This is a genomic window from Micromonospora sp. USAFONa4, assembly GCF_057197825.1.
In genome coordinates this window covers 512,749-569,950 of record NZ_CM170072.1, presented here as the reverse complement: position 1 = coordinate 569,950, position 57,202 = coordinate 512,749, and the positions used below count along the sequence as shown (strand labels likewise).

Annotated in this window: 48 protein-coding genes (2 of these 48 running past the window's edge); 29 read left to right on the top strand and 19 right to left on the bottom strand. The window is 74.5% G+C overall.

The window, feature by feature from the left end:
• The 6 genes from AC0OO9_RS02420 to AC0OO9_RS02395 form a co-directional block, all read right to left on the bottom strand.
• Nucleotides 1–930 carry the 5' portion of an STM4015 family protein gene (locus AC0OO9_RS02420; RefSeq protein WP_484515187.1) on the bottom strand. Its footprint begins 18 nt before the window's first position, so the window shows 930 of its 948 coding nt (coding positions 1–930); the start codon lies at nt 928–930; its stop codon lies beyond the left edge, outside the window.
• A 6-nt stretch (nt 931–936) separates the two neighbouring features.
• A complete protein-coding gene (locus tag AC0OO9_RS02415; RefSeq protein WP_484515185.1) occupies nt 937–1,809 on the bottom strand; it encodes an STM4015 family protein in 873 nt (290 codons plus the stop codon).
• Between the two features lie 210 nt (nt 1,810–2,019).
• Nucleotides 2,020–2,811 carry a shikimate dehydrogenase family protein gene (locus AC0OO9_RS02410; protein ID WP_484515183.1) on the bottom strand — a complete coding sequence of 264 codons (792 nt, stop codon included), beginning with the start codon at nt 2,809–2,811 and terminating at the stop codon, nt 2,020–2,022.
• A 146-nt stretch (nt 2,812–2,957) separates the two neighbouring features.
• Nucleotides 2,958–3,431, bottom strand: coding sequence for an aromatic ring-opening dioxygenase LigA (locus tag AC0OO9_RS02405; RefSeq protein ID WP_484515181.1), 474 nt, complete (start codon nt 3,429–3,431; stop codon nt 2,958–2,960).
• Nucleotides 3,432–3,598: 167 nt separating this feature from the next.
• On the bottom strand, nt 3,599–4,183 hold the full coding sequence (locus AC0OO9_RS02400; protein ID WP_151453909.1) for a hemerythrin domain-containing protein: 585 nt from the start codon (nt 4,181–4,183) through the stop codon (nt 3,599–3,601).
• Nucleotides 4,176–5,390, bottom strand: a complete 1,215-nt coding sequence (locus AC0OO9_RS02395) for a hypothetical protein (RefSeq protein WP_484515178.1) — start codon at nt 5,388–5,390, stop codon at nt 4,176–4,178. Before AC0OO9_RS02395 ends, AC0OO9_RS02400 begins: the two co-directional genes overlap by 8 nt.
• 174 nt (nt 5,391–5,564) lie before the next feature.
• Between AC0OO9_RS02395 and AC0OO9_RS02390 the strand changes: the two genes are divergently transcribed.
• From AC0OO9_RS02390 to AC0OO9_RS02350, 9 genes are all read left to right on the top strand, one after another.
• Complete coding sequence (locus AC0OO9_RS02390) at nt 5,565–6,464, top strand: alpha/beta hydrolase family protein (RefSeq protein WP_484515176.1); 900 nt, start codon at nt 5,565–5,567, stop codon at nt 6,462–6,464.
• A 194-nt stretch (nt 6,465–6,658) separates the two neighbouring features.
• On the top strand, nt 6,659–7,444 hold the full coding sequence (locus AC0OO9_RS02385; protein ID WP_484515174.1) for an ABC transporter ATP-binding protein: 786 nt from the start codon (nt 6,659–6,661) through the stop codon (nt 7,442–7,444).
• Nucleotides 7,441–8,163, top strand: a complete 723-nt coding sequence (locus AC0OO9_RS02380; RefSeq protein ID WP_484515172.1) for an ABC transporter ATP-binding protein — start codon at nt 7,441–7,443, stop codon at nt 8,161–8,163. The genes AC0OO9_RS02385 and AC0OO9_RS02380 overlap by 4 nt, the downstream gene beginning before the upstream one ends.
• A 26-nt stretch (nt 8,164–8,189) precedes the next feature.
• Nucleotides 8,190–9,068: a branched-chain amino acid ABC transporter permease gene (locus AC0OO9_RS02375; RefSeq protein ID WP_311410436.1), complete on the top strand. Its 879-nt coding sequence runs from the start codon at nt 8,190–8,192 to the stop codon at nt 9,066–9,068.
• Nucleotides 9,065–10,180: a branched-chain amino acid ABC transporter permease gene (locus AC0OO9_RS02370; RefSeq protein WP_484515170.1), complete on the top strand. Its 1,116-nt coding sequence runs from the start codon at nt 9,065–9,067 to the stop codon at nt 10,178–10,180. The genes AC0OO9_RS02375 and AC0OO9_RS02370 overlap by 4 nt, the downstream gene beginning before the upstream one ends.
• A 154-nt stretch (nt 10,181–10,334) precedes the next feature.
• Complete coding sequence (locus AC0OO9_RS02365) at nt 10,335–11,615, top strand: ABC transporter substrate-binding protein (protein WP_484515168.1); 1,281 nt, start codon at nt 10,335–10,337, stop codon at nt 11,613–11,615.
• A 213-nt stretch (nt 11,616–11,828) separates the two neighbouring features.
• Complete coding sequence (locus AC0OO9_RS02360; protein ID WP_484515166.1) at nt 11,829–12,056, top strand: hypothetical protein; 228 nt, start codon at nt 11,829–11,831, stop codon at nt 12,054–12,056.
• 103 nt (nt 12,057–12,159) lie between these two features.
• On the top strand, nt 12,160–12,771 hold the full coding sequence (locus AC0OO9_RS02355; protein ID WP_484515164.1) for a TetR/AcrR family transcriptional regulator: 612 nt from the start codon (nt 12,160–12,162) through the stop codon (nt 12,769–12,771).
• Between the two features lie 97 nt (nt 12,772–12,868).
• On the top strand, nt 12,869–15,658 hold the full coding sequence (locus tag AC0OO9_RS02350) for a helix-turn-helix transcriptional regulator (RefSeq protein ID WP_484515162.1): 2,790 nt from the start codon (nt 12,869–12,871) through the stop codon (nt 15,656–15,658).
• Between the two features lie 224 nt (nt 15,659–15,882).
• Here the strand turns inward: AC0OO9_RS02350 and AC0OO9_RS02345 are convergent, their stop codons facing one another.
• From AC0OO9_RS02345 to AC0OO9_RS02335, 3 genes are read right to left on the bottom strand one after another with little or no spacing between them, the layout of a single operon-like run.
• Nucleotides 15,883–16,962, bottom strand: a complete 1,080-nt coding sequence (locus tag AC0OO9_RS02345) for an alcohol dehydrogenase catalytic domain-containing protein (protein WP_484515160.1) — start codon at nt 16,960–16,962, stop codon at nt 15,883–15,885.
• The gene (locus AC0OO9_RS02340; protein WP_484515158.1) at nt 16,959–18,377 is read right to left on the bottom strand and encodes an aldehyde dehydrogenase family protein; all 1,419 of its coding nucleotides are present in this window, start codon (nt 18,375–18,377) and stop codon (nt 16,959–16,961) included. The genes AC0OO9_RS02345 and AC0OO9_RS02340 overlap by 4 nt, the downstream gene beginning before the upstream one ends.
• A 48-nt stretch (nt 18,378–18,425) precedes the next feature.
• A complete protein-coding gene (locus AC0OO9_RS02335) occupies nt 18,426–19,091 on the bottom strand; it encodes a TetR/AcrR family transcriptional regulator (protein WP_327028770.1) in 666 nt (221 codons plus the stop codon).
• A gap of 89 nt (nt 19,092–19,180) precedes the next feature.
• Between AC0OO9_RS02335 and AC0OO9_RS02330 the strand changes: the two genes are divergently transcribed.
• The 15 genes from AC0OO9_RS02330 to tpx all read left to right on the top strand — a co-directional run bounded on the left by AC0OO9_RS02330 (nt 19,181) and on the right by tpx (nt 35,261).
• On the top strand, nt 19,181–20,329 hold the full coding sequence (locus AC0OO9_RS02330) for an acyl-CoA dehydrogenase family protein (protein WP_421450535.1): 1,149 nt from the start codon (nt 19,181–19,183) through the stop codon (nt 20,327–20,329).
• A gap of 14 nt (nt 20,330–20,343) precedes the next feature.
• Nucleotides 20,344–21,102, top strand: coding sequence for a 3-oxoacyl-ACP reductase FabG (gene fabG, locus AC0OO9_RS02325; RefSeq protein WP_421450534.1), 759 nt, complete (start codon nt 20,344–20,346; stop codon nt 21,100–21,102).
• A gap of 35 nt (nt 21,103–21,137) precedes the next feature.
• The gene (locus tag AC0OO9_RS02320; RefSeq protein WP_484515155.1) at nt 21,138–22,310 is read left to right on the top strand and encodes an acyl-CoA dehydrogenase family protein; all 1,173 of its coding nucleotides are present in this window, start codon (nt 21,138–21,140) and stop codon (nt 22,308–22,310) included.
• Nucleotides 22,307–22,774: a MaoC family dehydratase gene (locus tag AC0OO9_RS02315; protein ID WP_151456678.1), complete on the top strand. Its 468-nt coding sequence runs from the start codon at nt 22,307–22,309 to the stop codon at nt 22,772–22,774. Before AC0OO9_RS02320 ends, AC0OO9_RS02315 begins: the two co-directional genes overlap by 4 nt.
• A gap of 179 nt (nt 22,775–22,953) precedes the next feature.
• Nucleotides 22,954–23,766, top strand: a complete 813-nt coding sequence (locus AC0OO9_RS02310) for a SigB/SigF/SigG family RNA polymerase sigma factor (protein WP_484515153.1) — start codon at nt 22,954–22,956, stop codon at nt 23,764–23,766.
• 285 nt (nt 23,767–24,051) lie between these two features.
• On the top strand, nt 24,052–25,245 hold the full coding sequence (locus tag AC0OO9_RS02305) for a M20/M25/M40 family metallo-hydrolase (protein ID WP_484515151.1): 1,194 nt from the start codon (nt 24,052–24,054) through the stop codon (nt 25,243–25,245).
• A 192-nt stretch (nt 25,246–25,437) separates the two neighbouring features.
• A complete protein-coding gene (locus AC0OO9_RS02300) occupies nt 25,438–26,037 on the top strand; it encodes a nitroreductase family protein (protein ID WP_311413408.1) in 600 nt (199 codons plus the stop codon).
• A gap of 279 nt (nt 26,038–26,316) precedes the next feature.
• Complete coding sequence (locus tag AC0OO9_RS02295; protein ID WP_484515149.1) at nt 26,317–27,090, top strand: beta/alpha barrel domain-containing protein; 774 nt, start codon at nt 26,317–26,319, stop codon at nt 27,088–27,090.
• A 14-nt stretch (nt 27,091–27,104) separates the two neighbouring features.
• Nucleotides 27,105–27,380, top strand: a complete 276-nt coding sequence (locus tag AC0OO9_RS02290; RefSeq protein WP_132238266.1) for a MoaD/ThiS family protein — start codon at nt 27,105–27,107, stop codon at nt 27,378–27,380.
• Nucleotides 27,380–28,114, top strand: a complete 735-nt coding sequence (locus AC0OO9_RS02285; protein WP_421450523.1) for an HAD family hydrolase — start codon at nt 27,380–27,382, stop codon at nt 28,112–28,114. Before AC0OO9_RS02290 ends, AC0OO9_RS02285 begins: the two co-directional genes overlap by 1 nt.
• Nucleotides 28,111–29,520, top strand: coding sequence for a glycogen synthase (locus AC0OO9_RS02280; RefSeq protein WP_484515147.1), 1,410 nt, complete (start codon nt 28,111–28,113; stop codon nt 29,518–29,520). Before AC0OO9_RS02285 ends, AC0OO9_RS02280 begins: the two co-directional genes overlap by 4 nt.
• A complete protein-coding gene (gene malQ / locus AC0OO9_RS02275; RefSeq protein WP_484515145.1) occupies nt 29,501–31,003 on the top strand; it encodes a 4-alpha-glucanotransferase in 1,503 nt (500 codons plus the stop codon). The genes AC0OO9_RS02280 and malQ overlap by 20 nt, the downstream gene beginning before the upstream one ends.
• Nucleotides 31,003–33,324, top strand: coding sequence for a malto-oligosyltrehalose synthase (gene treY, locus AC0OO9_RS02270; RefSeq protein WP_484515143.1), 2,322 nt, complete (start codon nt 31,003–31,005; stop codon nt 33,322–33,324). The genes malQ and treY overlap by 1 nt, the downstream gene beginning before the upstream one ends.
• Nucleotides 33,321–34,556, top strand: coding sequence for an MFS transporter (locus AC0OO9_RS02265; RefSeq protein ID WP_421450516.1), 1,236 nt, complete (start codon nt 33,321–33,323; stop codon nt 34,554–34,556). The genes treY and AC0OO9_RS02265 overlap by 4 nt, the downstream gene beginning before the upstream one ends.
• A 177-nt stretch (nt 34,557–34,733) precedes the next feature.
• Complete coding sequence (gene tpx, locus AC0OO9_RS02260) at nt 34,734–35,261, top strand: thiol peroxidase (protein WP_484515141.1); 528 nt, start codon at nt 34,734–34,736, stop codon at nt 35,259–35,261.
• A gap of 237 nt (nt 35,262–35,498) precedes the next feature.
• Here the strand turns inward: tpx and AC0OO9_RS02255 are convergent, their stop codons facing one another.
• Both AC0OO9_RS02255 and AC0OO9_RS02250 read right to left on the bottom strand, forming a co-directional pair.
• On the bottom strand, nt 35,499–36,887 hold the full coding sequence (locus AC0OO9_RS02255; protein ID WP_484515139.1) for an FAD-dependent oxidoreductase: 1,389 nt from the start codon (nt 36,885–36,887) through the stop codon (nt 35,499–35,501).
• A 73-nt stretch (nt 36,888–36,960) separates the two neighbouring features.
• Nucleotides 36,961–38,310, bottom strand: a complete 1,350-nt coding sequence (locus AC0OO9_RS02250; protein ID WP_484515137.1) for an acyltransferase family protein — start codon at nt 38,308–38,310, stop codon at nt 36,961–36,963.
• Nucleotides 38,311–38,657: 347 nt separating this feature from the next.
• On the opposite strand from AC0OO9_RS02250, the gene AC0OO9_RS02245 reads away from it, so the two are divergent.
• The 3 genes from AC0OO9_RS02245 to AC0OO9_RS02235 all read left to right on the top strand — a co-directional run bounded on the left by AC0OO9_RS02245 (nt 38,658) and on the right by AC0OO9_RS02235 (nt 42,622).
• Complete coding sequence (locus AC0OO9_RS02245; RefSeq protein WP_484515135.1) at nt 38,658–41,666, top strand: S8 family peptidase; 3,009 nt, start codon at nt 38,658–38,660, stop codon at nt 41,664–41,666.
• An 80-nt stretch (nt 41,667–41,746) separates the two neighbouring features.
• On the top strand, nt 41,747–42,142 hold the full coding sequence (locus tag AC0OO9_RS02240) for a hypothetical protein (RefSeq protein WP_484515134.1): 396 nt from the start codon (nt 41,747–41,749) through the stop codon (nt 42,140–42,142).
• A 66-nt stretch (nt 42,143–42,208) separates the two neighbouring features.
• Nucleotides 42,209–42,622: an SgcJ/EcaC family oxidoreductase gene (locus AC0OO9_RS02235; protein ID WP_132238240.1), complete on the top strand. Its 414-nt coding sequence runs from the start codon at nt 42,209–42,211 to the stop codon at nt 42,620–42,622.
• A gap of 110 nt (nt 42,623–42,732) precedes the next feature.
• Here the strand turns inward: AC0OO9_RS02235 and AC0OO9_RS02230 are convergent, their stop codons facing one another.
• Nucleotides 42,733–46,146, bottom strand: a complete 3,414-nt coding sequence (locus AC0OO9_RS02230) for an AfsR/SARP family transcriptional regulator (RefSeq protein WP_484515132.1) — start codon at nt 46,144–46,146, stop codon at nt 42,733–42,735.
• 396 nt (nt 46,147–46,542) lie between these two features.
• Between AC0OO9_RS02230 and AC0OO9_RS02225 the strand changes: the two genes are divergently transcribed.
• Both AC0OO9_RS02225 and AC0OO9_RS02220 read left to right on the top strand, forming a co-directional pair.
• Nucleotides 46,543–47,211, top strand: coding sequence for a DUF899 domain-containing protein (locus AC0OO9_RS02225; RefSeq protein ID WP_132238236.1), 669 nt, complete (start codon nt 46,543–46,545; stop codon nt 47,209–47,211).
• Between the two features lie 30 nt (nt 47,212–47,241).
• Nucleotides 47,242–48,843 (top strand): MFS transporter, encoded by a 1,602-nt coding sequence (locus tag AC0OO9_RS02220; RefSeq protein WP_484515131.1) that lies wholly within the window; start codon nt 47,242–47,244, stop codon nt 48,841–48,843.
• A 208-nt stretch (nt 48,844–49,051) separates the two neighbouring features.
• Here the strand turns inward: AC0OO9_RS02220 and AC0OO9_RS02215 are convergent, their stop codons facing one another.
• The 7 genes from AC0OO9_RS02215 to AC0OO9_RS02185 form a co-directional block, all read right to left on the bottom strand.
• Nucleotides 49,052–50,038: an NAD-dependent epimerase/dehydratase family protein gene (locus AC0OO9_RS02215; RefSeq protein ID WP_393171171.1), complete on the bottom strand. Its 987-nt coding sequence runs from the start codon at nt 50,036–50,038 to the stop codon at nt 49,052–49,054.
• A complete protein-coding gene (locus AC0OO9_RS02210; RefSeq protein ID WP_484515130.1) occupies nt 50,035–51,381 on the bottom strand; it encodes a nucleotide sugar dehydrogenase in 1,347 nt (448 codons plus the stop codon). The genes AC0OO9_RS02215 and AC0OO9_RS02210 overlap by 4 nt, the downstream gene beginning before the upstream one ends.
• 50 nt (nt 51,382–51,431) lie before the next feature.
• A complete protein-coding gene (gene rfbH, locus AC0OO9_RS02205) occupies nt 51,432–52,736 on the bottom strand; it encodes a lipopolysaccharide biosynthesis protein RfbH (protein ID WP_421450498.1) in 1,305 nt (434 codons plus the stop codon).
• Between the two features lie 58 nt (nt 52,737–52,794).
• A complete protein-coding gene (locus AC0OO9_RS02200) occupies nt 52,795–53,856 on the bottom strand; it encodes a glucose-1-phosphate thymidylyltransferase (RefSeq protein ID WP_484515128.1) in 1,062 nt (353 codons plus the stop codon).
• A gap of 57 nt (nt 53,857–53,913) precedes the next feature.
• The gene (locus tag AC0OO9_RS02195) at nt 53,914–55,068 is read right to left on the bottom strand and encodes a DegT/DnrJ/EryC1/StrS family aminotransferase (RefSeq protein ID WP_484515127.1); all 1,155 of its coding nucleotides are present in this window, start codon (nt 55,066–55,068) and stop codon (nt 53,914–53,916) included.
• Nucleotides 55,069–55,246: 178 nt separating this feature from the next.
• Nucleotides 55,247–56,590: a nucleotide disphospho-sugar-binding domain-containing protein gene (locus tag AC0OO9_RS02190; protein WP_132238222.1), complete on the bottom strand. Its 1,344-nt coding sequence runs from the start codon at nt 56,588–56,590 to the stop codon at nt 55,247–55,249.
• A 56-nt stretch (nt 56,591–56,646) separates the two neighbouring features.
• Nucleotides 56,647–57,202, bottom strand: partial view of an SAM-dependent methyltransferase gene (locus tag AC0OO9_RS02185; RefSeq protein WP_484515125.1) — the 3' portion only. 245 nt of this gene lie beyond the right edge of the window; the window shows 556 of its 801 coding nt (coding positions 246–801); its start codon lies off the right edge, out of view; its stop codon occupies nt 56,647–56,649.

Below are 57,202 nucleotides of genomic sequence, written 5' to 3'. Positions count from 1 at the left end.
GTAGCGGTAGCTCTCGCCGTCGTACTCGTCGGGCTCCTGCGGGTCGGAGACGTCCACCCGGACGCCCGGCAGCGCGGCGACCACGGCGGCGGCCGTCTCCTCCGCCAGGTAGTGGTGGGACAGGTCCAGCTCCGCCAGGTGGGTCAGCGGCTGCCCGGCCAGCAGGGCCGTCGCGCCCTCGTCGCCGAGCGTGCCCATCGACAGGTCCAGCCGTTCCAGCCGGGGCACCACCGGCGCGGACGCCAGCGCCCGGGCGAGGTCGTCGGCGATCTCCGAGTTGCACAGGCCGAGCCGGCGCAGCTGCGGGAATCGCTCCCCGGCCAGCAGCGGGGCGAGGTCGGCGACCTGCGCGTCGCCGCCGTAGTCGGAGGTGCCGAGCCACAGCTCCAGGTCGGTCAGCGCGGGCAGGTCGGAGTCGAGCACCGCGCCGACGAACGCCCGGGACAGCCCGCCGCTCTCCACCGCCAGCTCGCGCAGCCGCGCGTGCCGCACCGGGGAGAAGGCGAAGTCCTCGCCACCGCGTACCCGCAGCACCTCCAGCTGCGGGTACGCCGTCAGCAGCGGGCTGACGTCGCCGACCTTCATCCAGGAGACCTCGCACTCCTCGACGGTGATGTCACCGAGGAACAGGGCACGCAGGGCGGGCAGGCGCGACGCCACCGCGCAGAGTTGCGCGACCGGGGCGGTGTGGAACGCCGCGTAGCCCCAGGAGCCGATGACCAGGGAGTCCACGGACGGCCCCGCCTGCGCGACGAACCGGCCGAACGCGACGCGGAACTCCTCCGAGAGCTTGTACTCCATGGTCTCGTTGAAGTGCCAGAGGGCGAACCGCCACGAGACCGGGCCGTCCACCGTGGGCAGCGGCCCGTCGACGGGGACGTCCACCACCGGGCGGCCGGCGAAGTGCTCTGCGTGGGAACCGAAGGCCACTGCCGTTCACTCCCCGACGGCGGTGTAGCGGTAGCGCTTGCCGTCGTACTCCTCGGCGGTCTGCGGGTCCGCCAGGTCGACCTGCACGCCCGGCAGCGCGGCGACCACGGCGGCGGCCGTCTCCTCCGACAGGAAGTGGTGGTGCAGGTCGAGCCGCGTCAGGTGGGTCAGGGGCTGGCCGGCCAGCAGCGCCTTCGCCCCCTCGTCGGTCAGCGTCCCCATCGACAGGTCGAGCGCCTCCAGCCGGGGCACGACCGGCGCGGTCGCGACGGCCGCGGCCACCGCGTCGGCGATCTCGGCGTTGCACGCCGCCAGGTAGCGCAGCGCCGGCAGGCCGGCGCCGGAGAGCACCCCGGCCAGGTCCTCGACGCTCGCGTCGCCGCCGTAGTCCTTCCTGCCGAGCCATAGGTCCAGCCGGTGCAGGGCCGGCAGCTCGCACGCGCCGACGGCACGGACCACCTTGGCCGGCAGCCCGCCGGACTCGAACCGCAGCTCCCGCAGCTCGGCGTGGCGGATCGGCTCCAGCCGCAGGCCCTGGGCCCCGCGCACCCACAGCACCCCCAGCGACGGGTACGCCGCGAGCAGCGGCGTGATGTCGCCGTGGGTGAGCCAGGAGATCTCGCACTGCTCGTAGGTCAGGTCGGCGAGGAAGATCGCCCGCAGCCCCGTCCACTCCGCGGCGGCCTCGACCAGCGGCTCGATCGGCAGCGGCCGCTCGTAGGCCTCGCCCCACTCGCCGATCACCAGGGCGCGCACCGCCTCGGGCGGCACCTGCTCCCGCAGCGCCCGTACGAGACCGAGGAACTCCTCGGCCTCCGCGTCGTGCTCCTCGACCTCCAGCCGCCAGGCGACCGCCGACGGATCGTCGGGAAGTGTCATTCCCGGGGTGAAGGTCACTACCGGTAATCCGACGAACGACGACACGTGCGAGCTGATCACGCCTACCTCCGGTCCGACTGGTGCAGCGGCGGCGCGACGGTAACAGGTCCGCCCGACAAGAAGATCACCGACGGTCAGGTACGGTCCGAGCCGGGTGGAACCGGACGTCGTCGATTTCGAGGTGTAAGGGGGCCCCTCCTTACACCTCGGTCACAGCCCGAAGAAGTCGAGGTAGGCGTCGATCTGGTGGGCGAGCATCGGCTCTCCCGGGTGCGCCCGCAGGCCCCGGGCCCGCGCCTGGGCCAGCAGGAGCGTCTCGGCCGGCGTCATGATGATGTCGGCGACCACCGCGTGCGCCGGCAGGTCCGCCACCGCGAACGGCGGCGGATCGTCGGGGCGCAGCCCCAGGGGCGTGGCGTTGACCGCCAGGTCGGCGTCGGCCAGTCGCGGTCGCGCGGTCGCGCCGACCCGGCCGGGGTACGCGGCGCACAGCCGCCGCCGCAGCGTCTCCAGCCGGCCCGGGTCGGTGTCGCTCAGCCGCAGTTCCGCCACGCCGGCGTCGAGCAGGGCCACCGCGATCGCGCTGCCCGCCCCGCCCGCGCCCACCACACACGTCCGGCGGCCCCGGGGGTGGTGTCCGGCCCCGGCCAGCCCGCGGACGAACCCGTCGCCGTCGAAGGTGTCCGCAGTCCACGTCCCGTCGGGCTCGCGCCGCAGGGCGTTGGCGCTGCCGGCCAGACGGGCGCGGTCGCTGGCCCGGTCGGCGAGTTCCAGCACGGCCGCCTTGTGCGGCACGGTGACCAGCATCCCGTCCACGTTCGCCACCCGTTGCAGCCCCCGCACCACCTGGGTGAGGTCGGCCGGCGCCGCCTGCACCGGGACGAGCACCGCGTCGGTGCCGCGCCGGGCCAGCACCGGGTTGAGCAGCCCGGGGGCCCGCACCTGGGCGATCGGGTCGCCGAGCAGCGCGTACACCCTCGTGGCGCCGCCTATCTCGGTCATGGGCGTCTCCGCGGGCAGGGGTCGTCCGGCGCGGCCGGACCGGGGCGGTGCCGACCCTACGCGACGGCGGCACCCGCCCCGGCGCGGCCCGTCGAGCCGGCGGCCCGGCCACGCGGTACGGGGCGTGGCCGGGCCGCCGGCACCGGTCAGGAGGAGGTGACGGCCGCCGGCGGGAGGGCGTCGAGCCGGCGGGAGAGCGAGAGCAGCGAGTACCCGATGAGGGCGAGCACCGCCCCGAGGCCCATCGCCAGCGCGGCGATGCCGAAGGAGACGACCGAGGTGAACAGGGAGGAGCGCAGGAACGAGCCGGTCATGACGGTCTGCCGGGTGGGGTCCTCCCGGCCGAGTTCGGCGTACGTCTTGCCGCCGCTGGCCTCCAGCGAGTGCTTCTCGATGACCTCGGCCTCCGCGTACGCGGTCAGCGGGCCGTCGATCTTCTCGCCCGCGAACCAGTCCGCGTCGTCGGAGACGGTGATGCGTTCGTCGGCGAGCTGGCTCTGCACGGTGAACCAGGTGGCGGCCCCACCCACCAGCATGATCAGGCCGGCGACGATGACCAGGACGGACAGCAGTCGGACGGTGGAGCCGACCGCCCGGGACTGCGCGGCGGTGTCGGTCATGGTGTCTCCTCTCCCGTGCCCCGGGCACGGATGTGTCTTCTGTCGAAATGCGACCCAGTATCGGCAATCCGCAGGCGTGCCGCATCCGTCGCACCGGCGGCGGACGTGCCGCGCCCACCCGCCGGGATTCGGTCGGGTGGGCGCGGTGTGCTGGTGTCGGCGGGTGCTCAGCCGCTGGACGACGGCCTGCGGATCGCGTCGCGGACGCGGTCGATGACCGCCAGCGCCGGTCCGGCCGCGAGGTTGCCCTTCGCAGACTGGGCGCTCGGGTGCGGGCGTGTCGGCGCGGTCGCCTCCGCCATCCGTACGGCGCCGGCCATCGTGCGCAGCCGGTCGGCGGGCACGTGCTGGCGCAGCAGCGGGAACTCCTGGCGTTCCTCGTAGCGGGCGTGCGTGAGCACCGCGTCGCGCAGCAGGATGATGCCGGTGTCGAAGCCCTCGGCGTCGACACCGCCGGCGATCAGGGTCTTGAGCGTCTCCTTGGCCTGACGCTCCTCGGCGAGGCGTTCGTCGACCATGGCGTCGCCGCCCCCGCCCGGCAGCGTCCGGGCCAGCGGGTGGACGACCTCCTCCTCGGCGGTCTCGTGCGCGGCGAGGAGCTTCACCAGGTCGTCGAAGGCGTCCCGGCGGGTCTCCCCGGTGCTGCCGATGACCAGCAGGAACAGCTCCTCGATCCGCGCGTGCTGGGCCAGCAGCAGGTCGACGACGTCGTCCTCGGGGCCGCGCGTGGCCGGTGCGCCGGTGTCAGGCATGGCTGCCTCCCCGCGCGCGCAGCGACTCCACCGGGTGGGGCCCCTCGGTCTCGACGCGGTACTCGTCGCCGAAGCGCTCCCGGTGCATGTCGATGACCTGCTCGCTCGGCGGCTTCTGCCCGTCGTGCAGCTGCTGCTGCATCGACTCGAAGCGCTCGTGCGCCTCCCGCACGTACCCCTCGCCGATCTTGTTCAGGTTGACCTGGGTGGCGAGCAGGTGGCGCAGGTACTCCTTGTTCGGCTCGAAGGTCAGCGGCTCGGGCAGGCCCGCGCCGCCCACGATCTCCTCCGGCTCCCGGCCGTCGTGGCGCCGCAGCAGGTCGGCGGCCTGCTGCAGGTGCGCCAGTTCCATCTGCAGGTGCAGCTCCCACACCGCCTTGATGCGGGGGTCGCTCTCCTGCTGCATGAAGGAGTAGTAGAGCCAGCACTCGTTGTACTCGTGGGTGAGCAGCCGCTCCCACCAGTTCTCGCCCGGGTCGAGCAGCGACTCGTAATGCGTGACGTGCTCCTGCTCGATGAGGCTGATCTCCTGGTAGAGCTGCCGCGCGATCGGCTCCATGTACTGCGGCCCGACGTTCATGTAATAGAACATGACCTGCTGCTCCGCCGACAGGATGGTCAGCGCGTGCAGCTTGGAGCGGGGGTCGACGCTGTTGCGGTCGTACGGGGTGCGCACCTCGTCGAACGGGTGCCGGTGCTCGGCGACGGTGGGCCGGCCGGGCATGACCTCGGTCAGGCCCTGCACGATCTTGTCCGCCTTGCGGCGTTCCACCATCTCGTAGAGGTTGGCGTAGCGGTAGAGGTGGTCGAAGTCCTCCAGCACGCCGAACTCGTAGCTCTGCTTCAGGTACGGGTCGGGCTCGTGCCGGGCCACCCACGCGGTCAGGTCGACGGCCACCTGCTCGTAGCCGAGCGTCGTCTCCAGCACGCTCGCGGCGCCGGGCAGCAGCCAGTTCACCACCCGCTGCTGCTGGCTCTCCAGGTAGCGCACGTACGCCAACTGCCGGCGGACCTCCTGGTCGGGGCAGTTGCGGGCGAACTGGTGCTGGAAGTTGATCGCTTCGACCTCGATGCCGTTCATGGTGATGATGCGGCAGCGGGTGTACGGGTCGACCGCCTCCGGGTCGATCGGCTCCACGTTGAGTTCGCGCCAGTTGCGGATCTGGCTCTCCAGCGGGATTCCTTTGTGCTCCAACGGGTTGAACACGGCGTCTCCTTCTTCGGCCGGGGTACCAAACGCCCTACCCCGACAGTCCGGGCGAAAACGGCGAGCCCGGGTATTCCGCGACCGGCGGACTGGTGATTTCACCGATGCGGCGCTGCCGGCGCCGTCGAAGACTGATGCATGTCGATATGCCCCGTCCCGTAGGGAGTGCCCGACGTGTCATCACCAACCATCGCCGCCCGCCCCCGTCCCGTCGCCCGCCTCGCCGGCCTGGCCGTGGCCGCCGTCCTGGCCACGGTGGGCGCACTGGCCGCCCCGCCGGCCGCCCAGGCCGCCGCCAACCCGTACGAGCGCGGTCCCGCCCCGACCGTCGCGTTGCTGGAGGCCAGCCGAGGCCCGTTCGCCACCGCGTCGCAGAGCGTGTCCTCGCTCAGCGTGACCGGCTTCGGCGGCGGCGTCATCTACTACCCGACCAGCACCGCCGAGGGCACCTTCGGTGCCGTCGCCATCTCGCCCGGCTACACCGCCGCCTGGTCCAGCATCGACTGGCTCGGGCCGCGGATCGCCTCGCACGGCTTCGTGGTGATCGGCATCGAGACCAACACGCGCCTCGACCAGCCGGACAGCCGCGGTCGGCAACTGCTCGCGGCGCTCGACTACCTGACGCAGCGCAGCTCCGTACGCGGCCGGATCGACGCCAGCCGGCTCGCCGTCTCCGGTCACTCGATGGGTGGCGGCGGCAGCCTGGAGGCCGCGGTCTCCCGGCCGTCGTTGCAGGCGGCGGTGCCGCTCGCGCCGTGGAACCTGGACAAGTCCTGGTCCGACGTCCGGGTGCCGACGCTGATCATCGGCGGGGAGAGCGACAGCGTCGCGCCGGTCTCGTCGCACTCGGAGCCGTTCTACAACAGCATCCCCGCCTCGTCCGAGAAGGCGTACCTGGAGCTCAACGGGGCCAGCCACTTCTTCCCGCAGACCGTCAACACGCCCACCGCCCGGCAGGCGGTCGCCTGGTTGAAGCGGTTCGTCGACGACGACACCCGCTACCAGCAGTTCCTCTGCCCCGGCCCGAGCGGCTCCGCCATCCAGGAGTACCGCAACACCTGCCCGAGCGCCTGACGCTCCCCGGGGCGGCCGTCACCCCCGGCCGCCCCGCGGCGCATCGCTGCCCGGTCGGTGCAGAAACCGTCGGCCGCCGCCCAGGTCCGGGCGGCGGCCGACGAGCGTGCCCGCGAGCGCCCGAGGTATTGACGGCCCCCGTCGGAAACGTACACTCCCAGTGTAAATACTGGCGGCTGCCGGGGGGACGGGTGATGGAGCAAGGGCTCGCACTGCACCAGATCGGGGTCCGCTTCGGCGGCCTCACCGCCCTCGACGACGTCTCGCTGCGGGTGCCGCCCGGCCGGGTGGTCGGCGTGATCGGTCCCAACGGGGCCGGCAAGACCACGCTGTTCAACGTCGTCTGCGGCTTCGTCCCGCCGGACGAGGGCTCCCTGACCCTCGACGGCCGGCCGCTGCGCCCGCGCCCGCACCGGCTCACCCGCCTCGGCATCGCCCGCACGTTGCAGGGCACCGGGCTCTTCGCCGGGCTCAGCGTGGTGGAGAACGTGATGGCCGGGGCCACCCACACGGCCCGCGCCGGCTTCCTCGCCGCCCTGCTCGGCCTGCCGCGCAGCGACCGCGACGAGCGCCGGCTGCGCCGGCACGCCCTCGACGTACTCGACACCCTGGGCATCGCCGGGCACGCCGACGCCGCGCCGGGCACGCTGCCCTTCGCCGTACGCCAGCGGGTCGCCCTGGCCCGCGCGCTGGCCGCGCGTCCCCGGCTGCTCCTGCTCGACGAACCCGCCGGGGGCCTGGGCGCCGACGACATCGCCGAGCTCGCGGAGCTGATCCGGGGGCTGCCCCGACGCGACACCGACCCCTGCGCGGTGCTGCTGGTGGAGCACCACATGGACCTGGTGATGTCCGTCTGCGACGAGATCGTGGTGCTCGACTTCGGGCGGGTGATCGCCACCGGCACCCCCGACGAGGTGCGCGACGACCCGGCCGTCGCCGACGCCTACCTCGGCGCGGCGGTCGACGAGGCCGCCGCATGACCGGCGGGGCCCTGCTCGAGGTGCGCGGCCTGGTGGCCGGCTACGGCGGCGCGCCGGTGCTGCACGGGATCGACCTGACCGTGGCGCGGGGCGCCATCGCGGCGGTGGTCGGCGCCAACGGGGCCGGCAAGACCACCCTGCTGCGCGCCCTGTCCGGCATGCTGCGTCCGGCGGCCGGCCGGGTCGTGCTGGCCGGGGAGGACCTGCGCGGCGTCGCGGTCGAGCAGCTCGTGCGCCGGGGCATGGCCCACGTGCCGGAGGGGCGCGGGGTGGTCGGCGAGCTGACGGTCGACGAGAACCTGCGCCTCGGCGGGCTGTGGCGGCGCGACCGGGCCGACGCCGCCCGCGCCCTCGACGAGGTCTACCAGCTCTTCGCGCCGCTGGCCCGGCGGCGGCGACACCTCGGGCACCAGCTCTCCGGCGGCGAGCGGCAGATGCTCGCCCTCGGCCGGGCCCTCGTCGGCCGGCCCCGCCTGCTGCTGCTCGACGAGCCGTCGCTCGGCCTGGCGCCGCGGGTGGTCGCCCAGACCATGGCCCTGCTGCGCCGGCTGCGCGACGACACCGGGCTGACCGTGCTGCTGGTCGAGCAGAACGTGCGCAGCGCGCTCTGGATCGCAGACCAGGGCGTGGTGATGTCCCTGGGCCGGGTCGTCACCACCGCCCCGGCCGCCCGGCTGCGCGACGACGCCGACCTGCGGCACGCCTACCTCGGCTTCTGACCCCCTCGTCCCCGCAAGGAGGACCGTTGGACCGCTTCGTCTTCCTCACCCTCGACGGACTGTCCAGGGGCGCGGTCCTCGCCGCGTTCGCCCTGGCCCTGGTGCTCATCTGGCGGGCGGCCCGGATCGTCAACTTCGCCCAGGGCGCGATGGCCGTCGCCACCGCGTACGTCGCCTACAGCGTCTCCGCCGCGACCGGCTCGTACTGGCTGGGCTTCCTGGCCGCGCTCGGCGCCGGGCTGCTCCTCGGCGCGGCGGTCGACCTGGTCGTCATGCGCTTCGTCGACCACGCCTCGCCGCTCAACCCGGTGATCGTCGCGCTGGGGCTGGTGCTGCTGATCCAGGCCGTCCTCGGCATGGCGTACGGCAGCGAGTTCCTGCCTGCCGGGACGCCCTTCTCCCGCAATCCACTGACCGTGGGCGGCGTCGCCGTCCTGTCGCCGTACGACCTGTTCGTCTTCGCGGCGGTGGCCGTGGTGGTCGTGGGGCTCGCCTGGACCTTCACCCGCACGGCGGTGGGCCTGCGGATGCGCGCGGCGGCCTTCGCCCCCGAGGTGTCCCGGCTGCTCGGGGTGAACGTCGGCGGCATGCTCACCCTCGGCTGGGCGCTGGCCTCCGGGGTCGGCGCGCTGGCCGGCATGCTGGTCATCCCCACCGAGCTGGGCCTGCACCCGCACGCGATGGACCTGGTCTTCGTCTCGGCGTTCACGGCCGCCGTGGTGGGCGGCCTGGACAGTCCACCGGGGGCGGTGGTCGGCGGCCTCGCGGTCGGGCTGCTGCTCTCCTACGTCAGCGGCTACGCCGGCAGCGACGTCACCCCGCTCGCGGTGCTGGTGCTGCTGTTGACCGTGCTGCTGGTCCGTCCCGCCGGGCTGTTCGCCCCGGTCGCGGCGAGGCGGGTGTGAGCGCCACCCGGGCGGTGACCCCGCCGGACACGCAGGCGGGGGCCGGCCGCACCGGCCCCGCCGATCCCCGCCGCGGCTCGACCCTGCTGCGCCACCTCGGCCTCGCGGCCGTCGCCGCGCTGCTGCTGGTGGCCGCCAGCTACGGGCTGGAGCCGTTCCGCAACTTCCAGCTCGCGACCGTGGCCGCCTACCTGTGCGCCACCGCCGGGCTGACCGTCCTCACCGGGCTCAACGGTCAGCTCTCGCTGGGGCACGGCGCGCTGATGGCGACCGGCGCGTACACCGTGGCGCTGTGCCAGAACGCGTTCGCCGACGCCGGGATGACCGGCGGCTGGCTGCTCCCGGTCTCGCTGGGCGCGGCCGTCCTGGCCGCCCTCGCGGTGGGCGCCGTCGTCGGGGTGGCCGCCGCCCGGCTGCGCGGGCCCTACCTGGCCGGCGTCACCCTGGCCGTGGCGGTCGTGGTGCCGGCGCTGACCGTCACCTTCGACGGCGTGTTCAACGGCGAGCAGGGGCTGGCGGTGCCGGTCGAGCCCCCGCCGGCGGCCCTCGGCGTCCACTTCCCCTACGAGCGCTGGCAGCTCTGGGTGACCGCGGCGGCCACCCTGCTGGCCCTGCTGCTGCTGGCCAACCTGGTCCGCAGCCGGTACGGCCGCACCTTCCGTGCGGTCCGCGACGACGAGGTCGCCGCCCGCCTCGCCGGCATCCACGTCGCCCGCACCCAGGTCCTCGCCTTCGTGGTCAGCGCGGCCGGCGCCGGGCTCGGCGGCGCCCTGCTCGCGGTCCTCGCGCAGAGCGTCTCGCCCGGGGCCTTCTCGCTGACGCTGTCGCTGTTCCTGCTGATGGCGGTCGTCATCGGCGGGCTGGGCAGCCTCGCCGGCGCGGCCTGGGGCGCCGTCCTGCTGGTGGCCCTGCCCGACCTGACGCACGCCGTCACCGAGCAACTCACGCTGTCGCCGGCGGTCGCGCAGCGGGTCGAGGGCAACCTCCCGCTGGCGATCTTCGGGCTCACCCTGGTCGTCGTCATGATCGCCGCTCCCGGCGGCGTGCAGGGCCTGCTGTCCCGGCTGGCCCGCGCCACCTCCGCGCGCCGGCCGGGTCGACGACGGCCCTGAGCCGTCCCGGCCGGCCGGCACCCGCATCCGTGCCACACCGCCCGCACCCCACCACCACACCGGATCACCATCGCCACCGCACCCCACCACTACCGCACGGCACCACCGCCGCACCCCACCACCAAACCGGACCGAGGAAAGGTCGGTGTCTGACATGACACGAACGGCACGGCGCGGCCTCGCGCTCGCCACCGCCATCACCCTGCTCGTCGCCTCCGCCGGCTGCACCGGGGACGACGGCGGCGGCCGGGGGACGGTCCCCGGCGTCACCGACACCGAGATCGTGGTCGGCACGCACATGCCGCTCACCGGTCCGGCCTCCGCCGGCTACTCCAAGATCGCGCCCGCCACGAAGGCGTACTTCGACCACGTCAACGCCAACGGTGGCGTGCACGGCCGGAAGATCACCTACAAGATCATGGACGACGGCTACAACCCGGCGAACACCCAGCAGGTGGTCCGCCAGCTCGTCCTGCAGGACAAGGTCTTCGCCATCCTCAACGGGCTCGGCACGCCGACCCACACCGGCGTGCTCGACTTCCTCAAGAGCAACCGGGTGCCCGACCTCTTCGTCGCCTCGGGCAGCCGCAGCTGGGACCAGCCCGACCGGTATCCGGGCACGTTCGGCTTCAACCCCGACTACACGGTGGAGGGCAAGATCCTGGCCCAGCACGTCAAGACCAGCCTGCCGGGGCGCAAGGTCTGCTTCCTCGGCCAGGACGACGACTTCGGCCGGGACAGCCTGGTCGGCGTGGAGAAGGTGCTCGGCGCCGGCGCGGTGGCGGCGAAGCAGACGTACGTCACCAGCAACACCAACGTGGCACCCCAGATCGGGGCGTTCAAGGCGGCCGGCTGCCAGGTGGTCGTCCTCGCCACCGTGCCCGGCTTCACCGCCCTCGCCGTCGGCACCGCCGCCCGGCTGAACTTCACGCCGCAGTGGCTCGTCTCCAACGTCGGCGCCGACCACCCGACGCTGGCCAAGCAGCTCGGTGCCAACGCCGGGCTGCTGGAGGGCATGGTCGGCGCCAACTACCTGCCGATGCAGAACGACGCCGCCAACCCGTGGATCCAGCTCTTCACGAAGGTCAACAAGGAGTACAACGGGGACGCGCCGTTCGACGGCAACACCGTCTACGGCATGGCGGTCGGCTACCTCTTCGTGCAGGTGCTCCTCGCCGCCGGCAAGGACCTCACCCGCGAGGCCGTGATCGAGGCCGTCGCCAAGGGCGGCTACCAGGGTCCGGGCCTGGCCCCGCTGCGCTACTCCGACACCGACCACTCCGGCTACGGCGGGCAGCGGCTGACCCGGGTCAGCGGGGGGACGCAGTCCTACTTCGGGCCGACGTACGAGACGGACGAGGGCGACGGGCCGGTACGCGAGCACACCGTCGCGCCGGTGGCGCCGCCTGCCAACGGGGTGCCCACGGCCTCCTGACCGGACGCACCGGGCGTGGCGCGTCGGCTTTCCGGCGCGCCACGCCCGGTCCTGGGCTCGGGGGATAAGGCGCTCAGGCTTCGCACCCTCTCCCGGAGAGCGAACTGTCCGCACCGACAGTGCTGTTGTGCCGAAGGGCCCTCGGTGGGGCGCGCCCTGTCCGGCGACGTGCCGTCGTTGACGGGTCTCGGCCGCCCTCATAGTATTTGCATCGTGAATGCAGATTCAGGGCGACCCGCGAGCCGGGCGGCGGCGAGGACCCCCGGCGGGGCGGCGCGGCACGAGGGCCGGGAAGGGGCGTACCCCCTGGGGTGCCTCGGGGTGCCGCGGGCCAGGGCCGGCGCGGTCGCCTCCCTCGCCTGCGGCGACGCGGCCCGGATCGCCGGGCGGCCCCTCGTCGCCGACGGCGGGGCCGGCCTCGCCGACCGGCCCGCCGGATGACCGTGTCGGGCCCGGGCCGGGGCCGGGCGGGCGCCGTGCCGCCCGCGGCTAGACTCGGCGCGGCGGTACGGGGGACGTGACGGCGATGAGGAGGCGGGCGCGGATGGGCGGTGCCGAGGCGCCGGTCCGGGTCGACGGCCGGACCGCCCGGGCCGAACGCACCCGGGCGGCGATCGTCGAGGCGCACCTGGCGCTCATCTCCGAGGGGGACCTGCGGCCGACCGGCGAGCGCATCGCCGAGCGGGCCGGGATCTCGCTGCGGACGCTCTGGACCAACTTCAAGGACATGGAGACGCTGTTCGAGGCCAGCGGCGCGGAGCTGCTCCGGCAGCAGGACGCCGCCCATCGGCCGATCTCGCCGGCGCTGCCGCTGGCCCGGCGGGTCGACGCGTACTGCCGGCAGCGGGCCCGGCTGCTCCAGCTCATCGCCCCGTCGGCGCGTGCCGCCCAGATGCGCGAGCCGGTCTCCGGTCAGCTGCGCCGCAACCGCCTCAAGCACATCGCGCGCGTCCGCGACGAGGTCGAGCACCTCTTCGCCGCCGAGCTCGAACAGGCCGGTCCCGAGCGCGACCAGCTGGTGCACGCCCTGGTGGCCGCGAGCATGTGGCCGGCCTGGTCGATGCTGCGCGACGGGCTGGGGTTGGGCGTGGACCAGGCCCGCGCGGTGATGACCCGGACGGTCGCCGCCCTGCTGGCCGACGTCGGCCCGCGCTGACGCGCGACGCGGGAAGGCGGTGCCGACGGTCTTTCCATCGGGCTACCGATAGGTGACACTCGATTGCATGGTTACTGCATCGTCAGTGCAATTAACCGTGTTGCGCGGCCGGACCGACGAGTGCGCCGCGATCCGGCGCCTGCTGGGTGACCTGCCCGCCGTCGGGGGAGCGCTGCTGGTCCAGGGCGAGCCCGGATCCGGCCGCAGCGCGCTCGTCGACTACGCCCACCGGCACGCCGGGGGCTGCACCGTGCTGGCCGGCACCGGGCTGCCCGAGGAGGCGGGCCTGCCGTACGCGGGACTGCAACGGCTGCTGGACCCGGTGCTCGACCGGGCCGGCGCGCTCCCCGGACCACAGCGGCGGGTGCTGCTGCGGGCGCTGACCGGCGCGGGCTGCCCCGCGCACGGGCGCCTGGCGCTGTCCCTGGCCGTGCTCGGCCTGCTCGCCGCCGCCGCGCGGGATCGCCCGCTGCTGTGCACGATGGACGACGTGGACCGGGGCGACCAGCCCACCGCCGACGCGCTGGCGTTCGTCGCCCGCCGCCTGCGCCGGTCGTCGGTGGCCGTCCTGCTCACCACGGCCGCAGACGTCCCCCTCGGCGGGATAGCCCGGCACCGGCTCCGCCCGCTCGACGACCGGGACAGCGTCGCGCTGCTCGCCGACCGACTGGCCGGACGGCCACCCGCGCCGCCCGTGGCCGCCGCGCTCGCCGCGGCGGCCGGGGGCAACCCGCAGGCCCTCGTCGACCTGGCCGAGGTGCTCACCCCGGGCCAGTGCCGCGGGGAGGAGCCGGTGCCCGAGACGCCCCCGCCCGACGGCGGGCTGGGCCGCGCCTACCGAGCCCGGCTGGACCGGTTGCCGGCCGTCACCCGCCGGGTCCTGCTGCTCGCCGCGCTCGACGAGGACGGGGAGCCGGCCACCCTGGTCCGGGCCGCCCGGGTCGCCGGCGCGGCAATCGAGGCGCTCGCGCCGGCCGAACTCGCCGGCCTGGTCCGCGTCGAGCCGCGACGGGTCACGTTCCCGCAGCCCCTCGTCCGGACCGTGGTCCGGGCCGCCGCGCCGCTGGCCGAACGGCGCGCCGCGCACCTGCTGCTCGCCGGCGTGCTCGACGGGGCCGGGCACCGGCTGCGCCGGGCGGGGCACCTCGCCGCCGCCGCCCAGGGCCCCGACCCGGCCCTGGCCGCCGAGCTGGAGCAGGCCGTGACCGAGTGCGAGGGTGCGGGAACGGCGGCCTCGGCCGCGCTGCAGCGGGCCGCCGAACTCACCGACGACCCGGCGCGCGCCGCCGCCCGGCTGGTGGCCGCCGCCCGGTACGCCTGGTCGGCCGGCCGGGCGCACCGGGCCAGACTGCTGCTGGGCGAGCTGCCCCCGGGCGCGGAAGCCGCAGTGGCGGGCCGGGCCGACCTGCTGCGCGGGGAGCTGGAACTGCGTACCGGCCGGCCCCGGTCGGCGTTCACCACGCTGCTGTCCGCCGCCGGCACCCTGGCCGCCGCCGATCGCGCGGCCACCGGCACCCCGGCCACCGGCGATCGCGCGGCCACCGGCAGGGGTGGCGCCGACGACCGCGCGCTGGCCCTCGGCGCGCTGGTGCGGGCGGGCGAGGCCGCCTGCTTCACCGGCGACCAGTACCGCTACGCCGACGTGGCCCGGCGGGCGGAGCTGTTGCGCCGCCCCGACGACCCGCCCGCCACCGAGCTGCTGAGCGCCTACGTCGCCGGAACTGCGGCGACCCTGCGCGGCCACCACGAGCAGGCCGGGCCCGCCCTGCGCCGGGCCGTTGTGCTCGGCGGGCAGCTGACCGGGCCGGCGTCGACCCCCGCGGCGCTGACCTGCGCGGCGGCGGCCGGGCTGCTGGTGGCCGTGGACGGCGCGGCGCACCGGCTCGCCGAGCGCGCCGTCGAGCTGGCCCGCGAGCGGGGCGAACTGTCCGCCCTGCCGCGCGCCCTGGAGCTGCGGGCCGCCGCCGAGTACTGGCTGGGCCGGCACGACGCCGCGACGGACACCTCCCGGGAGGGGCTGCGGATCGCCCGGGACGTCGGCCAGGAGAACTGGGCCGGCGTACACCTGGGCATGCTGGCGGTGCTGGCCGCCGTCCGGGCCGACCGCGACACCGCCCTGCGCCGGATCCGGGAGATCGGCGAGGACCCGGGCGCGCACAGCCGGCCCCGCGCCCTCGCGCAGTGGGCCCTGGCGGTGCTCGACCTGGTCGACAACCGGCCGGCCGCCGCCGCCGCGCGACTGGCCGCGCTGGCCTGCCCGGGCACGGGCCGGGGACAGGTGCTGGTCCTGGTGATGGCCACCCCGTACCTGGTGGAGGCGGCCGCCGCCGTCGCGGACCGGCCGGCGGCAAACGCCGCCCTCGCCGTCTTCGACAGGTGGGCCAGCAGTACGGCGAGCCCGTCGCGCCGGGCCCTCTCCGCGCGCTGCCACGGGCTGCTCGCGCCGCGGGGCAGCGCCGAGGCGGAGCGGGAGCTTCGCACCGCCCTGCGGCTGCACCCGACGGACGCCGGCGCGTTCGAGCGGGCCCGCACCGAGCTTCTCCTGGGCCGGGAGCTGCGCCGCAGCCGCCGACCGCGCGCGGCGCGCGAACACCTGCACGCCGCCCGGGAGGCGTTCACCCTGCTCGGGGCGGCCACCTGGGCGGAACAGGCCACCACGGAGCTGCGGGCGGCCGGGGAGTCGGTCGGCCCGCCGGAGGAGTCGGCGGCGCGACTGCTGACCGGCCAGCAGCTCCGGATCGCGCGGCTGGTCGCCGAGGGCGCCACCAACCGGGAGATCGCGGCCCGGATGTTCCTCTCCACCCGTACGGTCGACCATCACCTCCGCAACATCTTCCACCGCCTCAACATCCGCTCCCGCACCCAACTGGCCCGCGCCCTCTCCTAACCCCTTCCCCTCCCTCCCCGCCCTCCCGCCGGCCCTCACCGGCGTCGATCATGCAGTTGTGGTGCCCCGCAAAAGCAGCGAAGTGGCACCGATCGCCCACCACAAGTCCATGATCGGCGGGGCGCGGCGCGGCGCGGCGCGGCGGGGCGGGGCGGGGCGGGGCCGGGGGCGGGGCGGGGTGGGGCGCGGCGAGGTGGGGCGGGGTGGGGGTGAGGAAGGGAGGGTCAGGGGGTGGGGAGGATTACGGTGCGGGCGCCCTCGCCGCGGGACATGCGGGCGAAGGCCTCGGGGGCGCCGTCGAGGGTGGTCCGGTCGGTGATCAGGTAGCCGAGGTCGAGGGTGCCGTCGAGCACGGCCCGGGCGAGCTCGGGCACGTCCCGGTCCGGGTCGGAGGAGCCGTAGACCGAGGAGCGCAGGGTCCGGGCCGAGTGGAAGATGTCCAGCGCGCCCAGCCCGACGATGTCGTCCTTGGCCCCCATGCCGACGACTGTCACCTGACCGCCCCGGCGGGTGGCGCGCCAGGCGGTGCGGATCGTGGCCGACCGCCCGACGCACTCCAGCGCGTGGTCGACGCCCCGACCTGCCGTCCGCTCCCGGACCGCCCGGCTGAGCGTCTCGTCGGCGAGCAGGAAGTCGGTGGCGCCAGCCGCGACGGCCAGCGCCTTCTTGGTCGGGGAGACGTCGACGGCGAGCACCTGGTCGGCGCCGGCGGCCCGCGCGGCGGCGACCACCGACAGCCCCACCCCGCCGAGGCCGATCACGGCCACCGACTCGCCGGGGGCCACCTTCGCCGTGCGGCGGACCGCGCCGACGCCGGTGAGCACGGCGCAGCCCAGCAGCGCCGCCGCCTCGAAGGGCAGCTCCGCGGGGACTCCGATGACGGCGGCCTGCGGCACCACCACCTCCTCGGCGAGGGCGCCGAGGCCGAGCGTGACGTGCAGCGCTTCGCCGGCCGGCGTGCGTCCCCGGGGGGCCGAGGGCGACCCGGTGCGCTCGCACAGCCACGGCTCGTCCCGCCCGCAGTACCAGCAACTGCGGCACGGCGGGGCCCAGTTCAGCACCACGTGCGCCCCGGGCGCGACCCGCGTGACGGCGTCGCCGACCGCGAGCACCACCCCGGCCGCCTCGTGCCCCAGCACCAGCGGGTACGGCGGGGCAAGCGTGCCGTCGACCATGGACAGGTCGGAGTGGCAGACGCCCGCCGCCCGGACGCTCACGCGTACCTCGTCCGGGCCGGGGGCGGGCAGTTCGATCTCCTCCACCCGCAGCGGGGCGTCGACGGCCCGTACGACCAGCGCCCTCATCGCTGGATGGCCTTGACCTGGAGGAATTCCTCGAGCCCGAGCCGGCCCAGCTCCCGGCCGAGGCCGGACTGCTTGTAGCCGCCGAACGGGGCGAGCGGGTTGAACGGGGCGCCGTTGACGTCGACGGCGCCGGTACGCAGCCGCCGGGCCACCCGCAGCGCCCGCTCCTCGTCTGCGGACCAGACCGCGCCGGCCAGCCCGTAGCGGGAGTTGTTGGCGATGCGCACCGCCTCGTCCTCTTCGTCGAACCCGATGACCGCGAGCACCGGGCCGAAGACCTCCTCCTGGGCCAGGGCGCTGTCGGGGTCGACGTCGGCGATCACCGTCGGGGCGACGAAGTAGCCCCGCTCGGGCAGCGGCGCGTCGGGCCCGCCGGCGACGAGCCGGCCCCCGTCGGCCAGCCCCCGGGCGACGTGCTCGCGGACCCGTTCCCGCTGCGCCGCGGAGACCAGCGGGCCGAGCCGGGTGGCCGGGTCGAACGGGTCGCCGAGCCGGTAGCCCGCCGCGGCCTTGGCGGCCAGGTCGAGGGCCTCGTCGTAGCGGTCGCGGTGCACGAGCAGGCGGGTCCAGGCGGCGCAGGTCTGGCCGGAGTTGAGGAAGGCGTTGCCGACCCCCACCTTGACGGCCGTGGCCAGGTCGGCGTCGTCGAGGACGACGTTGGCCGACTTGCCGCCGAGTTCCAGGGCGACCCGGGCGATCCGGTCGGCGGCGAGGTGGGAGATCCGCCGGCCGGTGGCCGTCGAGCCGGTGAAGGAGACCATGTCGACGTCCGGGTGCGCGGCGATGGCCTCGCCGACGACCGGGCCGGTGCCGGTGACCAGATTGACCACGCCCGGCGGGAAGCCGGCCTCGTGGATGGCGTCGAAGAGCAGGTACGCCGTCAACGGGGTCAGCTCGCTCGGCTTGAGCACCACGGTGCAGCCGGCGGCCAGGGCGGGGGCCAGCTTCGCGACGACCTGGTGCAGCGGGTAGTTCCACGGGGTGATCGCCCCGACCACGCCGACCGGCTCCCGGACCACCAGCGAGTTGCCGATCGTCTCGTCGGCCGGGGGGCGGGCGGCCAGCTCGACGTAGCTGTGCAGGACCGTCAGCGGCAGGCCGGTCTGGACCCGGGTGGCCACCTTCAGCGGGGTGCCGAGTTCCAGGGCGACGGTGCGGGCGATCTCGTCGGCCCGGGCGGAGAGCGCGGCGTGCAGCCGGTCCAGGTGCGCGGCACGCTCGGCGGGCGCGGCGTCGGCCCAGCCGGGGAAGGCGGCCCGGGCCGCCGCGACGGCGCGGTCGACGTCGGCGGGCGTGCCGGCCGGGACAGCGGCGACGACCTCCTCGGTCGCCGGGTTGCGCACCGCGACGGTCTCCCCGGCGTCGGCGGCGACCCACTTGCCGTCCAGGTAGAAGTCGGTCCGTGCGAGATCCATCATGCCCCTCACGTACGTCGGCCGAAACTAGCAGCGCAAGTTTTGACTCTAGTACGCGTCGTCGGCCGGCGGGAGGGGCGGCAGCGGCCCGATGTGCTCCTCGTAGGTGCGCGACAGCCCGTGGATCAGCGCGTCGAGGCCCAGCGCGAAGGCGCCCTCGTCCACCCGCTGCTGGTGCTCGGCCAGCCGGTGGGCCTGCGTCAGGTGCGGGTACTGCTCCGCGTACAGCCCGGGGTCCTCGACGAAGCCCCGCGCGAACGAGCCCAGCGCCGAGCCGGCCACGAAGTAGCGCATGAGCGCGCCGACGTGGGTCGCCCGGGCCGGCGGCCACCCGGCGGCGACCAGCCCGCCGTAGACGGCGTCGGCCATGGCCAGCGCCGCCGGCCGGCGCCCCGGCCCCCGGGCCAGGTACGGCACGATGTTCGGGTGCGCGGCCAGCGCCGCCCGGTAGGAGTGCCCCCACCGGCGCAGCGCCTCGCGCCAGTCGACGCTGCCGAAGAACGACACGTCCACCTGGCCGGTGACGCTGTCGGCCACCGCGTCAAGGATCTCGTCCTTGGTGGCGAAGTGGTTGTAGAGCGACGGTCCGCGTACCCCGAGTTCGGCGGCGAGCCGGCGGGTGGAGAAGCCCTCCAGCCCTTCGGCGTCGATCAGCGCGGCGGCGGTCTCGACGATCCGCTGCCGGCTGAGCAGCGCCTGCCGCGGCCGGGGCATCCGGTCCTCCTTCGCTCGGGTCGTCCGTCGCAGACTCTGCCACAACCGGGTCTGGACGGAATTAAACTTGCACCGCTAGTTTAAGCCTCATGGATCTGGAACTCTCCGCCGAGCAGGCGGCGGTCCGCCGGCTCGCCGCGGACTTCGTCGACCGTGAGGTGGTGCCGCACGCGGCCACCTGGGACCGCCGCGAGTCCGTGGATCCGGACATCGTCGGCAAGCTCGGCCAGCTCGGCTTCCTCGGGCTGACCATCGGCGAGGACGACGGCGGTTCGGGCGGCGACCACCTCTCCTACTGCCTCGTGCTGGAGGAGCTGGGCCGGGGCGACTCCGCCGTGCGCGGCATCGTCTCGGTCTCCCTCGGCCTGGTCGCCAAGTCGATCGCCGCGCACGGCTCGGCCGGGCAGCGGGAGCAGTGGTTGCCCCGGCTCTGCTCCGGCGCGGCGCTCGGCTGCTTCGCGCTGACCGAGCCGGACAGCGGCTCCGACGCGGCCGCCCTGACCACCCGGGCGGTCCGCGACGGCGCCGACTGGCTGATCACCGGCGCGAAGATGTTCATCACCAACGGCACCACGGCCGACGTCGCGCTGGTCTTCGCCCGCACCGGCGGCCCGGGACACCGGGGCATCAGCGCGTTCCTGGTACCCACCGACGCGCCGGGCCTGACCCGCCGCGAGATCCACGGCAAGCTGGGGCTGCGCGGGCAGGCCACCGGGGAGCTGCGCTTCGACGGCGTACGGGTGCCGGCATCCGCGCTCCTCGGCGAGGAGGGCGCCGGCTTCCGGCTCGCCCTCGCCACCCTGGCCAAGGGCCGGATGTCCGTGGCCGCCGGCTGCGTCGGCATCGCCCAGGGCTGCCTGGACGCGGCCGTCGGCTACGCCGGGCAGCGCACCCAGTTCGGCAAGCCCATCGCCGGCCACCAGCTCGTGCAGCAACTGCTCGCCGCCATCGCCGTCGACACCGACGCCGCGCGGCTGCTGGTGTGGCGGGTGGCCGACCTGATCGACCGGGGCGAGCCGTTCGCCACCGAGGCGTCGATGGCCAAGCTCTTCGCCAGCGAGGCCGCCGTGCGCGCGGCCAACAACGCGGTGCAGGTCTTCGGCGGCTACGGCTACATCGACGAGTACCCCGTCGGCAAGTACCTGCGCGACGCCCGCGTCGCCACCCTCTACGAGGGCACCAGCCAGATCCAGCAGCTGCTCATCGGACGCGCGCTCACCGGCGTCAACGCCTTCTAGAGCCAGGAGGAACCGTGACCAGATTCGCCGACCGGGTCGCCGTCGTCACCGGCGCCGCGCAGGGCATCGGCGCGGCCACCGCACACCGGCTCGCCGCCGAGGGCGCGGCGGTCGCGGTGGTGGACCTCGACGCCGCGCGCGCCGGGGCCGTCGCCGACGAGATCGCCGCCGCCGGCGGCCGGGCCGTCGGCATCGGCTGCGACGTGACCGACGCCGAGGCGGTCACCGCCATGACCGACCAGGTGGTCCAGGCGTACGGCGGGCTGCACGTGCTCGTCAACAACGCCGGGATCACCCGCGACAACCTGCTGTTCAGGATGGCGCTGCCCGAGTGGGAGGCGGTGCTGACCACCAACCTGACGAGCATGTTCCTCTGCTGCCAGGCGGCGCAGCAGCACATGGTGGCGGCCCGCTACGGCCGGATCGTCAACCTCAGCAGCCGCTCCGCGCTGGGCAACCGGGGCCAGGTCAACTACGCGGCGGCCAAGGCCGGCGTGCAGGGCCTCACCGCCACGCTGGCCGTCGAGCTGGGCCCGTTCAACGTGACCGTGAACGCGGTCGCCCCCGGCTACGTGGCGACCGCGATGACCGCGGCCACCGCCGAGCGGGTGGGCAGCAGCCCCGAGGAGCACCAGCGGGCGGTGGCCGAGCACACCCCGCTGCGCCGGGTCGCCCAGCCCGCCGAGATCGCCTCGGTGATCGCCTTCCTGGCCAGCGACGACGCCTCGTACGTCAGCGGCCAGACCCTGTACGTCAACGGCGGCGCGCGCTGAGCCGCGCGTAGCCCCGCACCGACCCCGGAGGGGACATGGACTTCGCGCTCTCGGACACCGAACGGGCCATCCGCGACACGGCCCGCGACTTCATCGCCAGGGAGGTCATGCCGCTGGAGCCGGAGCTGCTGCGGCGCGAACGCGCCCACCGGCCCGGGCTGGAGCCCGACGAGCTGCGCGAGTTGCAGCTCAAGGCGCGGGCGTTCGGCTTCTGGGGACTGGCCACTCCCGAGGCGTACGGCGGCATGGACCTGCCAGCCGTCACCCAGTCGCTGATCTGGACCGAGATCGGCCGCTCGTACGTGCCGTTCCGCTTCGGCGGTGAGGCCGACAACATCCTGTTCCGGGCCAACGACGAGCAGAAGCGGGAGTTCCTGCTCCCGACGATCGAGGGGGAGCGGCGCAGCTGCTTCGCGATCACCGAGCCGGGCGCCGGGTCCGACGCCGCCAACATCCGGCTCAGCGCCCGCCGCGACGGCGGCGACTGGGTGCTCAACGGCGAGAAGACCTTCATCACCGGCGGCAACGAGGCCGACTTCGCCATCGTCATCGCGGTGACCGACCGGGAGAAGGGCGCCCGCAACGGCGGTGCCACGGCCTTCCTGGTGGACCGGGCGATGGGCTGGCGCTCGGAGTTCATCCAGACCATGGGCGAGGGCGGTCCGGCCGCGCTGGTCTTCGACGACGTACGGGTGCCGGAGCGCAACATCCTCGGCGAGCCCGGCCAGGGCTTCGCGCTCGCGATGGAGTGGATCGGCAAGGGCCGCTACACCATCCCCTCGCACGCGGTCGGCATCGCCGAGCGGGCGTTGCGGATGGCGATCGACCACGCCACCACCCGGCAGACGTTCGGCCGGCCCATCGGCGACAACCAGGCGATCCAGTGGATGATCGCCGACTCCGAGACCGAGCTGGAGGCGGCCCGCTGGCTCATCCTGCGGGCGGCCTGGACGGTGGACCAGGGCATGGATCCCCGGCACGCCTCGTCGATGGCGAAGCTCTACGGCGCCGGCATGGTCAACCGGGTGGTCGACCGGGTGCTGCAGATCCACGGCGGCATGGGCTACACCCGGGAGCTGCCCGTCGAGCGGTGGTACCGGCAGGTCCGGCTCTACCGGATCTTCGAGGGCACCGACGAGATGCAGCGGCTCATCATCGCCCGGGACCTGCTGCGCGGCTACACCCGACTGGGAGGGCACCTGGCATGAGGACCTTCGACTCCGTCGACGAGCTGGCCGCCGCGGTCGGGGAGACCCTCGGCCCGGGGCCGTGGCAGCGCATCGAGCAGGGGCGCGTCGACCTGTTCGCCGACGCCACCGACGACCACCAGTGGATCCACCTCGACCCGGAGCGGGCCGCCGCCGGCCCGTACGGGGGCACGATCGCGCACGGCTTCCTCACCCTGTCGCTGCTGCCGGCGCTGGTGGGGCGGCTCTACCGGGTGCGGGGCGTGCGGATGGGCGTCAACTACGGGCTGAACCGGGTGCGGTTCCCCGCCCCGTTGCGGGTCGGCACGGCGGTCCGGGCCGTCGCCACCATCGCCGAGGTGTCGCCGGTGGCCGGCGGCGTACAGCTGGTCACCGCCGCGACCGTGGAGTGCGACGCCGGCGGCAAGCCGGTCTGCGTCGCCGAGACGGTGAGCCGGCTCCATGTGGGGCCGGCAGCCTCCTGAGCCACGGGCGGCACCAGCTGCGCGTGGCGGGGACCACATGGTTAGCGCCTCGTTCGGGAGTTTGTGTCGCTTTTATCCATCGGCCGTTCGGTTGATATGGCAACGGCCGTTGGTCTAGGGTGGTGGCACTGCGGTCGCCGGTACCCGGCGTCGCCGCATCGTAGGACAGGAAGGGCAGCATGATCACCACGACGACCGCGCCGACCACCACCACCGACGCCACCACCACGGCCTCCGGTGACGAGACCCGCGCGAGTGAGCTGACCGCCGCCCTCGCCGCCCTGCCGGAGGGGCACCCCGACCGGCCGGCGCTGCGGGCGCGGGTGATCGAGGCGTGGCTGCCGCTGGCCCACCACCTCGCCTTCCGCTACAGCGGGCGCGGCGAGCCCAACGGGGACCTGGCCCAGACCGCCGCCCTCGGGCTGATCAAGGCTGTGGACCGGTTCGACGCCTCCCGGGGCGTGGACTTCGCCGGCTTCGCCATCCCGACGATCCTCGGTGAGATCAAGCGTCACTTCCGCGACCGCACCTGGAACATCCGCGTGCCGCGCCGCCTGCAGGAGCTGCGGCTGCGCATCTCCGAGGCCAACGGCACCCTCACCCAGACGCTCAACCGCGCGCCGACGGTCGCCGACATCGCCACCCACCTCGGCGTCACCGAGGAAGAGGTCCTGGAGGGGCTCGAAGGCGCCCGCGCCTACAACGCGGTCTCCCTGTCCACCCCCATCGGCGACGGCGACAGCGCCACCGAGCTGGGCGACACCCTGGGCGCCGAGGACAGCGAGTTCGAGCTGGCCGAGCTGCGGGTCGCCCTCGGTCCGGCGCTCGCCACCCTCGACGAGCGGGAGCAGAAGATCCTCACCCTCCGCTTCTACGGCAACCTCACCCAGAGCGAGATCGCCACGCAGGTCGGCGTCTCCCAGATGCACGTCTCCCGCCTGCTCGCCCGCGCGCTCGGCAAGCTGCGCGGCCAGCTCGAGGGCAGCCGCTGACGACACCCCCGCGGCGGGCGGCCACGTAGCCGTCCGGCGCCCGCCTCGACGTACCGTCCTCGTCCGCCCCGCCGTGCCCGGCGGGGCGGACGAGTCCGTTTCCGGCATGGGCGGATGGCCCGCCTCGTGGCCCTGTCTTCCAGGATGCCGTGTTGGGCGCCGCACCCACCGCATCCGTGCGGTGTCGGCGTCACGCCCTGTGGCCGCCACGGGTGGCGATGCCACCATCAGACCATGGCGGATGTCGATGTATTTCGGCGTGGGGCGCAAGCCCGGGCAGCGGTGATGACGGCGCGGTTGCGCCGGTTGGTGACCTGCGAGTCGCCGCCGGGACGGGGCCGGGAACTGGCCGCCTGCGCCGACCTGCTCGAGGCGTGGGGCGACGCCGCGCTGGGCCGGCGGGGGCGTCGTGTCGTCCTCGACGGACTGCCGCACCTGCTCTGGGCGGCCCCCGACCAACGCGTGCTGCTGCTGGGGCACTACGACACGGTCTGGCCCGCGGGCACCATCCGGGACTGGCCGTTCACGATCACCGGAAGCACCGCGACGGGGCCCGGCGTCTGCGACATGAAGGCCGGGATCGTGCAGATGCTCACCGCGCTGGAACTGCTGCCGGACACCTCGCGGGTGGGGCTGCTGCTCACCTGCGACGAGGAGAGCGGGTCGGCCACCTCCCGGCCGCTGATCGAGGAGCAGGCCCGGCGCTCCGGGGCGGTGCTGGTCGGCGAGCCGAGCACCGAGGGCGGCGACCTCAAGGTCGCGCGCAAGGGCGGCTCCGTCTACCGGATCACCGTGCGGGGCCGGGCGGCGCACGCCGGCGTCGAACCGCACCGGGGCGTCAACGCCGGGGTCGAACTCGCGCACCACGTCCTCGCCGTGCAGGCCTTCGCCGCGGGGGAGACGAGCGTGACCCCGACGGCCCTGACCGCCGGCACGATGACGAACGTGGTGCCGGAGTCCGCGGTCCTCTGCGTCGACGTACGCGCCTGGACCCGCGAGGAGCTGCACCGGGTGGACCGGCTGGTCCGCGAGCTGACCCCCCGACTGCCCGACGCGCGGCTGGCCGTCAGCGGCGGGATCAACCGGTACCCGCTACCGGCCTCCGTGTCGACGCCGCTGCTGCGGGTCGCGCAGTCGGTGGCGGTGGACCTCGGGCTGCCGGCCGTCCGCGGCGTCGCCGCCCCGGGCGCCTCCGACGCCAACTTCACCGGCGCCCTCGGCGTACCGACCCTGGACGGTCTGGGTGGGGTGGGGGGACTGCCGCACGCGCGTGGCGAGTACGTCGACGTCGCGCGGATGCCGGAGCGCACCGCGCTGCTGGCCGCCCTGACGGCCCGCCTCCTCGCCACGCCCGGCCCGGCCGAAGCCGCCACGCCCGGCCCGGCCGAAGCCGCCACGCCCGGCCCGGCCGAAGCCGCCGAGGAGCACCGGCCGCTCGGCGCGGTGCCCGCCGGGCAGGGCTCGTCGACGGACGGGTGAGCCCCCCACCCGCCCGCGCGGCGTCGCGCCCACCCGCCCCGGGCGGCGGACGGCGGTCGAAGTTCCGCACGGTTGCGAAAACGCGCCCGGCTCCGTTGGGCGATGCTGGATCCGTCGATCACGCGGGAGGCGTTCATGGCTGGAATGACCGGTGACCCCGGACCCGATTCGCTGCTGGCGGCGGCCGGGGACATGGTGCACAACGCGCGTACCTTCGCCGACCGGATGGCCGCCAGGCGCTCCATCCGGCACTTCTCGCCGCAGCCGGTGCCGATGGAGGTGATCGAGGAGGCGATCCGCGCGGCGGCGACCGCGCCGAGCGGCGCGAACCTGCAACCGTGGCGGTTCGTCGTGGTCACCGACGCGGCCCGCAAGCGCCGGCTGCGGGAGGCCGCCGAGGCCGAGGAGCGCGAGTTCTACGCCCGGCGCGCGTCGGCGCAGTGGCTGGAGGCGATCGCCCCGATCGGTACGGACTGGCACAAGCCCTTCCTGGAGGTGGCACCGGTCGTGATCGTGGTGTTCGAGGTGCACCAGGGTCCCCGGTCCCCGAAGCCCTACTACGTCAAGGAATCCGTCGGCATCGCGGTCGGCGTGCTGATCACGGCGCTGCACCACGCCGGCCTGGCCACCCTGACGCACACGCCGAGCCCGATGCGCTTCCTCAACGAGGTGTGCGAACGGCCGCCGGAGGAGCGCCCGTACCTGGTCATGCCGGTCGGCTATCCGGCACCGGACGCGACGGTGCCGGACCTGGTCCGCAAGCCGCTGCCGGAGGTCCTGATCCGGCGGTGACGGCACTCTTCCGCGCCGACGCGGGCCGGCCGAATATCACCGTTTTCGTAAACAATCAATGATCCGCGTGTCATGAAGTGCCGCACGTTGGAAGATGCCGCGCTGCGCCGTGGCAACCAAGATTCTTTTCGCAACTCCTGTGACGGACCGATCGGTGATTCGCCGGCCGGCGGTGCGTCCGGGTCTTGGCGGGCTTCGGGGGCCCCGCCCCCGCCCCACCCTGGCCCGGGCTGACGCTCCCGCCGCCGGTCGTGCCCGGCTCGACCAGAAAGGGTGTACATGTCCGTGGATTCGATGGAGGTCGCTGGCCTCCGGGACGCGTGGGTCAGGCTCGGCGACACGGAGCTGACCTCTCGCCTGCTCGTCGGTATCGAGCAGTACACGTCGCCATCGGTGATCCGCCAGGTGCTCGAGGCGACCGGTTCGCAGGTCTTCATCACCACCGTGGACCCCGACAACAACCGTTCGAGTCTCCTGCTGTCCGACCTGGCCGACGAGATCCCCATCGAGCAGTACCTGTGGATCGGCACGACCTCGTTCGCCCGGTCGGCCGACAGCGCGTGGAAGACCGTCAACATCCTGCACGACGCCTACGGCATCACCGTGTTCAAGCTGGACGTCCGCGGCCGGACCAACGAGCCGGACAACCGGGCCACCGTCGAGGTCGCCGCCCAGCTGCGCGAGCAGGGCTGGGAGGTCATGCCGTTCATCCTGCCCGACCTCGCGACCGCCAAGGAGCTGGCGGCGCTCGGCTGCTCGGCGCTGCGCGTGATGAGCGCCCCCGTGGCCTCCGGGCACGGCATCCCCGACCCCGGCCCGATCCGCCAGATCATCGACACGGTCGACATTCCGGTGGTCGTCGAGGGCGGCCTGGGCAGCGCCCGGCACGCCACCCTGGCGATGGAGCTCGGGGCGGCGGCGGTACTGGTCAACACCGCCCTGGTGAAGGCCCGGGAGCCGATGCTGATGGCGCAGGCGATGAAGCACGCCGTGGAGGCCGGTCGGCTGTCGTACCTGGCCGGCGCCATGCCCGGCGACGAGATCCCCTACTGACCGAGGAGCCGACCATGGCCGTCGAGGTGTGCATCCCGACCGTGTTCCGCAACTACACCAGTGGCAGCAAGTACGTGACCGCGGACGGCTCGACCGTCGCCGAGGTGCTGGCCGACCTCGAGGCCCGGCATCCGGGGCTGGGCAGCCGCGTGATGGGGGAGGACGGGCAGCTGCGCCGCTTCGTCAACCTCTACATCAACGACGTCGACGTACGCACCAGCGGGATGCTCGACTCCCGCCTGCGCGACGGCGACTCGTTGACCATCCTGCCCGCCGTGGCGGGGGGCTGATGGCGTCCGGACCGGTCCCCGTCTTCGCCGGTGTGCTGTTCGACCTGGACGGCGTCCTGATCGACTCGACCGAGGCCATCCTGTCGCTCTGGCGGGGCCTGGCCGCCGAGCACGATCGGGCGCTGTCCGCGTCGGCGATCCGCGACGACGTGCTCGGCTGTTCCCCGGAACACTCGGTCTCGGCGCTCTTCGGCGACCTCGGCCCCGACACGCGGGAGGAGATCCTGCGCCGGGTGCGGGTCGCCGAGACCGACCTCGCGTTCGTCGAGGTGCCGGGCGCCCGGGAGATCCTGGCGACGCTCGGCGGCGCCGGTGTCCGGCTGGCGCTGGTCACCGGCGCCTCCGCGCGCCGGGCCCGGCGGGTGGTGGCGCACCTGGGCGTCGCCGCGGCCTTCGACGCCATGGTCACCTGGGGCGAGACGGCGCGCGGCAAGCCGGCGCCGGACTGCTACCTGCTCGCGGCGCGCCGGCTCGGGCTGGCCCCGGCGGGCTGCCTGGTCGTCGAGGACGCCCCCAGCGGCGTCCGCGCCGCCTCGTCCGCCGGGGCGGTCACCGTCGGCGTCGGCGACGCGCCGGCCCTGCGGGCCGCCGGGGCGACCTGGACCGCGCCGGACCTCGCCGCGCTGAGCGTCGCCCGGACCGCCGGCGCGGTCGAGCTGCGCCTGGCCGGTGCCCCGATCGCGGGCCTGTCCACGGTCGCGGGGCCGGCCACGCTGTCGGGGACGCGGGCGTGAGCGCCGGCCGCCCGCTGCGGGTCTTCTTCGCCACCTCCGAGGTGGCGCCCCTGGTCAAGGTGGGCGGTCTCGGGGACGTCGCCCGGGCCCTGCCCCGGGCGCTGGCCGGCCGGGGGCACGACGTACGGCTGTTCCTGCCCGGCTACGCGGGGCTGCCGGACGGCCGCCGGGTCGGCACGGTGGCCGTCGCGGCGGGCTCGGCGCGCGCCGAGTTCACCGTCGACGACCTGGGCGACCACGACGGCGTCCGGTACCTCACCCTGCGGACGCCGCAGCATCCCGACTGGCAGCGGCCCGAGGGGTACGTGGAGAAGCACCTCTCGTCCTTCGTGCTGTTCTCCCGGGCGGTCGCCGAGCTGGCGGCCCGGTCGGCGAGCCCGCCCGACGCGGTGCACTGCAACGACTGGCACGTCGGGCACGTCCCGGCACACCTGCGCGCCCTCGACGCGTCGCCGCGGACCGTGATGACCATCCACAACCTCGCCTACCAGGGGTTGTTCCCGCACGACAAGGCCGACGAGCTGGACCTGACCCGCTACGGCACCGGCAACCTGCTGGCCCAGGGCATCCGGTACGCCGACGCGGTCACCACCGTCAGCGCCCGCTACCGGGACGAGACCCTCGCCCCCGCGCACGGGGTCGGGCTGCAAGGGCTGCTGCGGGCCCGGGGCGGGGACTACCACGGGATCCGCAACGGGGTCGACTACGACGACTTCGACCCCGCCACGGACCCGCACCTGCCGGCCCGCTTCGACGTGCACGACCTCGCGGGCAAGGCGGTGGCGAAGCGCGCGCTCCAGCAGCGCAGCGGCCTGGCGACGGATGCGGAGGTGCCGCTGTTCGCCTTCGTCGGCCGGTTGGTCGACCAGAAGGGCGTCGACCTGTTGCTGGAGGGCATCGACGAGATCGCCGCCCTCGGCCTGCAACTCGTCGTCGTCGGCGTCGGGGCCGAGTACGAGCGGTCGTTCCGCCGCGCCGCCCGCTACTACCCGCACGTCGCCTACCACCCGGACAGCGGGGAGGCGATCGCCCGGCTGGCGTACGCCGGCTCGGACGCCTTCCTGGCGCCCTCCCGGTTCGAGCCGTGCGGGCTGGCGCCGCTGATCGCGCTGCGCTACGGGTCGGTGCCCGTGGTGCGGCGGGTCGGCGGCATGGCGGAGACGGTCGCCGCGACGGGGCTCGGCTTCTCGTTCGACGGCTACCGCGCGCCGGACCTGGTCGACCTGATCGCGCAGGTGGTCGTGCGCTGGGCCGACCGGCAGGCGTGGGCGCGGTTGCGGGAGCGCGGCATGCGGGCACGGTTCTCGTGGGACGAGGCCGCCGAGCGGTACGAGCAGTTGTACGTGCGCGCGCCGGCGCACGGGACAGGACGGGAGGACGACTCGGGTGCCGGTCAACCGACGTAGCGGGATCCTGCTGCATCCCAGCTCTCTACCGGGCCGGTTCGGGGTGGGTGAGTTCGGGCCGGCCGCGATCGAGTGGCTGGACTTCCTCGCGGCCGCCGAGCAGAGCGTGTGGCAGGTGCTGCCGCTCAACCCCGTCGGCGCGGACGGCTGCCCGTACCAGGCCAGCTCCACGCTGGCCGGCAGCCCGCTCTACGTGAGCGTCGAGCGGCTGCGCGACGAGGGCCTGCTCACCGCCGCCGACCTGGCGGACGTGCCGGCGCTGCCGCCGGACACCGTGGACTACCCGGCGGCGGGCGCCGTCAAGGCCGACCTGCTGGCCCGGGCGTACGCCGCCTTCACGCCGACCGCCGACAGCGAGGCGTTCGCCCGGGAACAGGCGTGGTGGCTGGACGACTACGCCCGCTACATGACGCTGCGGGAGCGGCACGGCGGGCCGTGGACGAGCTGGCCGACGCCGCTGGCCCGGCGGGACCCGGACGCGCTGGCCCGCCTCGACGACACCGAGCGGGACCGCCTCGACTACTACCGGTTCGAGCAGTACCTGTTCGCCGCGCACTTCACCGCCGTCCGCGACCACGCCCGCCGCCTCGGCATCGAGCTGATCGGCGACGTGGCCATGTTCGCCGGCACGGACAGCTGCGAGACGTGGGCGGCGCCGGAGCTGTTCCAGCTGGACGCGGCGGGCCGCCCGACCGCCGTGGCCGGGTTCCCGCCCGACGAGTTCAGCGCCGACGGCCAGGTCTGGGGCAACGCGCTGTACCGCTGGGAGCTGATGGCGGAGGACCAGTACGCCTGGTGGGTCGACCGGATCCGCCGGATGACCCAGCTGTACGACATGATCCGGCTCGACCACTTCCGGGGCTTCCTGCGCTACTGGGCGGTGCCGGTGGGCCGGCCGGCGAGCGCGGGGCGCTGGCGCGACGGGCCGGGCCCGTCGCTGTTCCAGGCCATCCGCAAGGAACTCGGCGAGGTGGTGATGCTGGCCGAGGACCTGGGACCCGCCTCGGCGGAGGTGCAGCAGTTGCGCATCGACGCCGGCATTCCCGGCATGCGGCTGCTCCAGTTCGCCTTCGCCGGCGACGAGAACCAGCATCTGCCGCACCACTACCCGACCGACTGCGTGGCATACACGGGAACGCACGACAACGACACCACACTGGGCTGGTGGGAGGAGTCGAGCGCCGACCAGCGGCTGCGGGTGGAGCGCTACCTCGGGGGCCTGCCGGACGGCATCTGCTGGTCGATGGCGCGGGCGGTCTTCGCGTCGGTGGCCGAGCTCGCCGTCCTGCCGTTGCAGGACGTGCTGGAGCTGGGCCCGGCGGCCCGGATGAACGTACCGGGACAGGCCGAGGGGAGCTGGCGGTGGCGGTTCCGGATGGAGTCGCTGACCCCGGGCCTGGAGTTCCGGCTGCGCCGGCTGACCGAGACGTACGGCCGGGACCGGCGGGCGTCCACCCGACGGGCCAGGGGGTTCACCGGCTGATGGCGGCACCGACCTCCACGTACCGGCTCCAGTTCGGCCCCCACCTCGGCCTCTCCGACGCCGTCGCGCTGACCGACTACCTGGTCGACCTCGGTGTCGGCGCGCTCTACGCCTCCCCGCTGCTCGCGGCGGCGCCGGGCTCGACGCACGGCTACGACCTGGTCGACCCCACGCGCGCCGACCCGGGCCGGGGCGGCGAGCGGGCGCGTCTCGCGCTCGCCCGCCGGCTCGCCGAGGCCGGGCTCGGTTTCGTGGTCGACGTGGTCTGCAACCACATGGGCGTCGCCGACGCGGCGGCCAACCCGTGGTGGTCCGACGTGCTGCGGCACGGGCCGGAGTCCCGCTACGCCCGGTTCTTCGACGTCGACTGGTCGGCGGGGCCGCTGTTGCTGCCGGTGCTGGGCGACGACGGCGACGGCGGCGCGGCGGCCGAGGGGGAGCTGAAGCTCGCCGACGACTCGCTGGTCTACCACGAGCACCGCTTCCCGCTGGCGCCCGGCACCGGGCACGGCACGGTGGCGCAGGTGCACGGCCGGCAGCACTACCGGCTGGTGTCCTGGCGCCGGGGGGCGGCCGACCTGACGTACCGCCGGTTCTTCAACATCGACACGCTGGCCTGCCTGCGCACGGAGGACCCGGAGGTGTTCGGGGCGCTGCACGCCGAGACGCTGCGCTGGGTGCGGGAGGGGCAGGCCACCGGGCTGCGCGTCGACCATCCGGACGGCCTGGCGGATCCCGCGGGATACCTGCGGCGGCTGCGGGCCGCGGCGCCCGCAGCGTGGATCGTGGTGGAGAAGGTGCTGGGCACCGGCGAGGAGCTGCCGGCGGGCTGGCCGGTGGACGGCACCACGGGCTACGACGCGCTGGCCGAGATCTCGGGCGTCTTCGTGGCCCCGTCCGGCCGGCAGCGGCTGACCGAGGCGGCCGGCCTGACCGGCACCGCGCTGGCCGAGGTCGTGCGCGAGGCGCGCGAGCAGGTCGTCGCGACGATGCTGGTCGCCGAGGCGCGACGGGTGGAGGCGCTCGTCGCGGCGCTGCTGCCCCGCTGCCCGGCGGCCGAGCGCGCGGACGCCGTCCGGGCCCTGCTGGTGGAGTTTCCCGTCTACCGGTCCTATCTCCCGCAGCACCGCTGGGCGCTGGACGAGGCGGTCGAGCGGGCCGCCCGGCGTCGGCCGGCGCTGCGGGGGATCCTCACCGCCGTCCGGGACGAGATGGTCGCCCGGCCGACCGGCCCGCTCGCGGTGCGGGTGCAGCAGGCGACCGGCCCGGTGATGGCCAAGGGCGTCGAGGACACCGCGATCTACCGGCACAACAGCCTGGTGGCGGTCAACGAGGTGGGCGTCGACCCGGGCCGGTTCGGGGTGTCGCCGGGTGAGTTGCACGCGGCGAACGCGGCCCGGGAGGCCGGCTGGCCCGCCACCATGACCACGCTGTCCACCCACGACACCAAGCGCTCGGAGGACGTACGGGCCCGCCTGGCGGTGCTCAGCGAGCTGCCGGAGGCGTACGCCGAGCGCTTCCGCCGCTGGTCGGCCCGGCAGCCGCTGGGCGACCCCCTGCTCGAACCGCTGGCGTGGCAGACCCTGCTCGGCGCCTGGCCGATCGGCCCCGAGCGGCTCTCCGCCTACCTGCTCAAGGTCGCCCGCGAGACGCGGGTCCGCACGAACTGGCACGATCCCGACCTCGACTACGAGGACGGCGTCACGAGCTGGCCCGCCCGGGTGCTCGCCGACGCGACCCTCACGGCGGAGGTCCGTGCCTTCGTCGACCGGATCGCCCCGCCCGGCTGGTCGAACTCGCTGGGCCAGAAGCTGCTTCAGCTCGCCGGCCCCGGGGTGCCCGACGTCTACCAGGGCACCGAGCTGTGGGACTACTCCCTGGTCGACCCGGACAACCGCCGCCCGGTCGACTTCGCGGCCCGCCGGCGACTGCTGGCGGAGATCGACGCGGGACGGACGCCGCAGGTCGACGACACGGGGACGGCCAAGTTGCTGGTCACCTCCCGGGTGCTGCGGCTGCGCCGGGACAGTCCGCGGCTGTTCCGCGGTTACCGCCCGGTCCGCGCGGAGGGTGGCGCGGCGGAGCACCTCGTCGGCTTCTCGCGCGGCGGTGACGACGGCGTCGTGGCGCTGGCCACCCGGCTGCCGGTGGGGCTCGCCGAACGGGGCGGTTGGGCCGACACCGTGGTGCCCCTGCCCGGTGACGCCGACGGCTGGGTGGACGTGCTCACCGGCGCGCCGGTCCGTTCGCCGGCGCCCCGCGTCGAGGACCTGTTCGGCCGCCTGCCGGTGGCACTGCTCGTCAAGAAAAGAGGATCATGAGCGTCGACGTGGAAACCGCCGGCCGGCGACGGTCGATGGCGGCCCTGCTCGGTGGGGTGGCCGCCACCAACACCTCCATGGTGGGGGCCAGCACGGCGTCCACGCTGATCGGCGCGGAGGAACTGACCGAGCTCTGGAGCGGCGTGCCGAACGCGGCCGGCGTGCTGGGCACCGCCGCCGGCACGCTCTGGCTGGCCGCGCTGATGGCGCGTCGGGGCACCCGTTCCGCGCTGTCACTGGGCTACCTGGTCGCGATCGTGGGCGCGGCGGTGGCCGGCGCCGCCGTGGCCTCCGGGCAGGTGTTGCTGCTGATCTTCGGCATGGTGCTGCTCGGGGTGGGCAACGGCGGGGCGCAGCTGTCGCGGTACTGCGCGGCGGACCTGTACCCGCCCCGCCGGCAGGGGCTGGCCGTCGGGGTCATCGTCTGGGCGGGCACCGTCGGGGCGGTATTCGGGCCCAACCTGATGGATCCGAGCGCCGACGTCGCCGACCGGCTGGGTCTGCCGGACCTGGCCGGGCCGTTCCTCGTGGCCCTGCTGGCGGCCGGCATCTGCGTGCTCGCCTCCGCCGCCATGCCCCGGTCGCGGACGGCGGCCCGGCAGGGCGCCAACGATCCGACCCCGGCGCAGGTGTGGCGGCACCCGGTGGTGTCCGTCGCGTTGGTGTCCATGATCGCCGGGCAGTTGGCCATGGTCGCCCTGATGACCATGACGCCGCTGCACATGAGCAGCAACCACCACGGCCTCACGGCGGTGGGTGTGGTGCTCAGCGGCCACATGATCGGCATGTTCGCCCTGGCGCCGCTCTCCGGCTACCTCTCGGACCGTTTCGGCGGTCGGGCCGCGATCCTGATGGGCATCGGCCTGCTGGTCACCTCCGTCGTGGTGGCGTCGTGGCCGGCGGCCCACGGCAGCGGCCTCACCCGCCTGGTGGTCTCGCTCTTCCTGCTCGGCTGGGGCTGGAACCTCACCTTCGTCGGCGGTAGCGCCCTGCTCACCCAGGCGTTGACGCCGGCCGCGCGGCGGGCGGTGCAGGGCCGGGTGGACGCCCTCGTGTGGGCCGCCTCGGCCGTGGCCAGCGTGGTCGCCGGGGTGGTGCTGGCGACCACCAACTACGTGGTGCTGTCGGTCGCCGCCGGGGTCGTCTCGCTGATCCCGGTGCCGATGCTGCGCCGCCGGCCGCCGGCCGAAGCGTCGGCCACCGCCCCCGAGCACGCCGACGCGGTGCGCTGACCCGGCGCCAGGCGGCACGTGCGAAGGTGCGGCCGTCGGACGCGGCGGACGATGCTGGGTGCGGCGCGGGCAGGCGTACCGCCCGGTACCGGCCGCGCCCCTGGGGCCGCCGGTACCCGCTGGGCCACGCCGGCGCCGGCCGACCCGCCACCTCCCGCTGGACGCTAGGAGAACCTGATGACAGTCGCGTTGGAACGTGCCGGCGTCACGACGTTCCGGGGTCGCCCGGTCACGCTGCTCGGGCCGGAGGTGCGCGTGGGTGATCCCGCGCCGGCCTTCACCGCGCTGGCCAACGACTTCTCGCCGGTCGACCTGGCCTCGTCGGCCGGTACGGTGCGGATCCTGTCCGTGGTGCCGTCGCTCGACACCGGCGTCTGCGACCAGCAGACGCGGCGGTTCAACGAGGAGGCCGCGGCCCTGCCGGGGGTGAGCGTGCTGACCATCTCCGTGGACCTGCCCTTCGCGCAGGCCAGGTGGTGCGGCAACGCCGGCATCGAGGGGGTCCGGACGGCCTCGGACCACCGCGACCTGTCCTTCGGGCTCGCCTACGGCGTGGTGATCGCGGAGTTCCGGCTGCTCGCCCGGGCGGTCTTCGTGGTCGACGCCGAGGCCCGCGTCGTGCACGTCGAGTACGTGCGCGAGGTCGGCGAGCACCCGCGCTACGAGGAGGCGGTCGCCGCGGCGAGGACGGCGTCGTCCCGCTGACCCGCCCCGGGTCGCCACCCGCCAGCACGCGAACGCGGTGACCACGACGTCGATGCGTCGTGGTCACCGCGTGACGCTGTCCGCTACCAGGCCTGCGTGTCGAGTGCCGCCGGTGGCGTGCGGTCCGTGGAGGGCGGCCGCCTATGGGGTACGGCCTGTGGAGCTACGGCCCGTCGTGCGCGGCACGACGGGCCGTAGCTCGTGTGGGGGAGCGGCCTCCGCGGGTGTGGACCCGCCTCAGCCGCGGTCGCGCGCCGGGGGACGGGCCACCGGACCGGACGGGGTGGCGACGGAGCCGGCCGGCTGCCCGCCCGCCCGCAGCACGCGCAGCATCACCGAGGGACGCATGATCGCCTGCGGCGGGTCGATCAGCCCGGCCACCCGCAGGAAGGCGTCCGTGACCCGGCTGTCCCGGGTGGCGGCGGCGTGCACCCGGGCGATGTAGGCGTTGGCCATCCGCACCTTGAACGGGCGCGGACCCTCCACCCGCGGGTGGGCCAGGTCGCCGCCGGCGGCGACCTCCCACGGTGCGTCGAGCTGCCGGGAGATGTCGGCGAAGAACGCCTGCGGCCGGGGCGTCCCACCACCGGCGAGGTGCCGGCGCAGGATCAGCGCCTCCAGGGCGGCGACGGTCATGCCCTGGCCGTAGACCGGGTTGAACGTGCAGACCGCGTCGCCGACCACGAGCAGCCCCTCCGGCAGCCGGGACACCCGCTCGTAGCGGCGCCGGACGCTGGCCGGGAACCGGAACGAGGCCGGCTCGTCGAGGAACTCGGCATCCCGGACGGCGTCGATGATGTCGGGCACGGGCAGCGAGGCCGCGTACGCCAGGAAGCCCTCGCGGTCGGTCGGCGGCTCGTCGCCGAGGATGCCGGTGAGCGAGAGCAGCCCGGTGTCGCCGCCCAGCGTGGCGAGGAACGCGCCGCGCGGGTGGGCGGGGGTGGCCACCGGGTTGATCGAGACGTCGCCGTGGAACGGGTCGTGGGAGAAGCGGAACCGCGCGCTGGTGTAGGTGAGCCCGATCTTGATCCGCTCCTCCGGCACCGGGCCGTGGCCGAGCTCGGTCAGCCAGGCGGGGGTCCGGGAGCCGCGGCCGGTGGCGTCCACCACCAGGTCGGCGTCGATGACCTCGGCGACGTCGGCGCCGCGGTGGTGGATCCGAACGCCGGTGATCCGGCTGCCGTCGGCGGTGGCGACCGGGGCGACGACGTCGGCGTCCTCGACGAGCCGCACCCCCGACAGGGCCAGCACCCTGCGCCGCACCAGCGCCTCGATGCCCGGCCGGTAGCCCCCGACCACCAGCAGGCCGGTCTCCGCCGGCTTCAGCCGGTGGCCGTTGAAGTACCAGCGGATCCGGGTGCCGAGGTCGCCCGAGCGCAACCCGGCCGCGGTCGCCTCGTCGGTGAAGCCGGGCAGCAGCTCCTCGATGGCCTGCTGACCCCGGGCGAGCAGGCCGTGCAGGTGCCGGCCCTGCGGTGCGCCGCGGCGCACCTCGGTCGCCTCGGCGAGCCGGTCCCGGTCCACCAGGACCACCTCCCGGTACGCCTCGGCGAGCACCTTGGCGGCGAACAGCCCGGCCATGCTCGCGCCGAGGACGACGGCCCGGCCTCTCGCGGTGTCGCTCATCGTGTGGTTCCTCTCGGTTCGCCGCCGGGCGGACCTCCCGCCCGGTACAGGGGTGCCGGTCTGCGGGCCGCGCTCATTCGGCGGGTACGGCGGAAGCGGCGGGCTCGCCGGCCCTCGGCTCCCACTGCGCCGCCGAACGGACGGCCGGCCGCTGTTCGCGTACCGTCCTCGGCGCCTGGGCCCCCGGGTCCACGGGCGCCCGGCCCAACCACGGCCGCAGCCCCGACGCCGGGCGCTCCACCACGTAGAAGCTCAGCGTCGCCGTCACCACGCTGGCACCCGTCACCGCCGCGGTGATGAGCCAGAAGTTGCCGGTGCCCAGCGGCGTGCCGGTCGCCCCGTAGTAGACCCACAGGTAGAAGACGTGCCAGAGGAAGACCCCGTAGGAGACCCGGCCGAGGAAGCGCAGCACGGGGTTGGACAGGGCCGCCCGCATGTAGCCGGGACGGCCCGCCGGCAGGGTCAACGGCGCCACCAGCAGCAGGGAGATGACCAGGTAGAGAGCGTGGTCGACCATCGCCGAGCCCAGCGGCGGGTAGTTCATCTCGTTCGGGCCGCCCAGGGGGGAGCAGGCCGCCGCGTACACCAGCACCGCGCCGATCCACGCGGCGCCCGGGTGCCGGATGAGGAACCGGTACGCGGCCGGCGCCCGCTCGGGCGTCACCTCGGCGACGGCGGAGAGGGTCGCCAGGATCATGCCGACCGCCAGGTAGCCCATGTACTCGGTCGGCCAGAGGTGCTGCAACGGGAAGGCGCCCATCGAGGGCAGGTGGTGGTACGCGGCGAAGCCGGCGCCGGTCAGCACCAGCGCGCCCAGTGGCACCAGCAGCCGCCTCGCTCGGGTCCCCGGGTCGGCGGCGCGTACCGCCCAGCGGCGCAACGCCCAGGCCAGCAGCGGCAGGGTGACGTAGAACGCGACCTCGGTCGCGAGGCTCCACGTCTGCTCCATCCCCGTGGGCATCGCGTTCGGCTGGTAGACGTGCAGCACGAGCAGCGAGCGCAGCACGTACCACAGCCCGGTGAGGGCGTCGGTGTTGAGCACGAGCAGCGCCGTCACGGCCAGCGCCCAGTACGCCGGCAGGATCCGCAGGGCCCGCCGCCAGAAGTACGGCTTCAGCGCCATCGACGGCCGGTCGGTGAGGGTGGCCAGCGCGAAGGGCCGGTAGAGCACCAGCCCGGAGAGGACGAAGAAGATCGGCAGGCCGACGTCCATGGTGTTGAAAATTGGTCCGGCGACCGGGTTACCGGCCGCGCCGTACATGTCGGAGGCGATCACGCCGGAGGTCAGCGCGATGTGGGTCAGCATGACCATCACGGCGGCGACCCCGCGCATGCCCTCCAGCTCGGGGAAGAAGATCCTCGGTCGGGCCTGCTCGCCGGTGGCGGATGTCGCCCCCGGGGCGTGCCCTCGCACTGTTGTCATCGTCCGCTCCTCACGCGCCCGTACTGTCCGAAAAGGATCTGTTGAGCCCTTGCCTCGGCAGAACCGGGCGCCCCGGCGCGTCCGTCCGCTCCACTGTCGGATCGTGCTGCTCCGCCGGACCCGGCGCACCTTCCACCGTGCGCAACTCCGCGCCCGGTGACGGGATGAGCGCACGACGGGAGATGCGGGGCCCGGAGGGGCCGGACGACGATCCCTGATGACCAGACACCACCGATGACCGCCGCACGTGCGGCGGACCGAAGCGGCGGAGGGGACACAGGGTGGGCGAGAAACGTGCGGCAACCGGTAGCGGAGGGCGCGGCCGAAGGGCCATCGCGGTCGGGGGCGTGGCGGCCCTGGCGGCAGTACTGGTGATCACCGGGCAGCAGACCCCTGCGGTCGCGGGCGGAGACGCGGACCCCGCGCCGGCGCCCGCCAGCCAGTCCGACCATCGGATCACCCTGATCACCGGTGACCGGGTCACCGTCTCCCCGGACGGCGCGCGGGTCACCGTGACCGCCGCCCCGGGCCGCGCCGGCACCCGCTTCACCAGCCACCGCGCCGGCGGGCACCGCACGGTCCTCCCGGAGGACGCCCGCCCGCTGGTCGCCGCCGGGCTGCTGGACCGGCGCCTGTTCGACGTCACGGCGCTGGTCCGGGCCGGCTACGACGACGCCCGCAGCCCCGGGCTGCCGCTGATCGTGTCGCGACGCGGCGCCGATCCCGCGGCCGGTCTGACCGGGCCTGGGCTGCGCACGACCGGCCGGTTCGCCGTAGCCGGGATGAGCGCGGTGACCGTGGCCAAGACGGATGCCGCCTCGGCCTGGTCGGCGATTCGCGAGCAGCGGGCAGACATCGAGAGGATCTGGCTGGACAGGCCGTTGACCCCGGCGCCCGTGCCGGCGCCGCCCACCGACCTGCCCCCGGCCCTGTCGGCGGGAGGCGCCGCGCCGACCGTGGCCGTGCTGAGCACCGGCGTCGACGCCGACCGGACCGGGCCGGCCGCCCGGGTGGCGCACCGGCAGGTCTTCGCCGGCGCGAGCACCGGTGACCGGCACGGACACGGCACCCGCACCGCCGCCGCCGTGCCCGGCGCGACGCTGCTCGACGGCAAGGTCTGTGACGACGACGGCCGGTGCCCGGAGTCGGCGATCCTGGCCGGCCTGGAGTGGGCCGCCGGCCGGGCCGACGTCGTCGACCTCGGCGTCGGTGGCGCGGAGCAGTTCGGCACCGGCCCGCTCGGCCGGGCGATCGAACGGATCGGCGACCGCACCGGGGCCCTCGTGCTGGCCCCCGCCGCGGTCGGGACTGCCGGAACGACCGCCACCCACGACAGGGCCGACGGGCGCGCGACCGGGCTGCCGGCCGGCACGGTGACGGGCGCGGCACTGCTCACCCAGCGTCACCCTGACTGGTCCGTGGACCGGCTCCGCGCCGCCCTCGCCGCCTCCGCGGTGGACGGTGCGCTCGACGCGGCGGCGCTGACCCGGCGGAACGTGCTCCCGGCCACGGCCTCGCTCGCCTTCGGGGTGCAGCAGTGGCCGCACGCCGACGACCGCCCGCAACAGCGGACGCTCACCTGGTACAACCACGGCGACCGGCCCGTCGAGCTGCGGCTCGACGTCGCGCTGACCGGCCCCGACGGCACGCCCGCCCCCGCCGGGGCGCTGCGGCTCGACGCGACCACGGTGACCGTGCCGGCGGGCGGGTCGGCCGGCGTCACCGTCACCGCCGACACCCGCCACGACGGGCCCGACGGCCGCTACACGGGCACCGTCACCGCCACCCCGGCGGACATGCCCGAACTGGCCGTGCGCTCGCGCGTCGAGGTGGAGAAGGAGGTCGAGAGCCACACGCTCACCGTCCGGCACCTCGGGCCGGACGGGCGGCCCACCGGCCGGGCCGAGACGATGGTGCTGGACCTCACCGGCGAGCTGAGGGCGTTGCTGTACGGCGAGGACGGCACCGCCACCGCCCGGCTGCCGAAGGGCAGCTACGTCCTCGTCGGCGACGTGGTCGACTTCGGCGACACCGACTCGACCTGGCACCGCCTCGTCCAGCCGGAGCTGGCCCTCGACGCCGACGCCACGGTGACCATGGACGCCCGACGGACCGCCCCGGTACGCACCACCGTGCCCCGCCCGGACGCGCGGACCGCCATCGTCGACCTCGGTTTCAACCGGCGCGCCGAGGACGGCACCGGGTTCGGCATCGCCCTGGCCCTCGACGGCTTCGAGGGGCTGCGCTCCGGGCAGCTCGGCCCCGACCTGCCCGCCGAGAAGATGACCGGTTACCTCCACTCCACCTGGGCGGTGCCCGGCCCGGCTGGCGACTTCCGCGACACCCCCTACACCTACGGGCTGCTCGACACCCGCCCGGGCGGCTTCTTCACCGGCTTCGACCGGAAGGTGGCCGATCGGGACCTGGCGACGGTGGACAGCCGGCTGGTCGCCCAGGTGACCGGGCGCGCGGCGACCAAGGCCATGTTCCCCAACGCGCCCGGCGTCCTCGGCACGCTGACTCCGCTGCTGCCGTTCAGACTGCCGGCGCGCACGACGCACCTGCTGGAGGGCGGTGCCACCCTGTGGAGCGCCGCCTTCGGCGAGAACGTCCCGGGCGGGGACGGGCTACCGGTCGAGATCACGGCCTTCGGCCAGGCGAACCAGTCGTACCAGGCCGGGCAGCGGTACACCGACCGGTGGAACGCGTCGGTGCTCGGGCCGATGTTCGACTTCGCCGGTCACGCCGGCCGGCGTGGCGACACCGTCTGGTTCGGCGTCCCCATGTACTCCGACCAGGACGGGCACCGGGCCGGCTCCCTCACCGACGCGGCGACGACCCGGATGTACCGCGACGGCCGGCTGGTGGGCGCCTCCGGCGCCGGGAACCTGGAGGCCGAGGTGCCGCCGGGGCCCGCGACGTTCCGCGTGGAGAAGCGGACCAGCCGACCGTCGTACTCCCCCCTGTCGACGCGGGTGGACGCGACGTGGACGTTCCGGTCGGACACCGCCAGCGCGGCCGACCAGATCTTCCCGATCTGGGTCGTCCGGTACGCGCCGACGGTCGACGACCACAACGTCGCCCGCTGGGCGCCGGTGACCCTGCTGCCGGTGTCGGTGATGTCCCAGCCGGAGGCCCGCGTGGGTCGAATCCGGCAGCTGGCCGTGCGGGTCTCCGTCGACGGGGGCCGCACCTGGCGCAAGGCCCCGGTGGTGCCGGCGGGCGACGGCGGCTACCGCGCGGTGGTGCACGCGCCGAAGGGAACCCGGACAGTGTCGCTGCGCGCCACCCTGGTCGACTCGCACGGCAACCGGCTGGACCAGACCATCGTCAACGCGTACCGGTTCGTGAAGTGATCCGGTACGACACGGGCAGGCAGGCCGCCGCTCCCGCGCCCCGGTGCGGGAGCCGGCCGGCCGGCCGGACAGGAGGAAACATGGCAACGGTATCGAGATGGCTGTCGCTGACGCTGGGCGTCGTCCTCGCCGTCGGCGCGATCGGGTCGGGCCCGGCCGCCGCCGCGACGACGGCCGGGGAGCCGCCGCGGAGCTGCATAAGCGCGCCGAGCACCCCGGAGAAGAGCCCTACCGGCGTGATGGTCCGCAGCGTCGCGACCAACAGCTGCCTCGTCCTCGCGGTCATCTGGCTGATGCGCTACGAAACCACCGACACCGGCTGGCGGACGGTGCTGGATCGCTACATGGACCCCGGGTCGACGACCCGGCTCGACTTCCCGTGCCGGGCCAGCGGCACCCGGATCTACCGGTCCGTCGTCTGGGACCCGAACATGATGGCCTACCTGACCTCTCCCGAGGTCCGCATCACCTGCTGACCCGCCCACGCGGCCCGCACGTCCGGACGCCCGCGGCGTACCGGTGACACGAGGAGGAGGAACGACATGTCCGCAGGCAATGCCGCTGTCGTGAGCGACGAGACGGCCGTACGGGACGTCGCGCGGCGCATCGTGACGGCCTGGGCGGCCAACGACGCCGACGCGTTCGCGGCGATCTTCGTCGAGGACGGCACGCTCATCGGTGACGCCTACATGAAGGGCCGGGAGGAGATCCGCTCCTACATGGCCGCCGGATTCGCCGGGCCGTACGGGGGGACCCACGTCCTCGTCGAGCCGCTGGATGTCCGCTTCCTGACCGACGACATCGCGCTGCTGGTGACCCAGGGCAGCGTGCTCCTGGAGGGGGAGACCGAGTTCGTCGCCGAGCGCGCCTTCCTCGCCACCTCCACGGTGGTCCGGGTGGACGGGGGGTGGAGCATCGCCGCCTACCAGAACTCCAAGGGCACGGCCAACCGCTGACGACGCGTACGCGGCGGCGGGTCGCCCGGCGTCCGACCGCACCCCGCACCGCCCCGGGCGGTGCGGGGTGCGTCCGGGTGACCCGCCGCCCGGGCTGAGCCCCCGCCCGCTCAGGCGGGGCGGGGGAGGCCGGCCACCAGCGAGCGGTAGGCCTCGGCGGGGGTCAGCGTGGTGCCCCGGTCGAACTCCTCCGTGAACGCGGTCGGGCCGAGCGCGTCGCGCGCGGCCTGAGTGATCCGGTCGACGTCGCCCCGTTCCCCGGCCGGCAGCGGCGCGCCCACCGAGGCCCGCGCCATGGCCGCCGCGCCGAGCAGCCGGGCGGCGTCGCCGTGCCGGCCGTCGAGCGTCGCCGTGCCGGCGAGCCCTTCCAGCGCGAGCGCCTGCGCCCGGGGATCGCCGATGGCCGTGGCGACCTCGAACGCCTCGGCGTGCAACTCGTGCGCGTCGCGGGCGGCGCCGCGCTGCTCCGCGACGAAGCCCAGCTCGGCCAGGAGCAGCGCCCGCACCACGTCGGCGTCCAGACCCGGCTGGCGGGTCCACGCCAGGACTCCGCGCAGCAGCTCCTCGGCGGCGTCCAGCCGGCCCTCGCGGCGGGCCCCGAGCCCGAGGCCGATCTGCGCGTACAGCTCCCCGGGCTTGAAGTTCTGTTCGGCGGCCAGCCGCAGCGCCCGCTCGTGGAACTCCCGGGCCCGGTCGTAGTCGCCGCTGAGCAGCGCGATGCGGCCCAGGCCGGAGAGCCGGTCGGAGGCCTCCAGCCACAGCCCGAGCTCCTCGGCCATCCGCAGGCCCTCGCGGTGCAGCCTGGCCGCCTCCGGGTAGTCGCCGGTCGCCTCCGCCCGCGTGGTCAGCGCGAAGGACGCCTGGAGCTGGCCCCACCGGTCGCCCAGCTCGCGGAAGAGCGCCACGCTGCGCGCGCTGTCCCGGCTGGCCGCCTCCAGGTCGCCCCGGGACTGCGCGTGCCCGGCCCGCAGGCTCAGCGCCGTCGCCACCCCCCACCGGTCGCCGAGCGTCTCGAACTGCGCCAGCGCGTCGTCGACCAGCTCCTGGCTGATCGTGACGTCCCCCGTGTTGAGCAGCGCGAGGCCGAGGAAGCAGGTGGCCCGGGCCCGCCCCGCCGGGTCCTCGTCCGGCGGCCAGCCCGCCAACGCCGGGGCCACCAGCGGGGCGTGGTCGCCACCGGCCTCCAGCAGGGCGAGCCCGGCCCGCCAACAGGTGGCCGCCGCCCGTACGGAGGCCGGCACCGAACCGGGCACGGCGAGCGCCGCCTCGATCGACCGGCGCGCCTCGCGCAGCCGGCCGCGCAGGTACCGGTACCAGGCCAGCGCGGTCGCCAGCTCCAGCGCGCCGGCCGCGTCCTCGTCGGCCAGCGCGCCGTCCAGCGCGCGGCGCAGGTTGGCCGTCTCCTGGTCCAGCCGCGCCAGCCAGCGCCGCTGCGCCGACCCACGCAGCTCCTCGTCGGCCCGCCGCGCCAGCTCGACGTAGTGGCGCCGGTGGCGTCGGCGCACCACCGCCACCTCGTCGGCCTCGCGCAGCCGCGCCAGGCAGTACTCGGCGACCGACTCGAGCAGCCGGTAGCGCGGCTCACCGGCGCCCTCGGTCATCACCACCAGCGAGCGGTCCACCAACCGGACGAGCAGCCCGAGCACCTCGTCGGCGGGCAGGTCCGGGTCGGCGCAGACCGCCTCCGCGGCCTCCAGGGTGCAGCCGTCGGCGTGCGCGGCGAGGCGCCGCAGCACCACCCGCTCCGGGTCGGAGAGCAGCTCCCAGCTCCAGTCGATCATCGCGCGCAGGGTCTGCTGGCGCGGCGGGGCGCCCCGGTGGCCGCCGGAGAGCAGCCGGAACCGGTCGTCCAGCCTGGTGACCAGCCCGTGCACGCCCAGCGCGCGTACCCGGGTGGCGGCCAGCTCCAGCGCGAGCGGCACCGCGTCGAGGCGGCGGCACAGCTCGGCGACGTCGCGGGCGTTGGTCGCGTCCAGGGCGAATCCGGGGGCGGCGGCGGTGGCCCGGGCGACGAAGAGCTGCACCGCGCTGGAACGGGCGAGCGCCTCGGGCTCGGTGACCTCCGGGTCCGGCAGCTCCAACGGGGGGACCGGCCAGACCCGCTCACCCGCCACGCCGAGCGGATCCTGGCTGGTGGCCAGCAGGCGTACGCCCGGGGCGTGGGGCAGCATCCGCTGGGCCAGCTCGGCGACCGGCTCCACGACGTGCTCGCAGTTGTCCAGGACCAGCAGCAGGGACCGGCCGCGCAGCACGTCGACGAGACGGTCGGCGGGGGTGGCCGGGGCACCCGTCGGCCCACGGTCGGCCCCGGTGGCCTCGCGGATGCCGAGCACCGCCAGCAGCGACCCGGCCAGCGCGGCGGGGTCGTCCGGGCGCAGCGAGGCCAGCTCGACCAGCCACACCCCGTCCGGGTACGCCTCGACGAGCTGGTGGGCCGCCTCGACCGCCAGCCGGGTCTTGCCCACTCCGCCCGGCCCGACGAGGGTGAGCAGCCGTTCGACGCGCAGCAGTTCGTGGACGTGCCGCACGGCCTCCGCGCGCCCGACCAGTGTCGTCAGCGGGGCGGGCATGTTGGTCCTCGGCATCACCCGTCCCGCACCCGCCGGGCGCGGCGCGGCCAGCGGGTCGTCCGCGCCGTTCGGCTCGGCGCCGTTCGGCTCGGCGCCGCTCGGCTCGGCGCCGTGCGGATCCCTCGCGCCGCTCCCGCCGCTCGGGCCGCTCCGGTCGCTTGCACCGCTCGGGCCACTCCGGTCGCCCGAGCCGAGCTGGTCGGCGAGCAGCGCCGGGTCGTGCGCCAGGATCGCCCGGTGCAGCGCCACCAGCTCCGGACCCGGGTCCAGGCCCAGTTCCTCGGCGAGCTGCCGGCGGAAGCGGGCGTAGCTCTCCAGCGCCTCGCCCTGTCGCCCGGCCCGGTAGAGCGCCCGCAGTTGCAGGGCGCGGGCCCGTTCCCGGAACGGGTGCCGCGCCACCAGGTCGGCGAGCTCCCCGACCAGCAGCTGGTGCTCGCCCAGGACCAGCCGGGCCTCGGCCCGCTCCTCGACTGCCACCAGGCGCTGCTCCTCCAGCCGGGCGGCCAGCGGGCGGGTGAACGGCTCGTCGGCGAAGTCGGCAAGCACCGGGCCACGCCACAGGGCCAGGGCCTCGTCCAGCAGCGCGACCCGGGCGGGTGGGTCGGCCGTGCCGGTGGCCCGCTCGACCAGCGCGCCGAACCGGTCGGCGTCGGTCTGCCCGGGTGCGGTGCGCAGCAGGTATCCGGGCGGGCGGGACACCACCGCGTCCCTACCGCCGGCCTCCGCGTCGTTCAACGCCCGCCGCAGCTGCCAGACCTTGGTCTGCAGCGCACCGCTGGGATTGGCCGGCCGGCGCTCGCCCCACAGGTCCTCGACCAGCCGGTCGACGGGGACGGGGCGGCCCTGGTGCGCCAGCAGGTCGGCGAGCAGGACACGAACCTTCAAATCGGGCACGGTGACCGGTGCGCCGTCCGTCGTCCAGACCGCCAACGGACCGAGGAGCCCGAAACGCATGGCGTCACCGTAGCGCAGCGCACCGACGACGGGCGGTCACGGCACGGCGCGGCGGCGCGGCGACCGGGAGAAGACCGGGAGCGCACCGGGAGAAGACCGGGAGTGGACCGGGAGCGGTGGGCGGCAGAGTGGGACCGGCGGCGGATCCGGCCCGGCGAGGCGAGGGAGGCACACCGGGTGTCGCGGCGCGACGGCATGCGCGCCCCGGCCGCCGGTCCGGTCGACGCCGTGAGGCGGCCGGGAAGGGCTGGCGACGCGGGCGCGGGAGCGTGCCCAGGGCGCCGGTGGGCGTCCGTGCCGTGCGACGGCCCGCGCCACCCCGGTACGCCGGAGAGCCCGCGCCGTCGCCGCCGCTCCCGGACAGGGGGCGTCCGTGACCACGAATGGAGAGACAGCATGAACCTGCCGACGATCGTGTCGCAGTCGGAATGGGACACCGCCCGGGAGCGGCTGCTCGCCAAGGAAAAGGAGGCGACCCGGGCCCGGGACGCGCTGGCCGCGGAGCGCCGCAGGCAGCCCATGACACGGATCCACAAGGAATACGTCTTCGAGGGCCCGGGCGGCAAGGCCAACCTGGCCGACATCTTCGACGGCCGGCGTCAGCTGATCGTCTACCACTTCATGCTCAGGCCGGGCGAGTCGCACTACTGCGAGGGGTGCTCGATGTTCGTCGACAACCTCGGCCACCCCGCCCACCTGAACGCCCGGGACACCACCCTGGCGCTCATCTCCCGGGCGCCGCTGGCGGAGATCACCCCGCTCAAGGAGCGGATGGGCTGGACGCTGCCCTGGTACTCGTCCCACGGCACCGACTTCAACACCGACCTCGGGCTCACCACGAAGGCGGGGGAGGCGTTCGGGCTGAGCGTCTTCCTGCGCGACGGCGACGAGGTGTACCGCACCTACTTCACCTCGGAGCGGGGCGTCGAGGCGCTCGGCAGCAACTGGTCGCTGCTCGACCTCACTCCGCTCGGCCGCCAGGAGACCTGGGAGGACACCCCGGACGGACGCCCGCAGGAGGAGCCGTACGGCTGGTGGCGGCTGCACGACGAGTACGACAACTAGGCGCCGCACCGACACGGAGGAAGGACCACGATGGATGTGAACGCGAGCGAGGCGGAACCGAGAGCGAGCCGGCGCGAGTGGATCGGGCTGGCCGTGCTCACGCTGCCCACCCTGCTGCTGTCGCTGGACCTCAACGTGCTCTACCTGGCGCTACCGCAGCTCAGCGCCGACCTGGCGCCGGACGCCGCCCAGCTGCTCTGGATCATGGACATCTACGGCTTCATGATTGCCGGATTCCTGGTGACCATGGGGACCCTCGGTGACCGGATCGGCCGCCGCCGGCTGCTCATGATCGGCGCGGCGGCCTTCGGCGTGGCGTCGGTGATCGCCGCCTACTCGAGCAGCGCCGAGATGTTGATCGCCACCCGGGCGCTGCTGGGCGTGGCCGGGGCGACCCTGATGCCCTCCACGCTGTCGCTGATCAGCAACATGTTCCGCAACCCGCAGCAGCGCACCATGGCCATCGGCCTCTGGATGAGCTGCTTCATGATCGGCGCGATCGTCGGACCGCTGGTCGGCGGCGTGCTGCTCGAGTCGTTCTGGTGGGGCGGGGTCTTCCTGCTGGGCGTACCGGTGATGGTCGTCCTGCTGGTGGCCGCGCCGCTGCTGCTGCCCGAGTACCGCAACCCGGAGGCCGGGCGGCTCGACCTGTTCAGCGTGGTGCTGTCGCTGGCCACCATCCTGCCCTTCGTCTACGGCCTCAAGGAGCTGGCGAAGGACGGCTTCGGCGTCCGGCCGGTCCTGGCGATGGTCGCCGGTGTGGTGATTGGCGTGATCTTCGTGGCGCGGCAGCGCCGCCTCACCAGCCCGCTGCTCGAGGTGCGGCTGTTCGCCAACCGGACCTTCAGCGCGGCCCTGGGCATCATGCTGCTCGGTGGGTCGACCATCGGTGGCATCGCGCTGCTCTTCGCCCAGTACGCCCAGCTGGTCGAGGGCCTCTCCCCGCTGCGGGCCGGGCTCTGGATGCTGCCGTACGCGGTGTCCATGCTGGTCGGTTCGATGCTCGCGCCGATGATCGCGCAGAAGTTCGCCCCGGGCTACGTGGTCGCCGGCGGCATGGCGATCGCCGCGGTCGGCTTCGCGCTGCTGAGCCAGGTGGGCACCGCCGGTGGGCTCGGCCTCGCGGTGACCGGTCTGGTGATCGTCTATCTCGGCTTCGGTCCCGGTGCCGTGCTGGGCACGGACCTGATCATCGGGGCGGCGCCGCCCGAACGGGCAGGCTCGGCGTCGTCGATGTCGGAGACGAGCACCGAGCTGGGGGTGGCGCTCGGCGTCGCCGTACTGGGCAGCGTCGGCACCGCCGTCTACCGCAGCGAGATCGCCCCGGCCCTCGCCGCCGACCTGCCCGCGCAGGTCAGGGAGGCGGCCGGCGATTCGCTGGCCGGCGCGAGCGCGGTGACCGGGCAGCTCTCGGAGCAGACCGGGAGCGCCCTGCTGGAGGCCGCCAGGGCGGCGTTCACCAGCGGGTTCAACATGGCCGGGTTGGTCAGCGCGGTGATCGCGGTGATCCTGGCCGTGGCCTCGGCGCTGTTGCTGCGCCGAGTGCGCCCGGCGGCCGAGGAACCGGTCGTCGATGCCCCGGCGGTCCCGGCCGGTGGCACCGACGAGACGCCCGCGTCGGCCCGGCGCTGACGGGTCGGTCGCGGCGCGACCGTGCGGCCGGGGTGGAGCGTTCCACCCCGGCCGCACGCCGTTCGCGCACGTCCGGGCGGCACCCGGAGCTGTCGCGGGTCGCCCGGCGGGCCACGCGTCCCCCGTCGGGCGGCGCCGGCGGACCGGGTGCGCGTACGACGGCGCCGCCCGACCCCGGTGGGTCGGGCGGCGCCTCGGTGTCGGGACGTCAGTTCGCGCCGGTGTCGGGCAGGGCCAGCCACCACGGGTTCTCCCGGGCCCAGTGCACCGTCCGCTCCAGGCCGGTACGCAACGGCACCTCGCACTTCCAACCCAGCACCGTGCGCGCCTTCGTGGTGTCCGGGATCCGCCGGGCCAGGTCCTCGTAGGCGCTGCCCAGCGCCCGGCTGGTGTCCACGTCGGTCACCGCGGCGGTGCCGGTGAGCGTGCCGATCAGCTCCGCCACCTCGCCGATGGTGTTCTCCACCATGCTGCCGATGTTGAACGACTCGCCGAGCGCCGCCGGGCTGGTGGCGGCGGCGAGCGTACCGGCGACGGCGTCGTCGACGAAGGTGAAGCAGCGGGTCTGCCGCCCCTGGTCGTAGACCACCACCGGGCGCCCGTTCAACGCCCGGTGCACGGAGCGGCTGACCAGGTACGCCGGGCGCTGCCGGGGACCGTAGACGTTGAAGTAGCGGACGATGGTGGCCGCCAGCCCGTGCTGCCGGGCGAAGGCGTACGTCAGGTGCTCGGTGAGGGCCTTGCTCGACGAGTACGTCCAGCGGTCGGCGGACGTCGCGCCGAGCACCCGGTCGTCCTCCTCCGCCCACGGCACCGCCGGGTTCTTGCCGAAGACCTCGCTGGTGCTGGCCAGCACGACGCGGGCGCCGGCCCGGCAGGCCAGGTCCAGCACGTTGCGGGTACCGGTGAAGTTGATGTCGACGACGTCCAGCGGGCGGGACAGGTACTGGTCGACGCCCACCACGGCGGCCAGGTGGTAGACGACGTCGACGCCGGAGGTGATGGCCTCGGCCAACCCCTCCGGGTCGCGCACGTCGCCCTCCACCAGCCGGGCGTGCGCCGCGGCCGGCGAGCGTCCCACCGGCGGCGCCGGGCCGTCGAAGACCGTGACATCGTCGCCGCGCTCCAGCAGCCGGTCCACCAGGTGACCGCCGATGAAGCCGTGCCCGCCCGTCACCACCACCCGCGCGCTCACCGGCCGATCCCCCGGTAGTGGTACCCGGCGGCCCGCAGCCCGGCGATCCTGTCCTTCGGGAAGTACGCGCGCCCGTCGAGCACCAGGCACGGCCGGGCCACCGGCAGCGCGGCGTAGTCGATCTCGGTGAACCGCCGGTGGTGGGCCAGGACGGCCAGGCAGTCCGCGCCCCGCACCGCCTCGTCGAGGTCGGCGACCGGGCGCAGGCCGAAGAGCTTCTCCGCCTCGTCCGGGTCGACCAGCGGATCGTGCAGGCGGACCTCGCAGCCGGCCTCGCGCAGGGCCGCGACGGCCGGCAGCGTCGGGGTGGCCCGCAGGTCGCCGGTGTCGTTCTTGAACGCCAGCCCCAGCACGGTCACCGTCGCCGTCTCCGCCGGCCTGCCGAGAGCGGCCAGCTCGTCCAGGACCAGGCGCGCCGTGTAGCCCGGCATCCCCGCGTTCACCTGCCGGCCGGCCGGCGCGGTGAGGATCTCCAGTCCCCGCTCCCGCGCCGAGTGCCAGACCATCCAGGGGTCCTTGGTCAGGCAGGAGCCGCCCACCCCGACGCTGGGCAGCAGGATGTTGATGTTGCTCTTGCCCTTCGGGATGCTGTTGGCGGCGGCGATCACGTCCAGCACGTCGACGTCGAACAGCGCGCTGAACTTGGCCAGCTCGTTGGCGAGCGCGATGTTCAGGTCGATCCACCAGTTGTCGGCGAGCTTGACGATCTCCGCCGCCTCCAGCGAGTCCACCGGGATAACGTCCACCCCCAACGCCCGCTGCCAGAAATCGCCGGCCGCCCGGGTGCTGTCGGCGTCCAGGCCGCCGGCGACGATGGGGAAGGTCCGCAGCTCCCGCAGTGCGGTGCCCTCGGCGAGCCGCTCCGGGGTGAAGGCGATCCCGAAGTCCTTCCCGCCGCTCAGCCCGCCGCGCTCCAGCAGCGGCAGGACGAAGTCCCGGGTGGTGCCCGGCGGCACCGTGCTCTTGATCACGACCAGTTGGCCGGGTCGCAGGTGGCGGGCCAGCTCGACGCAGGCGCCGCGGAGCTGCTCGTCGGCGAGCGAGCCGTCGCGGCGCACCGGCGTGCCGACGGTGACGAGGACGACGTCGGTCTCCGCCAGCGCCGCGTAGTCGGTGGTCACCCGCAGCCGGCCGCCCTCGATGCCGGCGCGGACCAGCTCCGGCAGGCCGGGCTCCTCGAACCGGCAGTGCCCGGCGCGCAGCTCGTCGACCAGGTGCGGGTCGACGTCCACGCCCACCACGTCCAGGCCCCGTTCGGCCAGGACCGCGGCGATGCAGGACCCGACGTAGCCGAGCCCGACGACCGCCACCCGAGGATCTCGTCGGTCGGACAGAACGCCCATCTGTGCTCCAATCAGGGAAGCTGACGGGTCCCAGGCCGGGATCCCGCCGGTCAGCCGTAGGTCTTGACGAACTCCCGGATGGACGAGACGACGTAGTCGATCATCTCGTCGGTGAGCCCGGGGAAGACCCCGACGTGGAAGGTCTGGCTGGTCACGATGTCGCTGTTGGTCAGCTCGCCGACCACCCGGTACTCCTGGTCGGCGTACGCGGGGTGGCGGGTCAGGTTGCCCGCGAACAGCCGCCGCGTGCCGATCTTGCGATCCTCCAGGAAGCCCACCAGCTCGGGCACGTCGAACGGCGCCCCCGGCTCGACGGTGATCACGAAGCCGTACCAGCTCGGGTCGCTGCGCGGCGTGGCGTGCGGCAGCAGCAGGTGCGGCACCCCGTCCAGGCCCTCGCGCAGCTGCCGCCAGTTGTGCCGCCGGGCGGCGCAGAACTCGTCGACCCGGGCCAGCTGGGCCAGCCCCAGGGCGGCCTGCAGGTCGGTGGTCTTCAGGTTGTACCCGACGTGCGAGTAGATGTACTTGTGGTCGTAGCCCTCCGGGAGGGTGCCCAGCTGGTGCTCGAACCGCTTCATGCAGGTGTTGCTCTTGCCCGGGTCGCACCAGCAGTCCCGGCCCCAGTCGCGCAGCGACTCCACGATCCGGGCCAGGGCCAGGTTGTTGGTGACCACGCAGCCCCCCTCGCCCATCGTCATGTGGTGGGCCGGGTAGAAGCTCGCCGAGGCCAGGTCGCCGAAGCTGCCGGTGGGCCGGCCGTCGTAGAAGGAACCGACCGCGTCGCAGTTGTCCTCGATGAGGAACAGGTCGTGCTCCTTGGCGAGCTGCGCCATCTCGGCGACCGCGAACGGGTTGCCCACCGCGTGGGCCAGGATGATGGCCCTGGTCTTCGGGCCGATCGCGGCGGCCACCCGCTCGACGGTGGCGTTGTAGGTGCCCAGCTCGATGTCGACGAAGACCGGCACCAGCCCGTTCTGCAGGATCGGGTTGACCGTGGTGGGGAACCCGGCCGCCACCGTGATCACCTCGTCGCCCCGGCGCAGCCGCCGGTCGCCGAGCTGGGCCGAGGTGAGCGCCGAGACCGCCAGCAGGTTGGCCGAGGAGCCGGAGTTGCACAGGTGCGCCTTGCGGACCCGCAGCTTGCGGGCGAAGGCCGACTCGAACCGGCGGGCGTTCTGCCCGGACGCGATGCGCAGGTCCAGCGCGGCCTCGACCAGCGCCACCCGCTCCTCGGCGCCCAGCACCGCGCCCGAGGGCCAGATCTCGGTCTCGCCCGGGACGAACGGCCGCTCCTGTTGGACCTCCTGGTGGTACTTGCGGACGCTGTCCAGCAGCAGTGCCTTGGGGTCGCTCATCCCATCTTCCTCTCGGATCGTGCCCGGCAGCGGGCGTATGTCGGCGGCCGTACGGGCGTCATGCGGCGAACTCGATCCGGCTGTGGTCGCCGACCACCAGCCGGCTCCCGGCCGCCGGGCTGAGGCTGACCGTGGCGGAGCGGCCGATCAGGCAGCCGCGCAGCCCACGGACGGCGGTGATCGAGGCGTCCGCCAGCACGATCGAGTCGGCCACCTCGGCGTCGACGAGCCGGCAGCCGGGCCCGATCGCGGTGTGCGGGCCGATCCGGCAGCCCTCGACCACGGCGCCCGCGCCGATGACCACCGGCCCCTCGACGCGGCTGGCGACGATGCGGGCGCCCGGCTCCACGACCACGGCGCCGGTCAGCTCGCTGGCCGGATCGACGCTGCCGGCGACCGCGCGCGGCTGCCCGTCGAGCAGGTGCCGGTTGCAGGCCAGCAGGTCCGCCACCTGGCCGGTGTCGCGCCAGTACCCGTCGTACTCGCTGGCGCGCACCTCGGCGCCGCTGGTGACCAGCCATTGCACCGCGTCGGTGATCTCCAGCTCGCCGCGGGCGCTGGGCGTGATGGCGTCGACGCCGGCGTGGATGGCCGGGGTGAAGAAGTAGACGCCGACCAGGGCGAGGTCCCCGCGCGGCTGCCGGGGCTTCTCCACCAGGCGGCGTACCGTGCCGTCGGGGTCGAGCTCGACGATGCCGAAGGCGCGCGGATCGTCCACCTTGTGCACGAGCACCTGGGCCGCCGGTCGGTGGCGGCGGAACTGGTCGGCGTACCGGGCCACGCCGTCGGGCAGCATGACATCGCCGAGGTACATGACGAAGTCGTCGTCGCCGAGGAACGGCCGGGCCAGCCGGACGCAGTCGGCCAGCCCGCGGGGCCGGTCCTGACGCAGGTAGGTCAGCCGCACCCCGAGGCGGGAGCCGTCGGAGAGGACCTCGCCGATCTGGTCGGCCCAGGCGCCCACGATCACGCCGATCTCGGTCACGCCGGCGTCGCGGACGTTCTCCAGCACGTGCTCCAGGACCGGCTTGTTCGCCACCGGGACGAGCTGCTTGGGCATCGAGTGGCTCAGCGGGCGCAGCCGGGTGCCGGCACCCCCGGAGAGCACCAGGGCCTTCATCGCGTACCCCCGGCGTCTGGCCGCCCGGGTGGGCCGGCCACCGGCCGCGCCGTCGGGTCAGTCACGGGTGCCGCCCTGCCGCTGCTCGACGGACTTGCGCAGGCCGTCGACGACCGTTCGTACGTCTGCATCGTCCAGTCCCTGGTGGAGCGGTAGGAGGAGAGTGGTCCGCGCCGCCTCGTCGGCGCCGGGCAGGTGCCGACCGGCGCCGTACGCGGGCACCTTGTGCAGCGGCGCGTAGCGGAACGTGGTGTAGATGCCGATGTCGAGCAGGTCGGCGGCCACCTGGTCGCGGATCTCCGGGGCGAGCTGCACCCAGTAGAAGTAGTGCGAGCTGCGCTGCCCGGCGGGCAACGGCGGGGGGAGCCGGACGCCCTCGACGTCGGCGAGCAGGCGGTCGTACTCCGCGGCGATCTCGCGCCGGCGCGCGACGAACCCGGGCAGGCGGCGGAGCTGGACCAGGCCGATCGCCGCGGTGAGGTCGTTGCCGACCACCCGGCGGCCGAACTCGCGCACGTCCAGCTCCCACCAGCGGTGCGGCACCCCCTTGCCGGCGGCGGAGAAGCCGCTGGCGTGCTCCAGGCCGTGGTACGCCAGGCGGTGGGCCCGCCGGGCCAGTTCCGCGTCGCGTACGTGCAACATCCCGCCGTCGCCGGTGACCAGGATCTTCATCGCGTCGAAGCTCCACATGGCGATGTCGCCGAAGCTGCCGCAGGGACGCCCGTCGACGGTCGACGCGACGGCGCACGCCGCGTCCTCCACCAGGGCGACCCCGCGCCGGCGGCACAGCTCGGCGATCTCGGCCACCTCGCCGGGAACGCCGCCGTAGTGCAGCAGGATGACCGCCTTCGTGGTGGGGGTCAGGGCCCGCTCCACGTCGGCGACGGAGGGGTTGAGCGTGCGCGGGTCGACGTCGCAGAAGACCGGGCGGGCGCCGGCCGAGGCGATGGCGTTGGCGGCGCCGACGAAACTGATCGAGGGCAGCACCACCTCGTCGCCGGGCCCGAGCGCCAGCAGCTCCACGGCGAGGAAGAGCCCGGCCGTGGCCGAGTTGATGAAGATGGTCCGCTCGGGCACCAGCCCGGCGTGCGCGGCGAACTCCTGCTCGAACTCCCTGGTACGCGGCCCGTGCCCCAGCCAGCTGCTGTCGAAGACGGCGCGCACGGCGTCGAGCTCCTCGGCGCCGAGGGTCGGCTGGAAGACGTTGATCATCGCTTCTCCTGTCGTCGAGGACGCCGTGCACCGGCGGCGACGCGGGCCGTCGGCGGGCAGCCGGCAGCGGGGCGGCGCGGGGCGCCACCCGGTGGGCCGCGGGCGGGCGGTGCGGGAGCGGACGGTGCCGGCGGGCGCGCGCGGGGGCCCGCCCGCCGGCGGTGACGGCGGTGCCGGGTCAGGCCCGGTACCGCCGGGTGAGCTTCTCCAGCACCGGGACGGTCTCGGTCGGGCTGGGCGTGGCGAGCAGGTCGTCGTAGAGGGAGTCGGCCCCCTGCCGGAACGCCGGCTCGTCCAGCACGCGGACGAGCTGCTTGCGCATCGCGTCCACGGAGAGGTTCTTGATGTCCAGGACCAGTCCCGCGCCGCGCCCGGCGACGCAGCGGGCGGTCACCGACGACTCGATGTGCTTCGTGGCCATCGACCACTCCAGGCCGTCGGCCTCGATGGTGATCATGCCGTTGTCGTCGTCGGAGTCGGTGATCAGCTGCGGCACCCGCAGCGCCACCGCGCTGGCGAAGGTGCCCATGCCGCCGTGGTGCACCATCGCCGAACAGGACGGCAGCAGCTGGGTCAGGGGCAGGTAGTCCACCGCGCGGACGTTCTTCGGCAGGGTCGGCATGCCGGCCAGCTGGTCGGCGTTGAGCGTCGCGACCACCTCGACGTCCAGGTCGGAGACCATCTCCAGCAGGCCGGGCACGTGGTCCCAGCCGCCCTTGAAGTACATCCGCTGGGAAAGCCCGAGGGAGAGCGCGACGCGGGGCCGCTCCGGCCGGTGGTGCAGCCACCGGGGCAGCACCGTCTGCCCCGAGTAGGGCACCCAGCGCGTCGGCACGGTCCGGACGCTGGTGGGCAGGCGTACACCCGGGGGAGTGGGGTCGACGGTCCACTGGCCCAGCAGCAGCTCGTCGTCGATCTCCAGCCCGTACCGCTCGGCGGCCGGCCGCATGGTCTCGACCAGCGGGTTCTCCTCCGGGCCCGGGCCCGGTCGGGCGGCGGCCTCGGCGAAGCGGTCCATGGTCGAGGCGAAGTAGTCCAACCCCCAGAGCAGCCGCGCCTGCGCCGCACCGGCGACGCGCGCCGCCACCGCGCCGGCCGGGAAGCACGGGTCCCAGAGCACCAGGTCGGGCTGCCACTCGCGGGCGAAGGCGACCAGGTCGTCGAGGACCGGGTGCGGGTCGCGGGCGGTGGACCCGACCGGGTGGAAGTCCCACATGGACGGCAGCATGAACTGGTAGAAGACGTCCCAGACCTCCTTGTCCGCCGGGGTCAGCTCCAGCGCCTCGGTGATCCGGTCGAGGCGCTGCTTGACGCTGCGCGGCTGCGGTCGACCGGGACCCATCGGCATGATCTCCGGGTCGCCGACCGCGACCGGGGTCAGCCCGACCGCCAGCGTGCTCTCCGCCAGGACGGGATGGGACGCGACGCGGACCTCGTGGCCGGCGCTCTGCAACGCCCACGCGAGCGGAACCAGCGGGTACAGGTGGGCCGGGTTGGGCCACAGGGCGAACACGACGCGCATGTCTCTCCTCGGTTGTGCGGTCCTGGTGGGTGCGGTGCGGCGGTCGGCGGAACGGGTCAGAGCTTGCGGGCCACCCCGGCGTACATCCGGTCGGTGGAGGTGGCGTCGGGGTCGTCCTGCCGCCAGCGGCCGGTCGGCACGAGCCCGGGCGCGACGAGCTCGAAGCCCTCGAAGAGGTCGGCGATCTGCGCGGCGGTCCGGTAGACCATCGGCGCGGTGGCGTTGCGGTAGCTGTCCTCCATCATCCGGCGCTCCTCGTCCGGCCCGCCCTCCACGCAGAGGTGGGACAGGGCCAGGTACGAGCCGGGCGCCATCCGGTCGCGGAAGGCCCGGATGATGCCCTTCGGGTCCTCGCTGTCCCGGATGAAGTGGAAGACCGCGATGAACAGCACCCCGACGGGCTGGGAGAAGTCGATGAGGGACTTGGTGTCGGGGTGGTCGAGGATCGAGCCGGGGTCGCGCAGGTCGGCGGTGAAGATCCCGGTGTTGGCCCGCTCGTCCTCGGTGAGCAGGCGCTTGCCGTGCTCGGCGACCGCCGGGTCGTTGTCCACGTAGATCACCCGGGGCTGGGCGACGGCCTGCCGCGCCACGTGGTGGGTGTTCTCCTGGCTC

Excerpts from the sequence above, each read along its gene's own strand:
- AC0OO9_RS02415 (WP_484515185.1), bottom strand. The coding sequence starts at position 1,809 with ATGACACTTCCCGACGATCCGTCGGCGGTCGCCTGGCGGCTGGAGGTC.
- AC0OO9_RS02410 (WP_484515183.1), bottom strand. The coding sequence starts at position 2,811 with ATGACCGAGATAGGCGGCGCCACGAGGGTGTACGCGCTGCTCGGCGAC.
- AC0OO9_RS02405 (WP_484515181.1), bottom strand. The coding sequence starts at position 3,431 with ATGACCGACACCGCCGCGCAGTCCCGGGCGGTCGGCTCCACCGTCCGA.
- AC0OO9_RS02400 (WP_151453909.1), bottom strand. The coding sequence starts at position 4,183 with ATGCCTGACACCGGCGCACCGGCCACGCGCGGCCCCGAGGACGACGTC.
- AC0OO9_RS02385 (WP_484515174.1), top strand. The coding sequence starts at position 6,659 with ATGGAGCAAGGGCTCGCACTGCACCAGATCGGGGTCCGCTTCGGCGGC.
- AC0OO9_RS02380 (WP_484515172.1), top strand. The coding sequence starts at position 7,441 with ATGACCGGCGGGGCCCTGCTCGAGGTGCGCGGCCTGGTGGCCGGCTAC.
- AC0OO9_RS02365 (WP_484515168.1), top strand. The coding sequence starts at position 10,335 with ATGACACGAACGGCACGGCGCGGCCTCGCGCTCGCCACCGCCATCACC.
- AC0OO9_RS02355 (WP_484515164.1), top strand. The coding sequence starts at position 12,160 with ATGGGCGGTGCCGAGGCGCCGGTCCGGGTCGACGGCCGGACCGCCCGG.
- AC0OO9_RS02345 (WP_484515160.1), bottom strand. The coding sequence starts at position 16,962 with ATGAGGGCGCTGGTCGTACGGGCCGTCGACGCCCCGCTGCGGGTGGAG.
- AC0OO9_RS02340 (WP_484515158.1), bottom strand. The coding sequence starts at position 18,377 with ATGGATCTCGCACGGACCGACTTCTACCTGGACGGCAAGTGGGTCGCC.
- AC0OO9_RS02335 (WP_327028770.1), bottom strand. The coding sequence starts at position 19,091 with ATGCCCCGGCCGCGGCAGGCGCTGCTCAGCCGGCAGCGGATCGTCGAG.
- AC0OO9_RS02330 (WP_421450535.1), top strand. The coding sequence starts at position 19,181 with ATGGATCTGGAACTCTCCGCCGAGCAGGCGGCGGTCCGCCGGCTCGCC.
- AC0OO9_RS02320 (WP_484515155.1), top strand. The coding sequence starts at position 21,138 with ATGGACTTCGCGCTCTCGGACACCGAACGGGCCATCCGCGACACGGCC.
- AC0OO9_RS02315 (WP_151456678.1), top strand. The coding sequence starts at position 22,307 with ATGAGGACCTTCGACTCCGTCGACGAGCTGGCCGCCGCGGTCGGGGAG.
- AC0OO9_RS02310 (WP_484515153.1), top strand. The coding sequence starts at position 22,954 with ATGATCACCACGACGACCGCGCCGACCACCACCACCGACGCCACCACC.
- AC0OO9_RS02305 (WP_484515151.1), top strand. The coding sequence starts at position 24,052 with ATGACGGCGCGGTTGCGCCGGTTGGTGACCTGCGAGTCGCCGCCGGGA.
- AC0OO9_RS02300 (WP_311413408.1), top strand. The coding sequence starts at position 25,438 with ATGGTGCACAACGCGCGTACCTTCGCCGACCGGATGGCCGCCAGGCGC.
- AC0OO9_RS02295 (WP_484515149.1), top strand. The coding sequence starts at position 26,317 with ATGTCCGTGGATTCGATGGAGGTCGCTGGCCTCCGGGACGCGTGGGTC.
- AC0OO9_RS02290 (WP_132238266.1), top strand. The coding sequence starts at position 27,105 with ATGGCCGTCGAGGTGTGCATCCCGACCGTGTTCCGCAACTACACCAGT.
- AC0OO9_RS02285 (WP_421450523.1), top strand. The coding sequence starts at position 27,380 with ATGGCGTCCGGACCGGTCCCCGTCTTCGCCGGTGTGCTGTTCGACCTG.
- treY (WP_484515143.1), top strand. The coding sequence starts at position 31,003 with ATGGCGGCACCGACCTCCACGTACCGGCTCCAGTTCGGCCCCCACCTC.
- AC0OO9_RS02265 (WP_421450516.1), top strand. The coding sequence starts at position 33,321 with ATGAGCGTCGACGTGGAAACCGCCGGCCGGCGACGGTCGATGGCGGCC.
- tpx (WP_484515141.1), top strand. The coding sequence starts at position 34,734 with ATGACAGTCGCGTTGGAACGTGCCGGCGTCACGACGTTCCGGGGTCGC.
- AC0OO9_RS02255 (WP_484515139.1), bottom strand. The coding sequence starts at position 36,887 with ATGAGCGACACCGCGAGAGGCCGGGCCGTCGTCCTCGGCGCGAGCATG.
- AC0OO9_RS02250 (WP_484515137.1), bottom strand. The coding sequence starts at position 38,310 with ATGACAACAGTGCGAGGGCACGCCCCGGGGGCGACATCCGCCACCGGC.
- AC0OO9_RS02240 (WP_484515134.1), top strand. The coding sequence starts at position 41,747 with ATGGCAACGGTATCGAGATGGCTGTCGCTGACGCTGGGCGTCGTCCTC.
- AC0OO9_RS02235 (WP_132238240.1), top strand. The coding sequence starts at position 42,209 with ATGTCCGCAGGCAATGCCGCTGTCGTGAGCGACGAGACGGCCGTACGG.
- AC0OO9_RS02230 (WP_484515132.1), bottom strand. The coding sequence starts at position 46,146 with ATGCGTTTCGGGCTCCTCGGTCCGTTGGCGGTCTGGACGACGGACGGC.
- AC0OO9_RS02225 (WP_132238236.1), top strand. The coding sequence starts at position 46,543 with ATGAACCTGCCGACGATCGTGTCGCAGTCGGAATGGGACACCGCCCGG.
- AC0OO9_RS02220 (WP_484515131.1), top strand. The coding sequence starts at position 47,242 with ATGGATGTGAACGCGAGCGAGGCGGAACCGAGAGCGAGCCGGCGCGAG.
- AC0OO9_RS02210 (WP_484515130.1), bottom strand. The coding sequence starts at position 51,381 with ATGGGCGTTCTGTCCGACCGACGAGATCCTCGGGTGGCGGTCGTCGGG.
- rfbH (WP_421450498.1), bottom strand. The coding sequence starts at position 52,736 with ATGAGCGACCCCAAGGCACTGCTGCTGGACAGCGTCCGCAAGTACCAC.
- AC0OO9_RS02200 (WP_484515128.1), bottom strand. The coding sequence starts at position 53,856 with ATGAAGGCCCTGGTGCTCTCCGGGGGTGCCGGCACCCGGCTGCGCCCG.
- AC0OO9_RS02195 (WP_484515127.1), bottom strand. The coding sequence starts at position 55,068 with ATGATCAACGTCTTCCAGCCGACCCTCGGCGCCGAGGAGCTCGACGCC.
- AC0OO9_RS02190 (WP_132238222.1), bottom strand. The coding sequence starts at position 56,590 with ATGCGCGTCGTGTTCGCCCTGTGGCCCAACCCGGCCCACCTGTACCCG.